At 70.7% G+C, this 56,885-nt stretch carries 52 protein-coding genes, 1 pseudogene and 1 riboswitch (2 of these 54 only partly in view); of the genes and pseudogenes, 25 read left to right on the top strand and 28 right to left on the bottom strand.

What is annotated here, in order from left to right:
- Positions 1–328, top strand: partial view of a superoxide dismutase, Ni gene (sodN, locus tag ACFV6E_RS15500; RefSeq protein WP_003992892.1) — the 3' portion only. The gene continues 68 nt to the left of window position 1, outside the view; the window shows 328 of its 396 coding nt (coding positions 69–396); its start codon lies beyond the left edge, outside the window; the stop codon is at positions 326–328.
- 7 nt (positions 329–335) lie between these two features.
- On the opposite strand, the pseudogene ACFV6E_RS15495 reads toward sodN, so the two are convergent.
- From ACFV6E_RS15495 to ACFV6E_RS15475, 5 genes and pseudogenes are all read right to left on the bottom strand, one after another.
- Positions 336–1,144: pseudogene (locus ACFV6E_RS15495) on the bottom strand (tyrosine-type recombinase/integrase); the annotation flags it as partial.
- A 42-nt stretch (positions 1,145–1,186) separates the two neighbouring features.
- The gene (locus ACFV6E_RS15490; RefSeq protein WP_385461991.1) at positions 1,187–1,765 is read right to left on the bottom strand and encodes an HAD domain-containing protein; all 579 of its coding nucleotides are present in this window, start codon (positions 1,763–1,765) and stop codon (positions 1,187–1,189) included.
- Positions 1,766–1,795: 30 nt separating this feature from the next.
- Positions 1,796–2,491, bottom strand: a complete 696-nt coding sequence (locus ACFV6E_RS15485; protein ID WP_385461988.1) for a class I SAM-dependent methyltransferase — start codon at positions 2,489–2,491, stop codon at positions 1,796–1,798.
- Positions 2,492–3,403: a phosphotransferase family protein gene (locus ACFV6E_RS15480; protein WP_385461985.1), complete on the bottom strand. Its 912-nt coding sequence runs from the start codon at positions 3,401–3,403 to the stop codon at positions 2,492–2,494.
- Between the two features lie 77 nt (positions 3,404–3,480).
- Positions 3,481–4,230 carry a hypothetical protein gene (locus ACFV6E_RS15475; RefSeq protein ID WP_385461983.1) on the bottom strand — a complete coding sequence of 250 codons (750 nt, stop codon included), beginning with the start codon at positions 4,228–4,230 and terminating at the stop codon, positions 3,481–3,483.
- Positions 4,231–4,455: 225 nt separating this feature from the next.
- Here ACFV6E_RS15475 and ACFV6E_RS15470 point away from each other — a divergent pair, with 225 nt between their 5' ends.
- Positions 4,456–5,814 (top strand): tetratricopeptide repeat protein, encoded by a 1,359-nt coding sequence (locus ACFV6E_RS15470; RefSeq protein WP_385461980.1) that lies wholly within the window; start codon positions 4,456–4,458, stop codon positions 5,812–5,814.
- Positions 5,815–5,849: 35 nt separating this feature from the next.
- On the top strand, positions 5,850–6,350 hold the full coding sequence (locus tag ACFV6E_RS15465; RefSeq protein WP_385461978.1) for an NUDIX domain-containing protein: 501 nt from the start codon (positions 5,850–5,852) through the stop codon (positions 6,348–6,350).
- 167 nt (positions 6,351–6,517) lie between these two features.
- On the opposite strand, the gene ACFV6E_RS15460 is transcribed toward ACFV6E_RS15465, so the two are convergent.
- The 4 genes from ACFV6E_RS15460 to ACFV6E_RS15445 all read right to left on the bottom strand — a co-directional run bounded on the left by ACFV6E_RS15460 (position 6,518) and on the right by ACFV6E_RS15445 (position 12,691).
- Positions 6,518–6,874 (bottom strand): hypothetical protein, encoded by a 357-nt coding sequence (locus ACFV6E_RS15460; protein ID WP_385461976.1) that lies wholly within the window; start codon positions 6,872–6,874, stop codon positions 6,518–6,520.
- Complete coding sequence (locus ACFV6E_RS15455; protein WP_385461973.1) at positions 6,871–9,390, bottom strand: AAA family ATPase; 2,520 nt, start codon at positions 9,388–9,390, stop codon at positions 6,871–6,873. The genes ACFV6E_RS15460 and ACFV6E_RS15455 overlap by 4 nt, the downstream gene beginning before the upstream one ends.
- 646 nt (positions 9,391–10,036) lie before the next feature.
- The gene (locus tag ACFV6E_RS15450) at positions 10,037–11,914 is read right to left on the bottom strand and encodes an aminotransferase class I/II-fold pyridoxal phosphate-dependent enzyme (protein WP_385461971.1); all 1,878 of its coding nucleotides are present in this window, start codon (positions 11,912–11,914) and stop codon (positions 10,037–10,039) included.
- Between the two features lie 189 nt (positions 11,915–12,103).
- A complete protein-coding gene (locus ACFV6E_RS15445; protein WP_385461969.1) occupies positions 12,104–12,691 on the bottom strand; it encodes a dihydrofolate reductase family protein in 588 nt (195 codons plus the stop codon).
- 131 nt (positions 12,692–12,822) lie between these two features.
- On the opposite strand from ACFV6E_RS15445, the gene ACFV6E_RS15440 reads away from it, so the two are divergent.
- A complete protein-coding gene (locus ACFV6E_RS15440) occupies positions 12,823–13,413 on the top strand; it encodes a TetR/AcrR family transcriptional regulator (protein WP_385461966.1) in 591 nt (196 codons plus the stop codon).
- A 6-nt stretch (positions 13,414–13,419) separates the two neighbouring features.
- Here the strand turns inward: ACFV6E_RS15440 and ACFV6E_RS15435 are convergent, their stop codons facing one another.
- The 3 genes from ACFV6E_RS15435 to ACFV6E_RS15425 all read right to left on the bottom strand — a co-directional run bounded on the left by ACFV6E_RS15435 (position 13,420) and on the right by ACFV6E_RS15425 (position 16,967).
- Positions 13,420–14,040, bottom strand: coding sequence for a GNAT family N-acetyltransferase (locus ACFV6E_RS15435; protein ID WP_385461963.1), 621 nt, complete (start codon positions 14,038–14,040; stop codon positions 13,420–13,422).
- A gap of 257 nt (positions 14,041–14,297) precedes the next feature.
- Positions 14,298–15,428, bottom strand: a complete 1,131-nt coding sequence (locus ACFV6E_RS15430; RefSeq protein WP_385461960.1) for a family 2 encapsulin nanocompartment cargo protein polyprenyl transferase — start codon at positions 15,426–15,428, stop codon at positions 14,298–14,300.
- Positions 15,429–15,560: 132 nt separating this feature from the next.
- Entirely contained in the window at positions 15,561–16,967 is a 1,407-nt protein-coding gene (locus ACFV6E_RS15425; RefSeq protein ID WP_385461957.1) for a family 2B encapsulin nanocompartment shell protein, read from the bottom strand.
- A gap of 199 nt (positions 16,968–17,166) precedes the next feature.
- Here ACFV6E_RS15425 and ACFV6E_RS15420 point away from each other — a divergent pair, with 199 nt between their 5' ends.
- The 3 genes from ACFV6E_RS15420 to ACFV6E_RS15410 all read left to right on the top strand — a co-directional run bounded on the left by ACFV6E_RS15420 (position 17,167) and on the right by ACFV6E_RS15410 (position 19,343).
- Positions 17,167–17,400, top strand: coding sequence for a hypothetical protein (locus ACFV6E_RS15420; RefSeq protein WP_385175873.1), 234 nt, complete (start codon positions 17,167–17,169; stop codon positions 17,398–17,400).
- 184 nt (positions 17,401–17,584) lie between these two features.
- A complete protein-coding gene (locus ACFV6E_RS15415) occupies positions 17,585–18,175 on the top strand; it encodes an N-acetylmuramoyl-L-alanine amidase (protein WP_385175871.1) in 591 nt (196 codons plus the stop codon).
- A 127-nt stretch (positions 18,176–18,302) separates the two neighbouring features.
- Positions 18,303–19,343 (top strand): 1-aminocyclopropane-1-carboxylate deaminase/D-cysteine desulfhydrase, encoded by a 1,041-nt coding sequence (locus tag ACFV6E_RS15410; RefSeq protein WP_385461954.1) that lies wholly within the window; start codon positions 18,303–18,305, stop codon positions 19,341–19,343.
- Here ACFV6E_RS15410 and ACFV6E_RS15405 read toward each other — a convergent pair.
- On the bottom strand, positions 19,325–20,920 hold the full coding sequence (locus ACFV6E_RS15405; RefSeq protein WP_385461951.1) for a Na+/H+ antiporter: 1,596 nt from the start codon (positions 20,918–20,920) through the stop codon (positions 19,325–19,327). The two genes, ACFV6E_RS15410 and ACFV6E_RS15405, sit on opposite strands and share 19 nt — an antisense overlap.
- A 62-nt stretch (positions 20,921–20,982) precedes the next feature.
- Here ACFV6E_RS15405 and ACFV6E_RS15400 point away from each other — a divergent pair, with 62 nt between their 5' ends.
- The 3 genes from ACFV6E_RS15400 to ACFV6E_RS15390 all read left to right on the top strand — a co-directional run bounded on the left by ACFV6E_RS15400 (position 20,983) and on the right by ACFV6E_RS15390 (position 23,140).
- Complete coding sequence (locus ACFV6E_RS15400) at positions 20,983–21,243, top strand: UBP-type zinc finger domain-containing protein (RefSeq protein ID WP_385173437.1); 261 nt, start codon at positions 20,983–20,985, stop codon at positions 21,241–21,243.
- A gap of 254 nt (positions 21,244–21,497) precedes the next feature.
- Positions 21,498–21,911, top strand: a complete 414-nt coding sequence (locus ACFV6E_RS15395) for an anti-sigma regulatory factor (RefSeq protein WP_385173439.1) — start codon at positions 21,498–21,500, stop codon at positions 21,909–21,911.
- Entirely contained in the window at positions 21,908–23,140 is a 1,233-nt protein-coding gene (locus ACFV6E_RS15390; protein ID WP_385173442.1) for an RNA polymerase sigma factor SigF, read from the top strand. The genes ACFV6E_RS15395 and ACFV6E_RS15390 overlap by 4 nt, the downstream gene beginning before the upstream one ends.
- 77 nt (positions 23,141–23,217) lie before the next feature.
- On the opposite strand, the gene ACFV6E_RS15385 is transcribed toward ACFV6E_RS15390, so the two are convergent.
- Positions 23,218–23,679 (bottom strand): hypothetical protein, encoded by a 462-nt coding sequence (locus tag ACFV6E_RS15385; RefSeq protein ID WP_385461948.1) that lies wholly within the window; start codon positions 23,677–23,679, stop codon positions 23,218–23,220.
- Positions 23,680–24,023: 344 nt separating this feature from the next.
- Between ACFV6E_RS15385 and ACFV6E_RS15380 the strand changes: the two genes are divergently transcribed.
- Both ACFV6E_RS15380 and ACFV6E_RS15375 read left to right on the top strand, forming a co-directional pair.
- Positions 24,024–24,992: a diacylglycerol/lipid kinase family protein gene (locus ACFV6E_RS15380; protein ID WP_385173447.1), complete on the top strand. Its 969-nt coding sequence runs from the start codon at positions 24,024–24,026 to the stop codon at positions 24,990–24,992.
- Positions 24,993–25,312: 320 nt separating this feature from the next.
- Positions 25,313–25,570, top strand: coding sequence for a WhiB family transcriptional regulator (locus tag ACFV6E_RS15375; RefSeq protein WP_003992873.1), 258 nt, complete (start codon positions 25,313–25,315; stop codon positions 25,568–25,570).
- A gap of 198 nt (positions 25,571–25,768) precedes the next feature.
- Here ACFV6E_RS15375 and ACFV6E_RS15370 read toward each other — a convergent pair whose 3' ends face one another.
- Both ACFV6E_RS15370 and ACFV6E_RS15365 read right to left on the bottom strand, forming a co-directional pair.
- Positions 25,769–27,235: a sensor histidine kinase gene (locus ACFV6E_RS15370; protein WP_385173478.1), complete on the bottom strand. Its 1,467-nt coding sequence runs from the start codon at positions 27,233–27,235 to the stop codon at positions 25,769–25,771.
- Between the two features lie 481 nt (positions 27,236–27,716).
- Positions 27,717–28,427, bottom strand: coding sequence for a TetR/AcrR family transcriptional regulator (locus ACFV6E_RS15365; RefSeq protein ID WP_385461945.1), 711 nt, complete (start codon positions 28,425–28,427; stop codon positions 27,717–27,719).
- A gap of 108 nt (positions 28,428–28,535) precedes the next feature.
- On the opposite strand from ACFV6E_RS15365, the gene ACFV6E_RS15360 reads away from it, so the two are divergent.
- The 7 genes from ACFV6E_RS15360 to mctP all read left to right on the top strand — a co-directional run bounded on the left by ACFV6E_RS15360 (position 28,536) and on the right by mctP (position 35,889).
- Positions 28,536–29,288, top strand: coding sequence for an SDR family oxidoreductase (locus ACFV6E_RS15360; RefSeq protein ID WP_385173453.1), 753 nt, complete (start codon positions 28,536–28,538; stop codon positions 29,286–29,288).
- Between the two features lie 302 nt (positions 29,289–29,590).
- Positions 29,591–30,376: a glucosamine-6-phosphate deaminase gene (gene nagB / locus ACFV6E_RS15355; protein WP_385173455.1), complete on the top strand. Its 786-nt coding sequence runs from the start codon at positions 29,591–29,593 to the stop codon at positions 30,374–30,376.
- Between the two features lie 235 nt (positions 30,377–30,611).
- Entirely contained in the window at positions 30,612–31,376 is a 765-nt protein-coding gene (locus tag ACFV6E_RS15350) for a GntR family transcriptional regulator (RefSeq protein WP_385173458.1), read from the top strand.
- 97 nt (positions 31,377–31,473) lie between these two features.
- Positions 31,474–33,657, top strand: coding sequence for a carbon starvation CstA family protein (locus tag ACFV6E_RS15345; RefSeq protein ID WP_385461942.1), 2,184 nt, complete (start codon positions 31,474–31,476; stop codon positions 33,655–33,657).
- Positions 33,626–33,853 carry a YbdD/YjiX family protein gene (locus tag ACFV6E_RS15340; protein ID WP_385173464.1) on the top strand — a complete coding sequence of 76 codons (228 nt, stop codon included), beginning with the start codon at positions 33,626–33,628 and terminating at the stop codon, positions 33,851–33,853. Before ACFV6E_RS15345 ends, ACFV6E_RS15340 begins: the two co-directional genes overlap by 32 nt.
- Positions 33,854–33,994: 141 nt before the next feature.
- On the top strand, positions 33,995–34,282 hold the full coding sequence (locus ACFV6E_RS15335; protein WP_385173467.1) for a DUF3311 domain-containing protein: 288 nt from the start codon (positions 33,995–33,997) through the stop codon (positions 34,280–34,282).
- A complete protein-coding gene (mctP, locus tag ACFV6E_RS15330; protein ID WP_385173470.1) occupies positions 34,279–35,889 on the top strand; it encodes a monocarboxylate uptake permease MctP in 1,611 nt (536 codons plus the stop codon). The genes ACFV6E_RS15335 and mctP overlap by 4 nt, the downstream gene beginning before the upstream one ends.
- A gap of 108 nt (positions 35,890–35,997) precedes the next feature.
- On the opposite strand, the gene ACFV6E_RS15325 is transcribed toward mctP, so the two are convergent.
- Together ACFV6E_RS15325 and ACFV6E_RS15320 are read right to left on the bottom strand one after the other, a co-directional pair.
- Positions 35,998–36,276, bottom strand: coding sequence for a hypothetical protein (locus ACFV6E_RS15325; protein WP_385461939.1), 279 nt, complete (start codon positions 36,274–36,276; stop codon positions 35,998–36,000).
- 244 nt (positions 36,277–36,520) lie between these two features.
- Positions 36,521–40,345, bottom strand: coding sequence for a helix-turn-helix domain-containing protein (locus ACFV6E_RS15320; protein ID WP_385461936.1), 3,825 nt, complete (start codon positions 40,343–40,345; stop codon positions 36,521–36,523).
- Between the two features lie 24 nt (positions 40,346–40,369).
- Here ACFV6E_RS15320 and ACFV6E_RS15315 point away from each other — a divergent pair, with 24 nt between their 5' ends.
- The 5 genes from ACFV6E_RS15315 (at position 40,370) to ACFV6E_RS15295 (ending at position 46,534) form a co-directional block, all read left to right on the top strand.
- Positions 40,370–41,326 carry a hypothetical protein gene (locus ACFV6E_RS15315; protein WP_385461933.1) on the top strand — a complete coding sequence of 319 codons (957 nt, stop codon included), beginning with the start codon at positions 40,370–40,372 and terminating at the stop codon, positions 41,324–41,326.
- Between the two features lie 104 nt (positions 41,327–41,430).
- Positions 41,431–42,072, top strand: coding sequence for a CHAP domain-containing protein (locus ACFV6E_RS15310; RefSeq protein WP_385461931.1), 642 nt, complete (start codon positions 41,431–41,433; stop codon positions 42,070–42,072).
- 74 nt (positions 42,073–42,146) lie between these two features.
- The gene (locus ACFV6E_RS15305; RefSeq protein ID WP_385461928.1) at positions 42,147–42,734 is read left to right on the top strand and encodes a GNAT family N-acetyltransferase; all 588 of its coding nucleotides are present in this window, start codon (positions 42,147–42,149) and stop codon (positions 42,732–42,734) included.
- Positions 42,735–42,755: 21 nt separating this feature from the next.
- Positions 42,756–42,961: riboswitch (cobalamin riboswitch) on the top strand.
- A 136-nt stretch (positions 42,962–43,097) separates the two neighbouring features.
- A complete protein-coding gene (locus ACFV6E_RS15300) occupies positions 43,098–45,509 on the top strand; it encodes a ribonucleoside-diphosphate reductase subunit alpha (protein WP_385461925.1) in 2,412 nt (803 codons plus the stop codon).
- On the top strand, positions 45,509–46,534 hold the full coding sequence (locus ACFV6E_RS15295) for a ribonucleotide-diphosphate reductase subunit beta (RefSeq protein WP_385170943.1): 1,026 nt from the start codon (positions 45,509–45,511) through the stop codon (positions 46,532–46,534). Before ACFV6E_RS15300 ends, ACFV6E_RS15295 begins: the two co-directional genes overlap by 1 nt.
- Here ACFV6E_RS15295 and ACFV6E_RS15290 read toward each other — a convergent pair.
- Complete coding sequence (locus tag ACFV6E_RS15290; protein WP_385170946.1) at positions 46,447–46,737, bottom strand: hypothetical protein; 291 nt, start codon at positions 46,735–46,737, stop codon at positions 46,447–46,449. The two genes, ACFV6E_RS15295 and ACFV6E_RS15290, sit on opposite strands and share 88 nt — an antisense overlap.
- Positions 46,738–46,841: 104 nt before the next feature.
- On the opposite strand from ACFV6E_RS15290, the gene ACFV6E_RS15285 reads away from it, so the two are divergent.
- Positions 46,842–47,804 carry a GlxA family transcriptional regulator gene (locus ACFV6E_RS15285; RefSeq protein ID WP_385170948.1) on the top strand — a complete coding sequence of 321 codons (963 nt, stop codon included), beginning with the start codon at positions 46,842–46,844 and terminating at the stop codon, positions 47,802–47,804.
- Positions 47,805–47,844: 40 nt separating this feature from the next.
- Here the strand turns inward: ACFV6E_RS15285 and ACFV6E_RS15280 are convergent, their stop codons facing one another.
- From ACFV6E_RS15280 to ACFV6E_RS15240, 9 genes are all read right to left on the bottom strand, one after another.
- A complete protein-coding gene (locus ACFV6E_RS15280) occupies positions 47,845–49,218 on the bottom strand; it encodes a cytochrome P450 (RefSeq protein WP_385461922.1) in 1,374 nt (457 codons plus the stop codon).
- Positions 49,215–50,300: an epi-isozizaene synthase gene (cyc1, locus tag ACFV6E_RS15275; protein ID WP_385170953.1), complete on the bottom strand. Its 1,086-nt coding sequence runs from the start codon at positions 50,298–50,300 to the stop codon at positions 49,215–49,217. Before cyc1 ends, ACFV6E_RS15280 begins: the two co-directional genes overlap by 4 nt.
- A 272-nt stretch (positions 50,301–50,572) precedes the next feature.
- Positions 50,573–51,223: a peptide deformylase gene (def, locus tag ACFV6E_RS15270; protein ID WP_385170956.1), complete on the bottom strand. Its 651-nt coding sequence runs from the start codon at positions 51,221–51,223 to the stop codon at positions 50,573–50,575.
- Positions 51,224–51,320: 97 nt separating this feature from the next.
- A complete protein-coding gene (locus ACFV6E_RS15265; RefSeq protein WP_385170958.1) occupies positions 51,321–52,301 on the bottom strand; it encodes a tetratricopeptide repeat protein in 981 nt (326 codons plus the stop codon).
- Between the two features lie 153 nt (positions 52,302–52,454).
- On the bottom strand, positions 52,455–53,702 hold the full coding sequence (locus ACFV6E_RS15260; protein ID WP_385170961.1) for an HD-GYP domain-containing protein: 1,248 nt from the start codon (positions 53,700–53,702) through the stop codon (positions 52,455–52,457).
- On the bottom strand, positions 53,699–55,174 hold the full coding sequence (locus ACFV6E_RS15255) for an HD-GYP domain-containing protein (protein ID WP_385170964.1): 1,476 nt from the start codon (positions 55,172–55,174) through the stop codon (positions 53,699–53,701). The genes ACFV6E_RS15260 and ACFV6E_RS15255 overlap by 4 nt, the downstream gene beginning before the upstream one ends.
- A gap of 254 nt (positions 55,175–55,428) precedes the next feature.
- Positions 55,429–55,785 (bottom strand): mycothiol system anti-sigma-R factor, encoded by a 357-nt coding sequence (gene rsrA, locus ACFV6E_RS15250; protein ID WP_385170967.1) that lies wholly within the window; start codon positions 55,783–55,785, stop codon positions 55,429–55,431.
- The gene (gene sigR / locus ACFV6E_RS15245; protein ID WP_385170970.1) at positions 55,782–56,462 is read right to left on the bottom strand and encodes an RNA polymerase sigma factor SigR; all 681 of its coding nucleotides are present in this window, start codon (positions 56,460–56,462) and stop codon (positions 55,782–55,784) included. The genes rsrA and sigR overlap by 4 nt, the downstream gene beginning before the upstream one ends.
- A 289-nt stretch (positions 56,463–56,751) precedes the next feature.
- Positions 56,752–56,885: the end of an alpha/beta family hydrolase gene (locus ACFV6E_RS15240; RefSeq protein ID WP_385170973.1), read on the bottom strand. Its footprint extends 550 nt past the window's final position; the window shows 134 of its 684 coding nt (coding positions 551–684); the start codon falls outside the window, past its right edge; the stop codon is at positions 56,752–56,754.

Raw genomic sequence — 56,885 nt, 5'->3', positions numbered from 1 at the left:
CGACCCGGCCCAGGCCCGCATCGAGGCGGAGTCGGTGAAGGCCGTCCAGGAAAAGATGGCCGGCAACGACGACCCGCACTTCCAGGCCCGCGCCACCGTCATCAAGGAGCAGCGCGCCGAGCTCGCCAAGCACCACGTCTCGGTCCTGTGGAGCGACTACTTCAAGCCCCCGCACTTCGAGAAGTACCCGGAGCTGCACCAGCTGGTCAACGACACCCTGAAGGCCCTCTCGGCCGCCAAGGGCTCGACCGACCCGGCGACGGGCCAGAAGGCGCTCGACTACATCGCCCAGATCGACAAGATCTTCTGGGAGACCAAGAAGGCTTGATCCATGGCTAGGCCGTTTGACCTGCGGTTTCGCGGGTCGCATCGCCTACCTGTCCGCACCCGGTCCGCAGGCCGCCGAGAACGGCGTCCATGACGGTCCGGGTGCGGTCTTCTTCGCCCGGCCACAGGTGCGCGTAGATCCGCAGCGTGATGACGGCGGACGCGTGGCCTAGGACGAGCTGGACCTGCTTGACGCTCGCTCCGCCGGCGATGAGGGCTGAGGCGTAGAAGTGGCGCAGGTCGTGGGTCACCATGTGCGGCAGCTCGACGGGCTTGCGGCCCTCGCGCTCGGCCGCCTCGTTCTCCGCCGCTTGGAGGGCCTTGCGGGCGCAGTTCCACTCCGTCTTCCAACGACGGTAGTTGAGGGGCTCGCCCTCCTCCATCGTGAACAGCCACTCCTTGGAGGGGCGTGCGGCGAGGTGAGTGATGAGGGCGTCTGTGACGACCTCACCGACCGGGACAGTGCGCCGGGACTTGGCGGTCTTCGGCGGCCCGATCTTCCCGGACTGGAGGCGCTGGCGCTCGACGCGGATGGCGCCGGCCTTGAAGTCGACGTCCGAGACCTTGAGGCCGAGCAACTCGCCTATTCGCAAGCTGATCCGGCGAGCGTGACGATGGCCGCGCGGATGTACGGCGGCATCGTGCGCGCCATGGCCTCGACCTGCGCGACCGTGGGCGGGGTGACCTCCTCGTCCGGCATGGGCGGGAGGGTGATCCGGCGGCACGGGCTGGACGCGATGACCTTGTCCTCGACGGCCGCGGTCATGAGGCACACGAGGACATCGTAGACGTTGAGCACGCTGCGGGGGCCAAGCAGTCCCCGCGGCGGGGGCATCGACTGTTCTGCCACGGCTTCGCGTCAAGCTGCTTCGGTTCCACTCGGAGCAGCGGGTGCACCAGGCCGCACGGCGAGCAGCCGCCCGGACCACGCTCGGGCTTCGGCCAGGTGTTCAGCCTGCAGCCCGGCACGGGGATCAGGCTGTACCAGCAGGGTCGCCGCGCCATGGGCGGTGCGCTCCGCGGCCCAGGAGTGGTCGAGGTCAGTGAAGTCGTCGTCGATCCACACAGCGGGGGCGTCAGCCAGCCACGCGTCGACATAGTCGCGCTTCCACAGGTAGCCATTGGGGTGGCTTGTTGTGATCTTGGGGCGCGGGAGATCGACGTGCGGCAGGGGTGGGAGACCGAGGAGCGGTCCGATCAGAGTGGCGGCGTCCTGGCGCCAGCTGGTGCACCAGACTGGCGTGACCATGCCGGTACCGATCACTTCCTTGAGCATGGGGCCATGGGCGGGGTTGAGCCATACGGTTACCGGGTCGTCGGCGCTGCGGCCAGTGGGGACGACGTCGTGGCGGGCGTGGGTGGCTGGGGTCGAGCCCTCCGCGTCGGGGAAAGGTATGAGGACGCCGTCGATGTCGAGGAGCAGGTAGGGCGGGCGCATCGGATTCTCCCAGGGGAGCCGGGGTGAAGGTCAGAGTTTGCGCGCGGTGATCAGCAGGGTGGTGGGCCAACGGCCTCCGTGGCGGGCGTCGTGGAACTCCTGGGCCGAGGTGAGCCACAGGCCGGAGCGGTCGAGGTGCTTCTCCCAGCGGTTGGCGTAGAAGTCCCAGCGGGCGATGGGTAGTCGGGTGCGGTCGGGGAGGATGACGTAGTCGCGGCGCGGCCGGTCGTCGGTGGCCAGGCGGAGGCCGCCGCGTTGCGGGTGGGGTACGGAGAAGGCGAGAGTGCGGCCGGGCTTGAGGTGCTGGGCGATGGCCGGGAGCAGGAGTTCGGGGGCGACGAGCCCGATGGCGCCGAAGACGGAGTAAACCGCGTCGAACTGCTCGTCCGAGGCTTGCAGGTAGTGCAGGGCATGGGCCGCCACGAAGGTGAGGCTGTTCAGCCGCCCGTAGTGCGAGCGGGCTCGGCGGACCTGGAGGCCGACGAGGTCGACGCCGGTGACCTGGGCGCCGTAGCGGGTGGCGAGGTGGGCGGCGTTGTGACCGGGGCCGCAGCCGAGTTCCAGCAGTCGTTTGCGGCGTAGGTTCGGGCCGAGGATCTCGGCTCCGGGTCCGGTGCCCGGCCGCGTGGTCCACTCCATCCGCACGGGGACCGAGAGGGGCTCGGCAGGGTTTGCCGTGGTGCGTTGTAGGGCGTGGACGTACCAGGGGGAAGCGTGGGCGAGCACCTAGACCTCCAGGAGGTGGAGGACGTCGATGAGGTGACGGCGTACGGCCTTGATGTAGGCGGGGTCGGTGGCCGGGTCGTTGATCCAGCGGATGGACTGCTCCATGAACCACTCGACGGCCCACATGCGGTGCCAGCCCAGCGCCCAGTTCTCGGCGGTCAGCCCGCCGCGCCGGGCAAGGGCGTCGGGGGTGCCGCCGGCGGTGACGTACTGCTCCAGGAAGACCCGCAGGCGTACGGGGTCGGGGGTGTCCAGGGTGCCGTGCCAGCTGGCGAGGTCGAGCAGGCCGGGGCCGGTGAAGGCGCGGGCGAAGTCCAGCAGCCGCCAGCCGTGCTGGCCGATGTGGAGGCTGGTGGGGTGGAACTCGGAGTGCACCCAGCCGAATGGAGCCACTGTGGCACCGGCCGAGCGGGTCTTGGCGGCCTGGGCGATTCGATCGAGCGCGTCCTCGATGTCGTCCGCCTCCTGCCACCGCTCGGCCTTGCGGAGCCGGGCGAGGTGCTCCAGGGCCCTGTCCGGCAGCGTGCGGAGCCGTGCCTGGTCGAGCACGGGCAGGGCGGGAGCTGTGCGGGTCCCGTGCAGGACCACGGCCGCGGCGGTGCCGTCGAGGTCGTCGGCGTGGCGGACGGCGGGGTCGAGGTCCTCCATGAGCATGCCGAGCCAGCCGTCCAGGACGGCGGAGGCGTGGACCTGCGGGACGGGAACGCCGACCGTACGAGCCAGACGGAGAGCTTGATCCTCGCTGTCGAAGGGCCGCTTCGCGTACTTGAAGATCGCAGTGGTGGCGTCAGGGAAGGTCAGGCGCTCGACACCGGACATTGACCACACGCGTACCACCTCGCGCACGGCGGTGGCGCGGCCAGCCACGGTGAGCAGGTTGTCGAGGAGTGCGGCGCTGGGGTTCGCGGTCACGTGGGGGCTCCAAGGAGGTTGAGAGCGTCCAGGGCGGGCGAGAGGTGCCGGCCCGCCCCGGAGCCTGATGTGCGGTGTTATGCGGCTGGGCTCACGCGGTGGGCGTAGATCTGCTCGATCCATCCGGCCTTGAAGGCCGCGAGGTCGTCACGGAAGGCGGCCATCGAGGCACCGTAGGGCGCGACGACGCCACCGGTTTGGTCCGGCACGGACTGGCAGCCGTGTACGAGCCTGCCGCCGAGGGCGGCATGAGCCTTGATGGACTCGATCCGGCGGTGCTCGTTGAACCAGCCACCGTGGTAGACCTCGTCCAGCATCCCGCCCATCTCCTCGTCCAGGTCGAAGACGACGGAGGTGGCGGCCGGGAAGAACCAGCACGGGCCGACGTTGGAGATGTGCCCGTCCAGCTCGACCTTGTTCAGCGCCATCAGCGTGGCCGCCTCGCCTAGCATCCGCAGGTGCTCGGCCGTGATCTGCGGCAGGCCGAGGCCGACGAGGTGCTCGTCGCGGAACAGGTACGCGTACACCGCGTAGGCGGTGGACAGCACGCGGGCGGCGTCCGAGGTGGACTCGGCGTGAGCCTTGATGAAGTCCAGCGCGAGCTGTTCGACCGCGCTCTCGGTGGTCTCCTCCAAGTCCAGGAGCTGGGACTTGACCAGCTCCCAGTCGGCGACGAGCCAGGAGCTGGACTCGAAGCGGAAGAAGTACTCGGCCGGGTCGATGGTGATGCGCCGGCCGTCGACCTGGATGCCGGGCAGGCGGCTCCAGCGCTCGTCGAACGCCTCGGGCAACTCGACCGTGATGGCCGCGGTGTCGATGGTGGTCACCGTGTCTCCGTCTCTGATCGGCCGGGATCGGGCACAGGAATGCCCGAACCCGGTGTAGGTGTACGGAACTTCGGGGGCCACCCGGCCGAAGGGGGGAGCCTGGTCGCGGTGTCGGACCAGGGCCGGGCGGCTGATGATTAGTGAACTCTTCGTCACGCACAGTGGGTACCGTGAGAGGCAGTTGAAGCGGTATACGCGGTTTACAGCTCTGGAGCGGAGGCGATTGTGGCAGCAGCGCCGAGAGGTCCCAACTCCCGCCTGCGTGACGTCATCGAGGCGATCGGCTGCACCTACGAGGCTCTGGCGAAGGACATCCGGCGTATCGCGGCCGAGAACGGCGAGATCCTCCAGACCAACAAGTCGGCCGTCTCCCACTGGGTGAACGGCACACGCCAGCCGACCGGACAGACTGGCCAGTACCTTGCGGAGGCGCTGTCCCGCCGAGCAGGCCGCACCATCACCTTGGCCGAGATCGGCCTTCGAGCACCCGAAACTGCGGTGTCGGAGGAGCCTGATCCTGTTCTGGCCGCCACCGATCTCGGCCGTGCCGACGTCGAACGCCGCCGTTTCCTTGCCGTGGCTGCCTTCACTACGGCCGGCGTGGCTATGCCGCTCTTCTACGACCACGAGGCCACCGCCCGCATGTTGCGGGCCCGCACCGGCAGCTCGCTGGTCGGGATCGAGGACGTGAACGTCGTACGGCAGATCACCGCAGCCTTCAGTGCGGCCGACGAACGTCTCGGCGGCGGCCATGGCCTGACAACCGTCACCGCTTACCTCGCCGACACCGCCGCTCCCATGCTCCGCGGACGCTTCCCGAACGAAGCCCTACGGCAAGCGGCCTTCGGTGCCGTCGCCGAACTCGCATACCTCGCTGGGTGGAAGCACCACGACCTCGGCCAGGAAGGCGCCGCCCAGCGCTACTACCAGGTCGGCTACCAACTCGCCTGCGAAGCTGACCCGCGCGGTCACGCCGCCTGGATGATGCGCGCCCTCGCCCACCAGGCACTGAGCCTCAAGCAGCCCCACCATTGCGTCGACCTCGTCGAAGGAGCCCTCACCCGCGGCCTGGGCCACGTCGACGGCCAGACCGAGGCGCTACTGCACATCACCCACGCCCGCGCATACGCTGCGGTCGGCGCGAAGCCAGCAGCAGCCCGCGCCCTGCTCGCCGCCGAAGACACCCTCCTGCGCGAGGACGGCCCTCAGCCCAGCTACTCCCGCGTCAGCGGCCCGGCCGCCGGCACCGTCGCCAGCCACACCGCCCGCACCCTGACCGACCTCGCCGACCACGTCGGCACCGAACAACAACACCGCGACGCCCTCGTGCGCTGGGACCCCGAGAAGTACAAGCGCGTCCACGCCCTCACTCACGCCGATCTCGGCGACAGCCTCGCCGCCCAGGCCCGCGCCGACGAGGCCGTAGCCGCCTGGTCACAGGCCCTGACCCTTATGGAGGGCATGACCTCCGACCGCACCCGAAAGGCCATCACCTCGCTCCGCTCCACCCTTGCCATCTACCAGCGCCGCAAAGTGCCCGGAGCCACCGAACTCGCCCGCCGCGCACGCGAAGCACTGGCCTAAGCTGCCACCATCCGGCCGACGAAGGGACACAAGCCGTGGCTCAGCGGACCACCAACGACCAGCCCAAAGCCTTGCCGCCCGCCCTCGAATCCATGACCTTGCTGGTCGCCGCCGTCATCGTCCACGACAAGGCCACCAACCGCGTCGTCCTCCTCCAGCGCAGCCAGAACGCCAAGTTCGCCCAGGGCATGTGGGACCTTCCCGTCGGCAAGAGCGAACCCGGCGAACCCATCACCGAGACGGCTGTGCGGGAGCTGTACGAGGAGACCGGCCTGACCGTGAAACCGGAGTCCCTCAAGGTCGCCCACGTCATCCACGGAGCCTGGGGCGTCGAAGCCCCCAACGGCTTCCTCACCGTCGTCTTCGCCGCCTACGAATGGACCGGCGAGCCCGTGAATCGCGAACCGCGCAAGCACGCACAGGTCCGCTGGGTTGACGCCGACGCTATCCCAGAGGAATTCGTGGACACTACCGCCAGCGCGCTCCACAGCTATCTTGCCAACGGCCCGGAAGTCTCCCTCAATGGCTGGCAGTAGAGACGTCGACGCGTTCCGCACGGCCGTTTTCAACACTCACCGCTATGGGCAAGCAGAGTACCTCTTGACGGCATCCGATCAATGGTCCCCAAAGTCAGGTCAACCGATCGCCCGAAAACCGAAGATGAAACGCATAAGCGGGCTGATAATCGAGCATTCAGGACTATTTAGTTCGAATCTACAACTGGCTGTACGCCAGCTAGAGTCTCCAACCTCTCGACGATACTGCGCCATTCATCGATTATCACGGCGGGGGCATCAACCATGCTAGATCGACCGTGCAGGATATCCGATGCTCGGCCGTAAACATGTCTGACCAAGCGCACCAACCCTGCCGCTTCCACAAATTCATCAGGGGGCACCAGGCCGATAACGATGGAGAGCCGACCTGGTACGTTATTGATGAACAGAAGCGGATTTTCCGGCTGACAAACTCTATGGTAAGCCTCGATAGTGGCCAACTCGATACGGAGCCTCAACTCAAACACTTCAATGCGGCGTCGAGACGCGGTGTCGAGCTTCACGAGAAATCCCAAGAAGTGATCACTGCGCAAGCCTCCCGCGCCTTTTCGATCTCCAGGGTCAGGTTCGCCTTCGCGTCATCAGATCCGTGAACCGCCTTGTTCCAGCCACGCAGGTAATGCCCACAGATCTTACTGAACTCATCGATCGGGTTTCTACCACTATGGGTCTGATTGATAAGCTCTTCCACAAAAGCCACCCTTTTGGGGGTATTGTCAACTGCGTCAATAGATGAAACATTGCGAGCCACATCCTGCCTCTGTGCTAGCGAGTAGCGGACAACGCAAGAATGCAGAGCGTGATCGACCGCCTGCCGGCAAAGCCCCCTAACAACCTGCGCTTCGGTCAGATAGGTGCTAGGTGACGGTCGTGGAGCCCAAGTGACGATACTTCGCGCATCATCGAGCAGGACCCTCCACATCTCATCCGTTGATTCGATGCCGATTTCCCCTTTCTCGACATCGCGGCTTACCCGCCAGGCTTGACCGTTAGCTGCCCGAGCAAGGAGGTGCTGCTTCAGCCGTTCATCATGGGTAAAAACGATAACCCGCCTCTCGGAACTGAGATCGACCAAGACTGCGGCCAGACGATCAACTCGGATCTCATCAAATGCATGAACCGGGTCGTCCAGGATCAGGAATGAGAAAGGTCCCGACTCGGCAGTAGAGAGCAATGGGGCGAGCAGGAAGGCGTTTCTCTGCCCGGCACTTAGCATGGAAAGCTGCAATTCCTGACCACTCGAATTGCTCACACTCACATCGGCTCTGGTTGTCGTCAGATGAATCCCATCCAGATAGATGCCAACGTCCTCAAGCAACTGCCTGACTCGCTTATCGGCCTTTTCCTTGAAGTGTTCCGTGCGTTCTTTTCGCAGCTTGTCAGCGAGAGCACTGGAACACTTCTTGGTCTCTTGCCACAGAGCGCTCTCCTTGGCCTTTTCCTGCTCCGTTCGCCACATATGCAAAAAGTTCTCAAGAGCCCCTCTGCGCTCCCGAAGCCACTTCCGCGTGATCTCGCTCGCTTCGACTGCCGCGACGCTTGCCCCATCCCAGTCGGCAGTACTTATAGAGTTCCTAAGGGCCAGGAACCCCTCACGCACCTCCGGCGCAGGCCGACTTCCGTAAGAACTCATCACCGCGCGAAGTCGCTCTGCAACCTTCGCTGCAGCCGTCGATGCAATCCTGTAGCCATTTTCAGTCGAGCTAATCAGCGCGAGAACTTCCGCTACGTAATTCACGACGACAGACGCGTCCCTGAGGTCACTCAATGCATCGCGCGCCTCTTCGTGAATCGGCGACAGCACGGCATGTCGCTCTACGTTCTCCTGCAGGGTTTCTACCCAGTTATCGACTATCGAATTGCAAACTGGGCATATCGAACCAGGCGGAGCAATCTCCACAGCATCCTTATAAAGAGCATCCAGGTGCTGAGCAATTCTCGGACTAGTCAGCTCGGGGGCACTTTCCAGTTTCTGGAAAGCGGCGTCCACGCCTGACAGCGCCGCTCTCAGGCGTTCTACATCTGCGCCCGTGACTTCGACCGTGAGCGAGCCGGCGTCCACAAGATTATGTCGAGTTAGCCAGTCCTCGACATCATCATTAATTGCCGGCCAGGAAATGTCACCTATATTTACCGCTGGCTCGTTGAGGCGAAATTGATGGTCAACCTCAGCGACCCGGGCTTTGCCATCCTTGAGAGCGGAACCGATTTTCTTTTTACTGGCCGAAGCAGCCTCACTCAACTCGGACACCAGGGCCTCTAGATGTGTGAACGCCCCTCCGAGTGCGAGGAGATTGGCAATATAGCGCTGCAAATCGTTACTCTGCTGAACACGCCGCTCCACCTCGGCGTACGAAAAGACAGGCGGATGCCCTTCCAGTGCATGACGCCACGCACTTCCCATATCAACACGGCATGCTTTGCCAGATGAGGTTGTCCATTCGCCGTAAGCATCCTTGACTTTACCGTCGTCAGTGAGTTCGCACCTCAGGATCAGCTCTTCGCTGTTTCGCACAAGGGTGACTTCTGCCCAAGATTGCGCACTGTCACGAGCCCTGTTGATCTTTTCCCAGAGCGGATCAAACTTACTTCGCCCTGTCGGCGCCGCTACATCAGCCCACCATCCCGTTTTTCCGGAGATGGCGGTTCGAATACCATCAGAAATGGTCGACTTACCAGATCCGTTCGGCCCGTGATAGATACTGATCCCGGGAGATGGATCGATCTGCATGAAAAATTCAGATGTAGTTCCCTGGAATCCGCAAAGGCGAAGTCCCTTGATGCCCCATGGCTCCCCCTGGGTAGGGTCAAGCGCACCTGCATTCTCGCCTTGGAGGCGAGCAATCAACGCTCGCAGGTTCTCCCAGCCCGCTTTCGTCTTAGTCGCACCAGCCTGCATCCTGGTAGCAGCCTCGGCCAGGTCGGCATAGGTGAGCAGGGAAAGCTTCTTCTCCGCATCGCTCGCCCCCATACTCTTCGGGACCCCTGCATCAAGGGCTTCATTGTCCGTGACGGTCATGCCGACTCCGCTGCCATGGTGCTCGTGCCGCATCTAGGGACGTAATGCTAGCCGTGGGGCGGTTCAGAGGTATGGGGTTTTTGGAACTCCTCGGGACCCAGGGGGTACTTATGCGCTTAGCCGGTTACGTCCTGATTCTCATCGATACGGACTGCAAGGCTCTGGCCATGCCTGTCGTTGAGTCGTGATCAGGTAGCGGAGGATTACGTAGGGGCGCGAGGACCAGATATCAAGCGCGCGACCGGGGAGGGCTGCGGCGCGGGATCCTCCAGCTCTGCAGGTGCGGGAGCGGACATGCAGGTGTGACCGGGGCAGTGCCACTTGCCGGAATGACTCGGGCCTGTCGACTTATCCGGATCGCTACTGCCCCCGAGCGCGCAGCGGTCCGCACACAGTCCGCAAGACACCCGCTCAAGACCGTCGCACCCCATCGCCACCAATCACCAAAAGGCCAGGTCAGCGCCCCACAGGAAAGATCCCCACAGGTCACCGACCCGGCCCATTACTGGGAGACCAAGAAGGCCTGACCTGTCTTTCGCCCCGTACCCGGCCCGCGGCCCGCTGTTCGCAGCGGTACCAGCGGTCCGGGTGCGGTCGTTCTCGCCGCCAGGCCGCTGCCGGCCGACGGCGCGGCTCCGACCCGGCGTCAGGTGGGGACGCCGGGCAGTACCGGAACCGGCGGGGCCGCCCGCAGCGCGTCGAGGGCCGCCCCGAACGCCGCCGCGATGCGCGCGTTCTCCGCGGTGTCGCGGACCGCGATGCGTACGGTCCGGCCCTCGTACTCCGGTGACAGCGGGGACAGGTCGCGCAGGTACACGTCGTGCCGGCGGCACTCGTGCACCAGGCGGGCAGCGCTCGGGCCGCCGGGCGGCAGGGTCACGGTGAGGAAGTTGGCAACGGACTCCTCGACCGTCACGCGCTCCCCGACCGTCGCGGAATCCTTCACCCTCGCGGGCTCCCCGACCGTCGCGGAATCCTTCACCCTCGCGGGCTCCCCGGCCGTCGCACAACTCTCCACCCTCACGGTCTCGTCCAACCCCGCCAGCGCGGTGGCCAGTTCGCGGCGCAGGGTGTGGGTGCGCTGCCAGCGGGCGGTGTAGTACGCCGGGTCGCGCAGGGCCGCCACCGCGGCCAGTTGGGCGGGCAGACCGGCCGGCCAGGGCGGTGTCCACCGGCGCAGCCGCCCCGCGGTGTCCGGCTCGGCCACCAGGTACGCCGCCCGCAGCCCGGACAGCGCGTACATCTTCGACAGCGAGGTGCACACCACCACCCGCGGGTCCGTCGCGGCGAACCCCGCCAGCGACTCGCCCTGGCCGACGTAGCCGAGGTACGCCTCGTCGATCCACCAGCGGGTCCCGGACGGCGCGGCGGCGATCACCCGGCGCAGTTCGGCGGCCGGTGCGTGGCGCCCCGTCGGGTTGTTCGGGTTGATCAGTACGACCAGGTCGTAGCGGCCCGGCCGGACGGCGGCGGCCAGCCGGTCCGGATCGATCCGCCAGCCGTCCTCGCGGCGCAGCCGGAGCCGGTCCACCCGGCAGCCGATCACCCGCTCCGTGACGTGCGCGTACTCGCCGTACCCCGGGTCGGTCAGCAGCACCCTGCTCTCCGGGGTCAGCCAGCGGCCAAACGCCCGGTAGATCAGGTCGGAGGAACCGGCGCCGGCCACCAGCGACCGCACCGGCAGCGCACGGGCCGCGGCGATCTCCGCGAGGAGGCCCTCGGCGCCGGCCGGCGGTGAGGTACGGGCCAGCCAGCCCGGATCCTCGGCGAGCACCGCGCGCACCCCGGGGGCCGGCGGAAACCAGGCGTCCAGGACGTCGGCCGCGACCACCTGGTGGCGCCGTTCCAGGGTGCGGAAGTCCGTACCGATGGCGGTGAACGAGGCACCGCCGTGTTCGCAGCCGTCCGCCCGCGGCGCGAACGGCACGTCGAGCCGCCAGTCCACCGCGGACCGCAGCCGCTCCAGCCCGGCGCGGTGCCGCTCCGTCGCGGCCCGCGTCAGCTCGGCCACGCCCCCGGTCAGCACCTCGAACGTCAGGGCGCCGCTGCGGACGGTCCGGCCGACCGTACGCAGGCCGGTGGCCAGGTACATGTCGAGCAGGTCGGTGCGTCCCATCGCCACCAGCCGGCGGCCGCCCCGCGCGGCGCTCCAGCGCAGCGCCGCGTACATCAGCAGCGAGGCCGCCCCGGAGCCCCGCCAGCGCGGTTCGACGGTGAGGATGCGCACCTCGAACACCCCGCCCTCGTCGAGCAGCGGCAGCTCCTCACGGGTCAGGTACTTGTCGAGCGCGTACCGCCCCAGCCAGGGCGGGGTCAGGCTGACGAAGCCGATGCGGGTCGCACCGCGCGCCGCGACCAGGTAGACGTTGGCGCCGTCGAGGCCGTCGCGGAGCTGTCCGGACGGATGCGGCGCGTGCTGGCCCAGCTCCCGCGCGTACACCTCGTGACGTAACTCGTGGATCCACTCGCGGTCTTCCGCGGTGGCGGCGCGCAGTTGCAGATCGCGGCCCGGATCACGGCCCATGGGCGGCACCTCTTTCGGGACAGGGGGGCGCTGGACGGGCCACTCATCGTGGGGAACGCGGACCGGCGGCGACAGGGCCGGGCGACACATCCGCCATGAGTACGCGTGCTCTGGCGCGACCGGCCGATCCGTGCCCCGGGGACAGCCCCATGCGCCTCGACGGGCCCTGCGGCGCCCAGGACGCCGCGGTCAGCGCTTCCTGCCGTACGTCCGCACCAGCACCCCGTTGCCGAAGGCGCGCACCTCGCCGAGGGCGAACTCGGTGACGTCGAACCCGGCGGCGAACATCGGCATGCCGGTCCCCAGGACCACCGGGTACGTCTTGATCACGAGCTCGTCCACCTCGCCGAGCAGCGCGCCCGCGAGCCGGGAGCCACCGCACAGGTAGATGTCGAACTCGCTGTCCTCGGCCTTCAGTTCGCGGACCTTGCCGACGACGTCGTCCGCGACGATCTCCACGTGCGGGTCGGGTGACTCCTCAAGGCTGCGCGAGGCGACGTACTCGCGCAGATGGGCGTAGGGGCTGGTGACGCCGATACCGAGCGCCAGGTCGTAACTGGCGCGGCCCTGGATGACCGTGTCGAACCTCCGGTTCTCCAGGTCGTCGATGCCGAGCGCCCGCCGGCCGTGGGTGGCCATGGTCTCCGGGTACTCCGGCTTCAGGAACTCCTCCATGAACTCCGCGTCGACGAAGCGGTAGAACGGCTCGGCGTCGCCGTCCGGGCCCCCGATGAAGCCGTCGATCGAGCAGGCGACGAAGTAGGTGAGCTTGCGCAAGCGATTCCCTCTCACGGACGACGATCACTTCACTTGGACCACTTCACTTACAGTGGTTCAACTACTTCACTTATAGTGCTTCATCTGTAGTGGTTGCAAGGCCTTTACCGGAGGCGACGGAGGACACCCGCATGGCAAGGAACCCGGAGCGCCGGGCCGCGCTCGTCGACGCCGCCGTCGAGGTGCTGGCCCGGGAGGGCGCGCGCGGCCTGACGTTCCGCGCGGTGGACGCCGAGGCCGCCGTGCCGACGGGCACCTCGTCGAACTACTTCACCGGCCGCGACGACCTGCTGCACCAGATCGACGCCCGCCTCCACCAGCGCCTCGCCCCGGACCCCGCCAAACTCGCCGAACTGCTGACCCGCCCCAAGGACCGCACGCTGGTACGGGAGTTGATGCACGATCTGATGGCCCGCGCCGCACGCGACCGCACCGGCCATCTCGCCCTCTTCGAGATGCGGCTCGAGGCCACCCGGCGCCCCGCCCTGCGCGAGTCGTTCACCGCGTCCGTCCGCGGTGACCTCGCCCAGGGCATGGCGTTCCACCGGGAGACGGGACTGCCCGGCGGCGACGAGACCGTGACGGTGCTCTACCTCGCCATGCTCGGGCTGCTCCTGGAACACCTCACGCTGCCGGGCGTCCTGGACGGCGTACTGCCCGGGATCACCGTCCCGGACGCGCTGGTGGACCTGATCGTGGCGACCGTCGTACCGGAGAAGTGAAGGTCCTCATTCCCGGGGCTCGCGCCACATCGGCCACATCAAGGGGCCGTCCGGCAGGACGACCGCAGGGCCCGTGACGGCGAAGCCGAGGCGTTCGTACAGCGCACGGCTGCGGGCATTGCTCGCCTCCAGGTAGGCGGGCAGCCCCTCCCGGTCGCAGCGCTCCAGGACGGGCCGCATCAGCGCGGTGCCCAGCCCCTCGCCCTGCCGCTCGGGCACCACGCCGATCATCCAGAGGTACACGTGGGCGCGGCCCGCCGGATGCACTCCCCCGGTCAGCCGGGCCACCGTCTCCACCCGCTCGTTGTCCGGGTCGACCGCCGCGCGCAGCCGCGCGGGCCCGTCGCCCTCGGCCCCATCGCCCTCGGCCCCGCCGTCCGCCTGCCCGTCGTCCGCCGGCACCGGCAGCCACAGCGCGCACGCCGTACCGTCCTCGGTCACGTCGACCCGCCCCTCGGCCAGTACGACGTCGAAGAAGGCGGCCATCAGCAGGGGGTGGGTACGGCGGCGGTGCGCCTCGCCGGGGAAGATCCAGCCGCTCACCGGATCGTCCTGGAACGCCGCGTCCAGCAACCGGGTGACCAGCCCCCGGTCCCCCTCCCCCGCCGTCCGGATGACCACGCCCATGCCCGCCCCTCCACCCAACGACCGTCGTCCGTACGGCCGTTCACCCTAACGGCTGCGGCCTTCGAGTGGACGCGTGGGCGCGAAAAGGCTGAGGCGGGTCCCGCGCACCGTGGGGGGATGCGCGGGACCCGCCTCGTCCGGAGCCGGAGGCCGGAATCCCGTACGGGGGGTCGGAAGCCGTACGGGACCGGTGGCTCCGGAGTGCGTGGCCGCCGCCCGGGGTGCCGCTTCGTCCGCGGCGCCCCGGGCGGCGCGACTCAGTTGCTGCGCCGGGTGACGAACTCGGCGAGCGCGAGCAGGCCGCCCGCCGCCGCCGGATCCGGCACCGCGCGGGACAGCCCCTGTATCGCCCGGGCCATCCGGTCGGCCGCCTGGACCTGCGCCCAGTCACGGCCGCCCGCCCGCTCGACGGCCAGCGCCGTGCGCTCCAGCTCTCCTTCCCGGAACGGCACCGCGTACAGCTCGGCCAGCTCCTCGGCGGCCGGGGTGCCGGAGGCCAGCGCGGCCACCACGGGCAGCGACTTCTTGCGGGCGATCAGATCCGCCCCGGCCGGTTTGCCGGTGCGGTGCGGGTCGCCCCAGATGCCGATCACGTCGTCGATGAGCTGGAAGGCGAGTCCGGCCTCGCGGCCGAACGCGTCCAGCGCGTCGACGTCGTCCTCGTGCGCCCCCGCGTAGAGCCCGCCGATCGCGCAGGCGCAGCCGAGGAGCGCGCCCGTCTTGGCCTCGGCCATGGCGAGGCACGCTTCGAGGGTGACCTCGTCGGGTCCCCGGCGCTCCATGGCCGTGTCCGCCTGCTGGCCCGCGCACAGCTCGACCACGCAGTCGGCGAGCCGGGCGGCGGCGGGTCCGGCGGCCGGGTGCGGGTCGTCGGCGAGCAGCCGCTGCGCCAGCGCGTGCAGGGAGTCCCCGGCGAGAATCGCGTCGGGGACACCGAACACGGTCCACGCGGTGGCACGGTGCCTGCGGGTGGTGTCCCGGTCCATCACGTCGTCGTGCAGCAGCGTGAAGTTGTGCACCAGCTCCACGGCGGCCGCCGCCCGTAAGGCCGTCGGCCGTTCCTCGCCGAGGGCCTGGGCCGCGGCGAGGACCAGCGCGGGCCGGATGGCCTTGCCCGCGCTGCCCGCGGCGGGCGTGCCGTCCGCGTGCTCCCACCCGAAGTGGTAGAGCGCGACCTTGCGCATCGGGCCGGGCAGCAGGTCGAGGGCCCGGCGCAGCTCCGGGTCGACGGACGCTCGTGCGCGGTCCAGGATCACCGCCGCGTCCTGCCCGTCCCCGGTGCCCGGCTGCTGCTGTCCCGCGGGGGCCGGGACGGCAGCCGGCGCTCGCCTTTCGACGGGGCCGCGCCTTTCGGGTGTCCCGCTCGGACCCTGCTTCGTCTGCGTCATGAACTCACCCACGGAACCGCCTCGGAGAGTCTGCGGACGGTGGCACTTCCGCCTTGCCGCTGGGCGCGTACCTCCTGGGTGTACCCCTCCGGGTGTACGGGGACACTGCGCCCGGCGTGCGCCCGGGGTGGGTCACTGCCAGCGGCCGATCTCGACGTCCTCCAGGACGCCGAGGGCGTCGGGCACGAGCACCGCCGCCGAGTAGTAGGCGGTCACGAGGTAGGAGATGATCGCCTGTTCGTTGATGCCCATGAAGCGCACCGACAGGCTGGACTCGATCTCGTCGGGAATGCCCTTCTGGTGCAGTCCGACGACGCCCTGCTCCTCCTCGCCGGTACGCATGCAGATGATCGAGGTGGTCCGGGCGTCACTGACCGGGATCTTGTTGCACGGGAAGATCGGCACTCCGCGCCAGGTCGGGATGCGGTGCCCGGCGACGTCGACGGTCTCGGGGACGAGTCCGCGCTTGTTCAGCTCCCGGCCGAACGCGGCGATGGCGCGCGGATGGGCGAGGAACAGCTTCGATCCGCGGCGGCGGCTGAGCAGTTCGTCCATGTCGTCGGGGCCCGGCACGCCCGCGTGCGGCTGGATCCGCTGGTCGTACTCGCAGTTGTGCAGCAGCCCGAAGGCGCTGTTGTTGATCAGCTCGTGCTCCTGGCGCTCCTTCAGCGCCTCGACGGTGAGCCGCAGTTGCTGCTCCGTCTGGTTCATCGGCTGGTTGTAGAGGTCGGCCACGCGCGTGTGCAGGCGCAGCACGGTCTGGGCGATGCTCAGTTCGTACTCGCGCGGCGCGGACTCGTAGTCCACGAACGTACCGGGGATGTCGTGCTCGCCGACGTGGCCGGCCGAGAGGTCGATCTCCTTCTCGCCGTACTTGTTGGCGCGCTGCTCGGGGACGGAACGCTGCTCCTGGAGGTGCTGGGACAGCGAATCCGTGCGCTCCGCGACCTGTTCGAGGTCGTCGCGGGAGAGGACCAGTACGGTGCACGCGGTGACCGCGCGGGCCGTGTACTCCCGGATGGCGTCCGGGTCGATGAGCGCCTGGTCGCCGAAGTACGCCCCGTCGGCCATCACGCCGAGGGCCGCGTCGTCCCCGTAGGGGCCGGTGCCGACCTTCTCCACCCGGCCGTGCGCGAGGAGGAACACCGATTCTGCCGGGCTGCCGAACTCGACGAGCACCGAGCCCGGTTCGTACTCCCGCTGCTCGCAGCGCCGGGCCAGCTCACTGAGCACCTCCTGGTCCTCGTAGTGCCGCAGGACGGGCAGCTCGCGGAGCTCGGCCGGGATCACCTCCACCTGGTCACCGGTCTTCACGAAGGTCACCCGGCCGTCGCCGACGGAGTAGCTCAGCCGCCGGTTCACCCGGTACGTACCGCCCTGCACGTTCACCCAGGGCAGCATGCGCAGCAGCCAGCGCGAGCTGATCTCCTGCATCTGCGGAACGGTCTTGGTGGTGGTGGCCAGATTCCGCGCGGCCGCTGTACCGAGACTCTGCTGCGGCTTCTCCTGTGCCGCCTGAGTCTCTTCGTCTACCGACATGAATGCCCTCCCGGTCGTGCTCTGATCTGCGCGGAAAAGCCTTCCATCACCGACTGTGCCGACGCCATTACACGAATGAGCGGGAATGGACCGGCTCTCCCGCGGGCACCTGACTGGGCATGCCGCGGGGGAACTTCGAGATCCGGCCATCCGTTTGATCTCCTGACCGGACCCCGACGCGGCAGGAGGGGAGAGCGCAGTGGCAGGTTTTCTGGACCGCGCGAAGGAACAGGCGCAGCGCGGCCTCACACAGGGCAAGCAGAAGCTCGACGAGGTGCAGGCGCAGCGCGCCGGCGGGGATTTGCTGAAGAAACTGGGCGCGGCGTACTTCGCGGAGCGGCGCGGTTCCGGCTCGCCCGAAGCGACGCAGCAGGCGCTCCAGGCCCTGGAGGCGCACATAGCGGTGCACGGGGACTCCTTCCTGCACGGCTGACCGCCCCGCCGACCGCCCGCGGCTGACCGGATCGGCTCGCACACCGTACGAACGCCTCGGCAGGACCGCTCACGTGCGGGTCACGCACCTGGCGAACACGTGGTCCCGACCACCTACCAGCGGGTAGAAGCAGTGGTACGAGGCGGCCGCGACGGGTGGCCGTCGCGGAGTGAAGGGAGCGGCCGTGGCCCCACCCATGTCCGCGGACAGTTTCCGGGACCGGCTCAGAGAGGAAGGCGTCACCGTCGTCGAAGTCGGTGACTGGCAGACCCACAATCGCAATCACAAAGGCCCCTGGGGCCCGGTGAACGGCGTGATGATCCACCACACCGCGACCTCGGGCAGCGCGCGCACGGTCGAGCTCTGCCGCGAGGGCCACGCCTCGCTGCCGGGCCCGCTGTGCCACGGCGTCATCACCAAGGACGGCGTCGTCCATCTCGTCGGGTACGGGCGCGCCAACCACGCGGGCCTGGGCGACGACGACGTCCTGCGCGCCGTGATCGCCGAGAAGGGCCTCCCACCGGACAACGAGGCGAACACCGACGGCAATCCGCACTTCTACGGCTTCGAGTGCGAGAACCTGGGCGACGGCGAGGACCCCTGGCCGGACGCGCAGCTCGACGCCGTCGAGCGGGTCGCGGCCGCCGTCTGCCGCCACCACGGCTGGACGGAGCGCTCGGTCATCGGCCATCTGGAGTGGCAGCCGGGCAAGGTGGATCCGCGGGGCTTCACGATGGACTCGATGCGGGAGCGCGTCCGCGGCCGCCTGAAGTGACACTCCTGATGTCACCTGCCTGAAGTGACGTTCTCCGCCGGGTGCGGTGCGGGAAGGGGGCCTCGCCGATTGCGGGACCGGCCGGGAGCCCCCGGGCGCCGGGCCCGGCGGGTCCTCGTCCGGACACATGTCCGACAATGGCGGGGTGACCGGCTCCGACACCTCCGCACCACTCGGCCCCGGCGGCCCCGGCGGACTCGCGCCACGGCTGCCGTCGCCGGTGCAGGAGGTCCGGGACGAGCGCTTCGCCCGGCACGGCGTACGTCTGCTGCTCAAGCGGGACGATCTGATCCACCCGCAGCTGATCGGCAACAAGTGGCGCAAGCTGGTCCCGAACCTGCGGGCCGCGGCGGGCCGCACGGTGCTGACCTTCGGCGGGGCGTACTCCAACCATCTGCGCGCGACGGCCGCCGCGGGCCGCCTCCTCGGACTGCCCACGGTCGGTGTGGTCCGGGGCCACGAGCTGGCCGGCCGGCCGCTCAACCCCTCGCTCGCGCGCTGCGCGGCCGACGGGATGCGGCTGCACTTCGTCGACCGGGCGACGTACCGGCGCAAGGCCGAGCCGGAGACGCTGGCCGCGATCCTGCGCGCGACGGCCGCCGGGGACGTGCGCGACGTCCGTGACGTGCACGTGGTGCCGGAGGGCGGCAGCAACGTGCTCGCCGTACGCGGCTGCCGCGAGCTCGGTGCGGAGCTGGGCGGACTTGCGGACGTCGTCGCCGTGGCCTGCGGGACCGGCGGCACCCTCGCGGGGCTGGCCGCGGGGCTCGCGCCGGGCGTGCGGGCCCTGGGCGTGCCGGTGCTCAAGGGCGGTTTCCTCGGCGCCGACACGGCGGCCCTCCAGCGGGACGCGTTCGGCGGCCGCCGGGGCGACTGGTCCCTCGACGACCGCTTCCACTTCGGCGGCTACGCCCGGACCACCCCGGCCCTCGACGCCTTCGCCGGGGACTTCGAACGCCGGCACGGCCTGCCCGTGGAACGGCTCTACGTCGCCAAGATGCTGTACGGGCTCGTCACGCTGGCCGCCGAGGGCGCCTTCCCGCACGGGACGACGGTGGCGGCCGTCGTCACCGGAGCGCCCTTCGGACCGGGCACCACCGCACCGCCCGCCGCACGGTCCACCGCACCGCCCGTCGCACCGCCCGCGGCTCAGACCGCCTCCCGGTAGGCCGCCGCCTCCTCCAGGTCGAGGCGGCGCAGCAGGGTACGCAGCATCTCGTCGTCGATGTAGCGCTTGTCCCGCAGCCTCACGAAGACCTCGCGTTCGGCGCTGATCACCTCGCGCGACAGCCGGCTGTAGGTGTCGTCGACCGTCTCCCCGGTGATGGGGTTGACCGAGCCGAGCCGCTCCCAGACGGCGTTGCGGCGCCGCTCCAGGACCGTGCGCAGCCGGTCGGCGAGCGGCGGCGGCAGGGCGTTGCGCTCGTCGGCGAGCAGGTCCTCGAGGCACTGCTCGGCCGCCCGGGACGCCTGGGCCTGGGCGTTCGCCTCCGCCAGCGTCTCGGCCTGCGCGTCCCGGCCCGGCAGCTTCAGCACCTTGATCAGCGGTACGAGGGTGAGCCCCTGCACGACGAGCGTCCCGATGACACTCGTGAAGGTCAAAAAGAGGATGAGGTTGCGCCCGGGGAAGGGCTCGCCGCCGTCCAGGGTCTCCGGTACGGAGAAGGCGATGGCGAGCGAGACGACGCCCCGCATGCCGGCCCAGCTGATGACGAACGGCCCCTTCCAGCCGGGGTCGTCCTCCCGCTCGCGGATCCGCCCGGACAGCAGCCGGGGCAGGAAGGTCGCCGGATACACCCACACGAACCGGGCGACGACGACCACCAGGAAGATGGCGACCGCGTACCAGGCGGCGCTGACTCCCTCGTACTCCCCGAGCCCGCGCAGCACGACCGGCAGTTGCAGGCCGATCAGCGCGAAGACCGCCGACTCCAGGATGAAGGCGACCATCTTCCACACGGCGGTCTCCTGGAGGCGGGTGGCGAAGTCGACCTCCCAGGAGCGGTGGCCCAGGTAGAGCGCGACGACGACGACCGCGAGCACCCCGGAGGCGTGCACCTGCTCGGCGACTCCGTACGCGACGAAGGGGATCAGCAGCGAGAGGGTGTTCTGGAGCAGCGCCTCCTTCAGGTGGGTGCGCAGCCAGTGCAGCGGCATCATCAGCACGAGCCCCACAGCGACGCCGCCGGCCGCCGCCACCACGAACTCGCGCAGCCCGCCCGCCCAGGTGGCGCCCTCGCCGACGGCCGCCGCGAGGGCCACCTTGTAGGCGGTGATCGCGGTCGCGTCGTTCACCAGGGACTCGCCCTGGAGGATCGTGGTGACCCGGGAGGGCAGCCCCACCCGGCGGGCCACCGCGGTGGCGGCGACCGCGTCCGGCGGGGCCACCACCGCGCCGAGCACCAGCGCCGCGGGCAGCGGCAGGTCCGGCACCAGCAGGTACGCGGCATAGCCCACGACGACGGTCGCGAAGAGCACGTAGCCGACCGAGAGCAGCGCGACGGGCCGCAACTGCGCCCGCAGGTCGAGGTAGGAGCTGTCCGTGCCCGCCGTGTAGAGCAGCGGGGGCAGCAGCAGCGGCAGCACCACATGGGGGTCCAGCGTGTAATCGGGGACCCCTGGGACGTACGAGACCATCAGGCCCACCGCCACCAGCAGCAGCGGGGCGGGGACCGAGGTCCTGCGGGCGGCCCCGGCGACCACCGCGCTCCCGGCCACCAGCAACAGCAGTGGCATAACGTCCATCGTCTTCCGCCCACCCTCGGTATCCGCGCGGCCGGCCGCGCACCCGTCGTAACCTGGCAATCATGAAACAGTGCACGCACTCCGACGCGTTGCCGCACCCCGCGCCCGCGCCCGCGAGCGACACCTGCCTAGAGTGCCGGGCGGCGGGCACCCACCCGGTGCAGCTCCGGCAGTGCCTGGTCTGCGGGCACGTGGGCTGCTGCGACTCCTCGCCGCTCCAGCACGCGACCGGGCATTACAAGGAGACCGGGCACCCCGTCATGCGTACGCTCGAAGCGGGCGAGGACTGGCGCTGGTGCTTCGTCGATCACGTACTCGTGTGACCCGCCGCCGGGACGGTTCGACCGCCTGACGCCTGGGTACGTCAATCCGGCGCGCGCTCTTCCTATTTGGGACCGCAGACCCCTAGCCACTGTCCGTACTCATGGGCTTACTATGAGTGACAGCACACGCGGGGCAGGGTCCCCGGGACAAGGAACTTGGGAGCGCGATAGCGTCACGGCTGAACCACCTGTCGCGTTACCCCGAGGGGCGACCCTCGGCTCCCGAACAAGCTTGTACCACCTTGGAGGTGAGGGTGTCCCAGATCGCAGGCGAGCCCGCGACCCAGGACTTCGTGGAAGTCCGGCTGCCGGCTGCGGGTGCCTACCTGTCGGTGCTGCGTACGGCCACGGCCGGCCTCGCGGCGCGCTTGGACTTCACCCTCGACGAGATCGAGGACCTGCGCATCGCGGTCGACGAGGCCTGCGCGATCCTGTTGCAGCAGGCCGTGCCCGGCTCAGTGCTGAGCTGTGTCTTCCAGCTCATCGACGACTCACTCGAGGTCACCGTCTCGGCGCCGACCACGGACGGTCACGCCCCCTCGCGGGACACCTTCGCCTGGACCGTCCTCTCGGCCCTCGCGGGCCAGGTCGACTCCTCGGTCGCCGAAGACAAGACCGTTTCGATCAGTCTCTACAAGAAGCGCGGCGCGGGACCCGGGCCGGCGTGAGGAACGGGGACGGGCCGGTGCGGGACGAAGAGCGCGACACACGGGAACTTTCCGCCGAGGGCACCCGCGCCCCCGACGGTTCGCGGTCCCTGGCGGACGGCGTCGACGGCCTTCCCGAGCAGGCCCGGCCGCATCCGGACCAGGACGCCACCCCGGCCGCGGCCGGCGCGTCCCGGCACCGGGAGGCCCCCGGACCCGGCCCGGCCGCAGGTCCGGCGGCGGAACCGGCCGGCGAGGGCAGTCGGGGGACGCCCGCCGGGCGGGGCGGCGGGCGGCGGTCCGCCGAAGGCACCGCGCGCGGCTCGTCCCCCGGCGGAAGGTCCGGCGTCTCCCCCCTGCTCGGAAGGGCGCCCGGAGCGAGCGCGACCGAGGCCTTGGGGGACGAGCCGGGAGCTCGGGAAACGGTGACGGGCGGGACTATGGACGAGCACGAGCGAAACGCGGAGCAGAGCGTGCGGGGCACGCAGCACGACAGCCAGGACCGCAGCGGGGCACGGGCGATGTTCATCGAGCTGCGCACCCTGAAGGACGGCAGCGCCGAGTACGCGGAGCTGCGCAACCAACTGGTCCGTATGCACCTGCCGCTCGTCGAGCACCTCGCGCGCCGCTTCCGCAACCGCGGCGAGCCGCTGGACGACCTCACCCAGGTCGCCACCATCGGCCTGATCAAGTCGGTCGACCGCTTCGACCCGGAGCGCGGCGTCGAGTTCTCCACGTACGCGACGCCCACGGTCGTCGGCGAGATCAAGCGGCACTTCCGGGACAAGGGCTGGGCGGTGCGGGTGCCGCGGCGCCTGCAGGAGCTGCGGCTCGCGCTCACCACGGCGACCGCGGAGCTCTCGCAGCTGCACGGCCGCTCACCCACGGTCCACGAGCTCGCCGAGAAACTGGCCATCTCCGAGGAGGAGGTCCTGGAGGGCCTGGAGTCGGCGAACGCGTACTCCACGCTCTCCCTGGACGTCCCCGACACCGACGACGAGTCACCGGCCGTGGCGGACACGCTGGGCGCCGAGGACGAGGCGCTGGAGGGGGTCGAGTACCGGGAGTCCCTCAAGCCGCTGCTCGAAGACCTCCCGCCCCGGGAGAAGCGGATCCTGCTGCTGCGCTTCTTCGGCAACATGACCCAGTCGCAGATCGCCCAGGAGGTCGGCATCTCCCAGATGCACGTGTCCCGCCTGCTGGCACGCACCCTGGCCCAGCTGCGGGAGAAGCTCCTCGTCGAGGAGTAGGCCCCTCGGGACCCGTAGGCCCGTAGACCCGTGGGGCCGTCACGTCCGGGGACTCGGCGCTCCGGGCCGCCGGTCGGCTACTTCCCGTCCCCCGCGTCGCCCGGTCCCCTGATGCCGAGAGCGCGCGTCGTCGCGGGGTTCACGAGCAGCACCAGCGCCGTGACCGCGACGACCGCCAGGGCGATACCGGCGGGGATGGCAATGCTGTCGGCCTGGAGCAGGTTGTACACCACGGGCAGCGCCATGATCTGCGTGATGACCGCCGGGCCCCGGCTCCAGCTCCGGCGCAGCAGCAGACCGCGCGCGGCCAGCAGCGGCAGCAGCGCGAGGACGATCAGCGTGACTCCGCCGGTGACGGCCTGCTGCCGGTCGTCCGAGCCTCCGGTGAACCCCAGGACCAGGATGTAGACCCCGCCGACGGCGAGGGCCAGCCCCTCCACCGCGGCAAGCACCGCGGCGGCGGTCAGCCGCCCGGGACGGGCTTCGGCGCCGACGACATCGGCATCAGGGGCGGGGGCGGGGTTCTGCGCAGAGCTCACCTGTGCAGGGTAGCCCGGGGGCGCCGGGGAGGGACGGGGCGGTACGGGCGCACCGGCGGGCGGACACCGGGCGGCGACGGCACGGGCTCGGCGGACGTGGCCTCGGGTGCCCGGCGGGCACAGCCCCTTACCATCGGCCGACGGCGGCTCCGGACACCCGGCCGACGGCGGCTCCCGCTCACGGGCGGCGGCCGTAACCGGGCGGCGAGGGCCCCGCAGCTGGGCGGCGCGCGGCTATAGGCGTCCGGTGTCAGCGCGCCACCTGCGCGTCCAGCTCTTCGGTCTCTTACCTGATCCCTACCTCGGTATGGGCCGAGTACCGATCGGTAGGTACGCTGCATCGCATGCGTGCACTTCTCGTGGTCAATCCGGCAGCAACCACCACAAGTGCGCGTACGCGTGACGTACTGATCCACGCACTGGCGAGCGAGATGAAGCTCGAGGCGGTCATGACCGAGTACCGCGGGCACGCCAGGGACCTCGGCCGGCAGGCCGCGGAGAGCAAGGACATCGAGCTGGTCGTGGCCCTCGGCGGCGACGGCACGGTCAACGAGGTCGTCAACGGTCTGCTGCACCACGGACCCGATCCCGAGCGGCTGCCCGGCCTCGCCGTGGTGCCGGGCGGCTCCACGAACGTCTTCGCCCGCGCCCTGGGCCTGCCGAACGACGCCGTCGAGGCGACCGGCGCCCTGCTGGACGCCCTCCGCGAGCGCCGGGAGCGCACGGTCGGCCTGGGTCTCGCCGCGGGCACGCCGGGCACGGAGGACGAGGCGGTGCCGTCCCGCTGGTTCACGTTCTGCGCGGGGCTCGGCTTCGACGCGGGGGTCATCGGCCGGGTCGAGCAGCAGCGCGAGCGCGGCCGGCGTTCGACGCACGCCCTCTATCTGCGCCAGGTGGTACGCCAGTTTCTGGACGAACCGCACCGCCGGCACGGAACGATCACACTGGAGCGGCCCGGCGCGGACCCGGTCACCGATCTGGTCCTGTCCATAATCTGCAACACCTCGCCATGGACGTTTCTCGGCAATCGTCCGGTGTACGCGTCGCCTAAGGCGTCGTTCGATACCGGACTGGACGTACTCGGTCTCAGCCGCATGTCGACGGGCGCGGTTGCCCGGTATGCCACCCAGTTGCTCACTTCGTCCCCCGAGCGCGGACCCCGGGGGAAGCACGCGGTCTCACTGCACGACTTGACGGACTTCACCTTGCATTCGAAGGTGCCGCTGCCGCTCCAGATGGACGGCGACCACCTGGGACTGCGAACCAGCGTGACGTTCACAGGCGTACGCCGTGCACTGCGTGTGATTGTGTGAGTGGAACGGGCCAAAGTCCTTTCACTCGAACGTTTAGGCCAGGATCCACCCCATGGAAGTACGGCTGTGACCTAGTCGACACCGAGGAATCAAAAAAAACTTTCCTGAAGGGGTTGTATCCGCCGCTGAGGTTTGCGAGTCTCTACGTGGCGCTCGGGACGGCCCGCAACATCGGCCCCCACAGAGAGCCCGAACCCCTCCTCAATCCACAGGACCACGTCAGCCTGTCTGACGATCGGCCCTTCACTTGTTGAGGGATTCGTGAAAGCGTTCACATTCACAAGCAAATCTGCATGTAATACCAAGGAGAGGTAGCAGCCATGGACTGGCGTCACAACGCCGTTTGCCGCGAGGAAGACCCCGAGCTCTTCTTCCCCATCGGCAACACCGGTCCTGCGCTGCTGCAGATCGAGGAAGCCAAGGCCGTCTGCCGTCGCTGCCCGGTTATCGAGCAGTGCCTGCAGTGGGCGCTTGAGTCCGGTCAGGACTCCGGCGTCTGGGGTGGCCTCAGCGAGGACGAGCGCCGCGCCATGAAGCGCCGCGCCGCCCGCAACCGGGCCCGTCAGGCCTCCGCCTGACGGTCCGCCCCCCGACGAGCCTGAGCTTGGCGGCGCGTACAGCGAGTACGCATCTCCCGCCCCCGAGCCGCAGCGCGCAGTACCCCTGATGCTCCCCCGGCCCTCACGGCATGGGGGTACACATCGCAACGAGCTCTTAGCCCCGGACCACTTGGTGGTCCGGGGCTCATTGCTGTGCCGAGGTACCCCTGACCAGCACTACTTGTGCGACCGCACCGGGACGTCGAGGATCACCTGCGTACCGCGCTCCGGCGCCGGGACCATGTCGAAGGTGCCGCCCAACTCGCCCTCCACCAGGGTCCGGACGATCTGGAGGCCCAGATTGCCCGAGCGGTGCGGGTCGAAGCCCTCGGGCAGACCGACCCCGTCGTCCTGGACGGTGACGAGGAGGCGGGCCTCCTTGCTGGTGCCGCCGCGGACGGCCGACACCTCCACCGTGCCCCGGTCGCCCTCGCGGAAGCCGTGCTCCAGAGCGTTCTGGAGGACTTCGGTCAGGACCATCGACAGCGGGGTGGCGACCTCGGCGTCCAGGATCCCGAAGTGGCCCGTGCGCCGGCCGGTCACCTTGCCCGGCGAGATCTCGGCGACCATGGCGAGCACCCGGTCGGCGATCTCGTCGAACTCCACGCGCTCGTCCAGATTCTGAGACAGCGTCTCGTGCACGATCGCGATCGAACCGACCCGGCGTACGGCCTCGTCGAGCGCCGCGCGGCCCTCGTCGGAGCCGATGCGCCGGGACTGGAGCCGCAGCAGCGCGGCCACCGTCTGGAGGTTGTTCTTCACCCGGTGGTGAATCTCCCGGATGGTGGCGTCCTTGGTGATCAACTCGCGCTCGCGGCGGCGCAGTTCGGTGACGTCGCGCAGCAGGACGAGCGAACCGACGCGTGTGCCCTTGGGTTTGAGCGGGATCGCCCGCAGCTGGATGACGCCGTCACTGGCCTCGATCTCGAACTCCCGGGGCGCCCAGCCGCTGGCGACCTTGGCCAGCGCCTCGTCCACCGGGCCGCGGGACGGGGCGAGTTCGGCGGTGGTCAGGCCCAGGTTGTGGCCCACCAGGTCGGCGGCGAGGCCGAGCCGGTGGTACGCGGACAGGGCGTTCGGCGACGCGTACTGCACGATGCCGTCCGCGTCCAGGCGGATCAGACCGTCGCCGACCCGGGGCGAGGCGTCCATGTCGACCTGCTGGTCCGGGAACGGGAAGGCGCCCGCGGCGATCATCTGGGCGAGGTCGGAGGCGCTCTGGAGGTAGGTGAGCTCGAGCCGGCTGGGCGTCCGTACCGTCAGCAGATTGGTGTTGCGGGCGATCACTCCGAGGACGCGGCCCTCCCTGCGTACGGGGATGGACTCGACCCGGACCGGGACCTCCTCGCGCCACTCGGGGTCGCCCTCGCGCACGATCCGGCCCTCGTCCAGCGCGGCGTCCAGCATCGGGCGGCGGCCCCGTGGGACGAGGTGGCCGACCATGTCGTCCTGGTAGGAGGTGGGGCCGGTGTTGGGCCGCATCTGGGCCACCGAGACGTACCGCGTGCCGTCGCGGGTGGGGACCCACAGGACGAGGTCGGCGAAGGAGAGGTCGGAGAGCAACTGCCACTCCGAGACCAGCAGATGCAGCCACTCCAGGTCGGAGTCGCCGAGGGCCGTGTGCTGGCGTACGAGATCGTTCATGGAGGGCACGTGTGCGAGCGTACCCGGCGTATGGGACAGGTCCCGAAAACGGCCGTCCGCGCGGGTACGGGGATCGCGGGTGTACGGGCCCGGAGACACCCGCGGGCCGCGGCGCCTGAGAGGGACCCTCAACCCTCCCGGCACCGCAGCCCGGAGCAGCAACGGCCGCGGGGTGTGCGGTCCCGGTCGGCCGAAGGAGAGGAGCCGGAGCAGTCAGGGCAGAGAGCGCCGGTTCCTCGGTCCGCCTTCCTGTGCGGGGAAGACGGAGGCTCGTCGTTCACACGCTGTCGCGCGGTCGCCCACGCGCTTTACCTGCGTTTTGTGGACTAGACCATAGTCCTGCGTCCACGTGCCGCTGTCCATGCGTCGGCGGATGTTTGTTGTTGTCTCTTTATCCAACATCTTCCGGTGCCAACCGACATCCGCGGTGGCCCTGCTCGCAGGGTAGCCCGCTTCGGCGTGCCCGTGGGGCCCGAACCCGTCACCGCGGCCAGATCGTCATGGCCAGCTCCGCGACCGCCTCCAGTTCCTCCCTCGTCGCACCGTCGCGCGCCTGCTGGGACATGCCCTGGATCATCGCCCCGGTGTGCCGGGCGAGGGCGGCGCTGTCGGTGTCCGCGGGCAGGTCACCGGCCGCGATCCCGGCTCTTATCCGGCTCTCGAAGGCGGCGATGTTCGCGTTGCGCCGGTCGCGCAGGAACCGCTCCACCTCGGGCGAGCTGCAGTTCGTGGCCGCGTGGACGACCAGGCACCCGTACGGGTGACCCGGGTCGGTGTACTCCGCGGCGGCCTCGCGCAGCATCCGCCCGATCGCGCCGCGGGCCGTGGGCTCCTCGGCGAACGCCCGGTCGCCGAACGACCCGTACCGGGTGCCGTACTCCTGCACCACCTCCACGAACAGCGACTGCTTGTCGCCGAACGCCGCGTAGAGGCTGGGCGCGCCGATGCCCATGGCACGGGTGAGGTCGGAGACGGAGGTCGCCTCGTAGCCGTGCTCCCAGAAGGCCATGATCGCCTTCTCCAGGGCCGTCGCACGGTCGAAGGAGCGGGGGCGGCCCCGCTGCTTGGTCCGGATTTCGGCGGTCCGGGTCTCGGCGGTCCGGATTTCGGCGGTCCGGATTTCGGCGGTCCGGGTCTCGGCGGTCCGGGTCTCGGCCTGCGTCCCGGCCGGGGGCTTCGCTTCGCTCACCATCGCTCGCTCACCATGGGGTGGATTTTATAGCGGGTGCTAGAGAAATGTCGGCGGGCTGCTGTACGGTCTTTCTGTAGCGACCATTAGCTAAATGGGAGGGGCGTCGTCATGGGTGTGCTCACGGGCAGGACCGCGCTGGTCACAGGGGGCGGCAGGGGGATCGGGCGGGGCATCTCCGAGCGGCTGGCGCGGGACGGGGCGCGGGTCGCCGTGCACTACGGCAGCAACGAGACGGCGGCGAAGGAGACGGTCGCCGCGATCGAGGCGGCGGGCGGCTCGGCGTTCACGCTGCGCACGGAGCTCGGGACACGGGGGGACGCGGAGGCGCTGTGGGACGCCTTCGACCGGCAGGCGGAGGGGCTGGACATCCTGGTGAACAACGCCGGCATCGGTACGTCCCACCCGTTCCACGAGATCGGCGAGGAGGAGTACGACCGGCTCTTCGCGGTGAACGTCAGGGCGCCGCTTTTCATCACCCGGCTCGGCGCCTCCCGGCTCCGGGACGGCGGGCGCGTCATCAACATCTCCTCGGGCCTCGCCCGCACCGCGATCATGCCGCACGCGATGGCCTACGCGATGACGAAGGGCGCCCTGGACATCTTCACGCGCGACCTGTCCAAGGTGCTCGGCCCCCGCGGCATCACGGTGAACACGGTGGCGCCCGGAATCATCGACACCGACAACACCTCCGGCTGGCTGCACGCGAGCGACGAGGCGTGGGCGGGGGCCGCGGCGATATCGGCGCTGGGCCGGGTGGGCGAGCCGGCGGACGTGGCCGACGTGGTGGCGTTCCTCGCCTCGGACGAGGGGCGCTGGGTGACAGGGCACTGGATGGACGCGACGGGGGGTTCGCTGACGTAGAGGGACGCCGAAGGGCGCGCAGCGGTATGCGGGACGAGGGGCGGGGACTCGCCGTTGGCGGTGCGCCCGCGAGTGCGCCCGCGGATGCGCTCGCGGTGCGCTTGCGGCTTCGTACGCGTATGCGCTCGCGATGCGCCTGCGGCTCCGTGCGCGGATGCGTCCGCTGGTGCGTCCGGGAACGCCTGCCCGGACGGGGCGGCCTGCGTACGGGACCTGGGACCAAGGCTCTGCTAGATTGGTCTATACCACATGTGTCCCTCTGCGGGTTGCAGTCGAGTCCCCTCTCCTAAGGCAGGCCCAGCGTGGAAGTTGTCATCGTCCAGGACGCCGAGGCGGGCGGCGAGCTCATCGCCGAGGCCATGGCGCAGCTGCTCCGTCGCAAGCCGGACGCCCTGCTCGGCGTGGCCACCGGCTCGACGCCGCTGCCCATCTACAAGGCGCTGTCCGCCAAGGTAGGCGCGGGCGCGGTGGACGCCTCGCGGGCCCGGGTCGCGCAGCTCGACGAATACGTCGGACTGCCGGCCGAGCACCCCGAGTCGTACCGGTCGGTGCTGCGGCGGGAGGTGCTGGAGCCGCTGGGGCTGGACGTGGCGGCGTTCATGGGGCCGGACGGCACCGCCGAGGACGTGCAGGCGGCGTGCGAGGCGTACGACCGGGCGCTGGCCGCGGCCGGCGGGGTGGACCTCCAGCTGCTGGGCATCGGCACCGACGGGCACATCGGGTTCAACGAGCCGTGCTCCTCGCTCGCCTCGCGGACCAGGATCAAGACACTGACCGAGCAGACCCGGATCGACAACGCGCGGTTCTTCGACGGCGACATCGAGCAGGTGCCGCACCACGTCATCACCCAGGGCATCGGCACCATCCTGGAGGCACGGCACCTGGTGCTGCTGGCCACGGGCGAGGGCAAGGCGGACGCGGTCGCGGCGACGGTGGAGGGTCCGGTGGCGGCGGTGTGCCCGGCGTCGGCGCTGCAACTGCACCCGCACGCCACGGTCGTGGTGGACGAGGCGGCGGCCTCGAAGCTGAAGCTGGCGGACTACTTCCGGCACACCTTTGCGAACAAGCCGCACTGGCAGGGGATCTAGGGCCTGCCGCTCGGAGCACGCCGCCGACGGGTTCCGGTCCGCGTCCCGGCTCGCGGGCCGGCCCCGGTGCCACCGGTCGCGCGCGGTGGACTAGACCAACGGGGACCCCGACGGTATATAGAGGGGATCACGGAGCGTGCGGGGGGACACTCGCACCAGTAGCCGTGCCACGATGTGAGCCGTGGCCGATCGGGTATGTCGGTCGCTTCGGCATCCGGAGCCGGGAAGGCAGAGCATGAGCACCGACGTCGGCAGTGCGGAGAACGAGGGTGGGGCGCCCATCCGTACCGCGCGCGTGCCCAAGTACTACCGCCTGAAGAAGCATCTGCTCGACATGACGGAGACGCTGCCGCCGGGCACGCCGGTGCCGCCCGAGCGTACGCTCGCCGCCGAGTTCGACACCTCCCGGACGACCGTGCGCCAGGCCCTCCAGGAGCTGGTCGTGGAGGGCCGCCTCGAACGGATCCAGGGCAAGGGCACCTTCGTCGCCAAGCCGAAGGTGTCGCAGGCACTGCAACTCACCTCGTACACCGAGGACATGCGGGCCCAGGGGCTCGAACCCACCTCGCAGCTCCTGGACATCGGGTACATCACCGCGGACGACACGCTCGCGGGTCTGCTGGACATCTCGGCCGGCGGGCGGGTGCTGCGCATCGAGCGGCTGCGGCTGGCGAGCGGCGAGCCGATGGCGATCGAGACGACGCATCTGTCCGCCAAGCGCTTCCCCGCCCTGCGCAGGTCGCTCGCCAAGTACACGTCGCTGTACACCGCGCTCGCCGAGGTCTACGACGTCCGGCTGGCCGAGGCCGAGGAGACCATCGAGACCTCGCTGGCGACGCCGCGCGAGGCCGGGCTGCTCGGCACCGACGTGGGGCTGCCCATGCTGATGCTCTCCCGGCACTCGCTGGACAAGGAGGGGCAGCCGGTGGAGTGGGTGCGTTCGGTGTACCGGGGGGACCGGTACAAGTTCGTGGCCCGGCTCAAGCGCCCCATGGACTAGTGCCCCGGTCCACCTGCCCGTGGTGCGCGTGGTGTAGCGCGGGTCCCCTTCCTGCTCTACGTTCCTGGCGTCGACGCATGGACGGGAGGACGACCCGGTGCGCACTGCTGAAGGCCCTCGTACGGCAATCCCTCGCAAGGCAACGCCTCGAACCATCGTCATCTGGACCCTCGTCGCGCTGGTGGGCGCGGCGGGCTGGTCCGTGCTCGCGCTCTCCCGGGGCGAGGACGTCTCGGCCGCCTGGATGGTGGCCGCCGCCCTCGGCTCGTACGCCATCGCCTATCGCTTCTACGCGAAGTTCATCGCGTACCGGGTGCTCAGGGTGGACCGGACGCGGGCGACCCCGGCGGAGCGGCTGAACAACGGGATCGACTTCCATCCCACCGACCGGCGGGTGCTGCTCGGGCACCACTTCGCGGCGATCGCCGGCGCGGGACCGCTGGTGGGACCGGTACTGGCCGCGCAGATGGGGTACTTGCCCGGCACCGTCTGGATCATCGCGGGCGTGGTCTTCGCGGGGGCGGTGCAGGACATGGTCGTCCTGTTCTTCTCCACCCGCCGGGACGGGCGCTCGCTCGGGCAGATGGCGCGGGAGGAGATCGGCCCGTTCGGCGGGGCCGCCGCGCTGATCGCCGCGTTCGTCATCATGATCGTCCTGCTCGGGGTGCTGGCGCTGGTGGTCGTCAACGCCCTCGCGCAGTCGCCCTGGGGCACCTTCTCCATCGCGATGACCGTCCCGATCGCCCTGCTGATGGGCTTCTACCTGCGGGTGCTGCGGCCCGGCCGGGTCTCCGAGGTCTCCCTCATCGGCGTCGCGCTGCTGCTGCTCGCGCTGGTCGCCGGGCGCTGGGTCGCCGAGTCGTCCTGGGCCGGGGCGTTCACCCTCGCCCCCGCGACCCTGGTCGTCTGGCTGGTGGCGTACGGGTTCATCGCCTCGATCCTGCCGGTGTGGATGCTGCTCGCGCCGCGGGACTACCTGTCCACCTTCATGAAGATCGGCACGATCGTGCTGCTCGCGCTGGGGGTGGTGATCGCGCTGCCGATGCTGAGGATGGACGCGGTGACCGACTTCGCGCGGCGCGGGGACGGCCCGGTCTTCGCGGGCTCGCTCTTCCCGTTCGTGTTCATCACCATCGCCTGCGGCGCGCTCTCCGGTTTCCACGCGCTCATCTCCAGCGGCACGACACCCAAGATGATCCAGAAGGAGACGCAGGTCCGGATGATCGGTTACGGCTCCATGCTGATGGAGTCGTCGGTCGCCGTGATGGCGCTGGTCGCGGCCTGCATCATCGACCCCGGACTGTACTTCGCGATGAACGCGCCCTCCGGGGTCGTCGGCACCACCGTGCAGTCCGCGTCCGAGGCGGTGCGGCAGATGGGGTACGTCATATCCCCCGACGATCTGGCCGCGGCGGCCCGGCGGGTCGAGGAGCAGACGCTGCTGTCCCGGACCGGCGGCGCCCCGACGCTCGCGGTCGGCGTCTCGGAGATCTTCTCCAAGGTCACCGGGGGCGGCCTGCGGGCGTTCTGGTACCACTTCGCGATCATGTTCGAGGCGCTGTTCATCCTGACCGCCCTGGACGCGGGCACGCGGGTGGGCCGGTTCATGCTCCAGGACATGCTGGGCAACATCTACCGGCCGTTCAGGAATGTGAGCTGGAAGCCCGGTCTCGTCCTCACCAGTGCCGCCGTGACCGGGCTCTGGGGCTACTTCCTGTGGGTGGGCGTCCACGAACCGCTCGGCGGGATCAACCAGCTCTTCCCGATCTTCGGCATCTCCAACCAGCTGCTCGCCGCCGTCGCCCTCGCCGTCTGCACCACCCTGCTGGTGAAGTCCGGGCGCCTGAAGTGGGCCTGGATCACCGGGATCCCGCTCGCCTGGGACGCCACGGTCACCCTCACGGCGAGCTGGCAGAAGGTGTTCTCCAGCGATCCCCGGGTCGGCTTCTTCGAGCAGCGCTCCGTCTACCAGGACGGCATCGACGCGGGCAAGGTCCTGCCGCCCGCCAAGGACATGGACGACATGCACACCATCGTCACCAACTCCACGGTGGACGGCGTCCTTTCGGCGGTCCTCGCGCTGCTGATCGTCGTGGTGATCGCGGACGCCGCCCGGGTCTGCGTCCGGCACGTGCGGCGCCCGGCCCTGTCCACGCTGAGCGAGGCACCGTACGTCGAGTCGAAGATCGTCGCACCGGCCGGGCTGATCCCGACCCAGGAGGAGAAGGCGGAGCGGAGGGAGGCCGAGCGTGACGCGGTCGGCGCTGGTCAGGACGGTTAGCCGGTCGCTCGGCCGGGCGGGGCGGGGTCTGCGCTGGTACGTACGGGAGCTGACCGACGAGTCGGCGTACGACCGTTATGTCGCGCATGTGCGCGCAGGTCACCCGGAGGCTCGCGTGCCGTCGCGCCGCGAGTTCGAGCGGATGCGCACGGACCGCCGCGAGGAGGACCCCCGGCAGGGGTTCCGCTGCTGCTGAACGGCGCGCCGGCCGGCGTGCGAAAACGGCCAGGTCACCGTTGGGGACCGATATACGGACGAGGGGTTCCGTATGCGTGACGTCGTCGCCTAGATTGCCTGCGCGTTACACCGGTGATCAGCGAGGGGACGGAGCCGTGAGATGTCAGATGTGCCTGAAGTGAGCCCGCCGACCGGGCTTGCCGACAAGCCACCGGTGGTGACACCGGTACGCGTGGTGATCGCCCTGTGTCTGATCGCTCCGTTCGTGGCGATGCTCTGGGTCGGCTCCTACGCGAAGGTCGACCCGACGTTCATCGGCATCCCCTTCTTCTACTGGTACCAGATGGCGTGGGTGCTGATCTCCACGGCGCTCACCATGACCGCGTACCAGCTCTGGCAGCGTGACCAGCGCGCCCGCGCGGACAGAGACGGGGGTGCGTCGAAGTGAACGACGGCGTGAACGGAGTCGCCCTCGGCGTCTTCATCTTCTTCTTCGCGGCCGTGACCGTGATGGGCTTCCTGGCCGCCCGCTGGCGCAAGGCCGAGAACGAGCACAGCCTCGACGAATGGGGCCTGGGCGGCCGGTCGTTCGGCACCTGGGTCACCTGGTTCCTGCTCGGCGGCGACCTGTACACGGCCTACACCTTCGTGGCCGTGCCCGCGGCGATCTACGCGGCCGGTGCCGCCGGGTTCTTCGCGGTGCCGTACACGATCCTGGTCTATCCGCTGATCTTCACCTTCCTGCCGCGGCTGTGGTCGGTCTCCCACAAGCACGGCTACGTGACGACGTCGGACTTCGTGCGCGGGCGCTTCGGTTCGAAGGGGCTCTCGCTCGCGGTCGCCGTGACCGGCATCCTCGCCACGATGCCGTACATCGCGCTCCAGCTCGTCGGCATCCAGGCCGTCCTGGACGTGATGGGCGTCGGCGGCGGCGAGAACACCAACTGGTTCGTGAAGGACCTGCCGCTGCTCATCGCCTTCGGAGTGCTGGCCGCGTACACCTACTCCTCGGGGCTGCGGGCGCCGGCGCTGATCGCGTTCGTGAAGGACGCGTTGATCTACATCGTGATCGCGGTCGCCATCATCTACATCCCGATCAAGCTGGGCGGCTTCGACGAGATCTTCGCGGCGGCGGGCGACAAGTACACCGCGGCCAAGAACGGCGGGGTGGTACCGGCCCCGGCGGGCCAGTGGACGTACGCCACGCTGGCGCTGGGCTCGGCGCTCGCGCTGTTCATGTATCCGCACTCGATCACCGCGACGCTCTCCTCGCGCAGCCGTGACGTGATCCGCCGCAACACCACGATCCTGCCGCTGTACTCGCTGATGCTGGGCCTGCTCGGACTGCTCGGCTTCATGGCGATCGCCGCCGGGGTCAAGGTGGAGAACGGGCAGCTCGCGATCCCGCAGCTCTTCGAGAACATGTTCCCCGACTGGTTCACGGGCGTGGCCTTCGCCGCGATCGGCATCGGCGCCCTGGTGCCCGCCGCGATCATGTCGATCGCGGCCGCGAACCTGTTCACCCGCAACATCTACAAGGACTTCATCAAGCCGGACGCGACGCCGCAGGAGGAGACCAAGGTCTCCAAACTGGTCTCGCTCCTTGTGAAGGTGGGCGCCCTGGCCTTCGTCCTCACCATGGACAAGACCGTCGCGATCAACTTCCAGCTGCTCGGCGGCATCTGGATCCTTCAGACCTTCCCGGCCCTGGTCGGCGGCCTGTTCACGAACTGGTTCCACCGCTGGGCGCTGCTCGCGGGCTGGGCGGTCGGCATGGTGTACGGCACCCTCGCCGCGTACGGCGTGGCGTCCCCGACGCAGCAGCACTTCGGCGGCTCCAACAAGGAGATCCCCGGCATCGGGGAGATCGGCTACATCGGTCTGACCGCGTTCGTGCTGAACGTCCTGGTCACGGTGGTGCTCACCTTCGTCCTGCGGGCCGTGAAGGCGCCCGACGGCGTGGACGAGACCACCCCGTCCGACTACACGGCGGACGCGGGCGACCCGGGTGTGGCGACGGAGCTCCCGGCGGTCGGAGCGGGCGCCGGTCACTGACGGTTCCTCAGAGACGGGCGTTCACTGACGCTCACGGACACGAAGGCCGCCGCGAGTCCCGGGTACGTACGGGCTCGCGGCGGCCTTCTGTGTCCCCTGGCCGCCGCCTCACCGCCGGCTGCGCCGCAGTTGCCACACGGCGCAGATCGCGCTGACCACTCCGGCCAGCGCCTGGACGGTCTCGGCGTCGTTCCCCAGTACGACGGTTATGGCGCCCGCGGTGACCAGCAGGAACAGGGTGGGCTCAAACAGCCGGCGCAGCCGCGCGCGCCGGGATCGGGACGCGCTGGGGCGGGGGTCGGCGCCTGGTTCGCCGTGGGGCTCTGGGACGACGGGTGGTGCGTCCTCGGGTTCGGTGGTCGGGTTCCGGTTCTGGGCACGCGGCATCGCGGGGCTCGTCTCGGCCGGTCGGTACGGGAGGGGCCGCCGCTCGCACGGATCACGGGCGGGTGTCCGGACGGGCTCCGGCTCCTGCTCCTGCTCCTGCTCCTGCTCCTGCGGCGGGCGGCTGTCCACTCAACGTAACCGCGGCATCGGCGCACCGGCGCCGGGTTGCGGGGTTGCGGGGTTGCCATTGCGCAGGCAACCCGGGCGGGCGACGAGGAACGGCCGTCCCGCCCCAGGAGCCGGCTCACCGGCAGGGCCTGGTGTCGTCGTCCGTACCCGTCAGCGCCGCCCATGCGCGCCGCTCGCCGGGGCCGGCCGCGGAGCAGACCCGGCGCAGCGCGTCCCGCGGGTCGAGGTCCCAGCGCCGCAGGGTGCCGTCCTCGCCCGCGCTGAGCACCGCCTCGCCGTCCGGGCTGAAGACCGCGCCGCGCACCTCGCCGGCCGGTCCGCGCAGCGCCGCGTACAACTCCCAGTCACCGCGGGCCGAGCGCTGCCAGACGCGCACCGAGCCGTCCCGCGAGGCGCTGACGAGGCGGCTGCCGTCCGCCGAGAAGGACACCCGGCGGACCGGGGCGGTGTGACCGTAGAGGCGGGCGACCGTGCGCCGCGCGCGGACGTCCCAGATCTCCACGACATGGTCCCGGCCGGCCGAGGCCAGCAGGGTGCCCCGCGGGTCGAAGGCCACGTCGAAGACCGAGTCGCTGCTCTTACGGGGTGCCGGGCCGCGGACTTCGAGGCCGGGCCAGCGGCGCAGGGTGACGGTGTCGTCCTGGCCGCCGGACGCGAGCAGCGGTTCGCCCCCGGCGGTGAGCGCGAGACCCCACAGGTCGGTGGCCCTGGCCTCGTCGACCTGGCGTCCGGTGCGCACGTCCCACACGCGCAGGGTGCTGTCCCAGCCGCCGGTCACCAGCCGGGTGCCGGTGCGGTCGAAGGCGACGGAGAGCACCTCGCGGGAGTGACCTTCGAAGGTGCCCGCGCGGGTGCCGTCCGCGGTCCGCCACAGGGTGACGCCGTGGTCGGCGCTCGCGACGGCGAGCAGCGCGCCGTCCCGGTCGTACGCCAGGCCGGTCACCTCCCTGTCCGCCGCGCGCAGGGTGCGGCGGGGGCTGCGGGAACGGTCGTCCCAGAGCTGGACGGTGCCGTCGGCGTCGCCGGTCGCGTACCCCCCGCCGTCGCGCGGGGAGCGGGCCAGCGCGGTGAAGGCCGCGTCGCCGGTGCGCACGGGGCTGCGGGCCGGGGTCCAGACGCGCAGGGTGCCGTCCTCGCTGCCGGTCAGGACGGTCCTGCCGTCGGGCGACAGCGCGACCGCGTTGACGGGTCCCTCGTGGCCGGTGAGGGTGAGCGGCACGGCGTCGGGACGGTGCAGGTCGCGCAGTTGCGCGGTGTTGTCCTGGCCGCCGCTGACCAGGGTGCCGTCCGCGGCCACGGCCACGTCCATGACGGAGTCGCCGTGCGTGCCGTACGTTCTCCTCAGCCGCGCGGTCCGTACGTCCCACAGGCGTACGGTCCCGTCGAAGCCGCCGCCGGCCAGCTCGCGTCCGTCGGCGCTGAACGCGAGGGAGCGCACCGACCTCTTGGGGTGTCCGCGCAGGCGGGCGGTGACCAGGCCGCTCGCCGCGTCCCACAGCAGCACCTTGCGGAACGACTGGGACCGGTCCGTCTCGTCGCTGCCGCCGCCCGTCGCCAGCGTGCGGCCGTCGGGGCTGAAGGCCAGTGCCCGGACGGGTCCCGGTACGTCCTCGCCGGTGGGCCGTGCCGTCCACAGGAGGTCGGCGGCCGGCATCCGCCACACCCTGACCCGGCCGTCATGCCCCGCGGCGGCCAGGCGGCTGCCGTCCCGGCTGAACGCCACCCGCATGTCCGTGTCGCCGTGGTCCGGTGTCTGGCCCGCGGGGAGCAGCCGCTCGGCCGGTGCGGACGGCCCGCTGAACAGCCAGACGGAACCGTCGTCGTAACCGGCCACCAGCCGCCGTCCGTCGGGGCTGTAGGACAGCGAGTCGAGGGAGCCCTTCGTACCGGCGGTGCGGGGACGGGTCCGCAGGTGCGAGGCGCCGGGGTCCCGCTCCGGATGCCATACGTGGACGCGGCCGTCCTTGCCGCCCCAGGCGACGGACCTTCCGTCGGCCGCGCGGGCCAGGGCGTCGACGGGGATGCCGGCGCGGACGACACGGTCGCTCCACAGGGGCGGGGCACTGCTGAGGAGGGCGCTGCGGCTCTCGGTGGAGGCGTCCGTCCGGTACGCCGCCGCGCTCAGCCTTCCCGCGAGCACCGGGTCGTGGCCGCTGAAGAGGACGGACTGGGCGGCCAGCGCCCTGGCACCGGAGAGCCTCTGCTGTGTCTCGGCCGCCTTGCGTTTCTCGTTCACGACGACGATGACGGCGATGAGCACCACCAGCACGACGAAGAGGACGGACAGCTGGATCAGCAGCCGTTTGCGGCGCGCCGCACGCCGCACCCGCTCCCGGCTCGCCCGCAGGAACTCACGCTGCAACGGCCCGAGTTCCTCGTCGTTCTCCTCGGCCCAGACGACCGCTCGGGTCAACTGGCGTCCGGTGAGCAGTAGTTCCTTGTCGCGCTGGTTGTCCTGCCACTGCACGGCGGCCTCGGACAGCGCGTGCCGCGCCTCGCCCATCAGCTGGTCGTGGGTGAGCCACTGCCGCAGCAGGGGCCAGGAGCCGAGCAGCGCCTCGTGGGCGATCTGGACGGTGACCTCGCCGTCCGGCTCCGCGTCGATGGTCAGCAGCCGCTCCCTGACGAACGCCTCGAGGACGGTCGCCGCCTCCGTCTCGTCGCCGGGGAGCAGCCCGAGCAGCCGGGCGCGGCTGATCCGCCGGCGGGTGCCGTCGTGCGCGTCGTCGCGGCGGCCGAGGCGGACGAAGGCGTGCTCGGCGATGCGCCGGCGCCCGGGGCTCAGCGCCTCGTACGTCTGGTCCGCGGAGCGGGCGAGGGCTCTGCGGATGCCGCCGGACTTGCGGTACGCGTCCGTGGTGAGGCGGTTGCCCTCGCGGTGCATCCAGGTGACGCGCAGCGCGTGGGAGAGCAGCGGCAGCGCGCCGGGCGCGTACTCGCCGTCCCCGGCCCACGGGGTGGCGAAGGCGCCGAGTTCGTGCAGCAACACCTCGACCAGGGCGTCGTCGACGACGAGTCCGGCCTCCTCGGCCGGTTCGGTGACCGCCTGCCTGAGCTCCGGCTCCGTCATGGGCTCCAGCAGGAACGGGGCGGCGCGCAGGGCGGCGGTCAGTCCGGGGTGGGCCAGGCATCGGCCGTAGAAGTCGGCGCGCAGGCCGAGGACGACGAGCACGGCGGGCTCCCCCGCCGCGTCGCGCCGGGCGGACAGCGCGCAGAGCAGGTCGAAGAAGGCGAGCCGCTGCTCGGGGTCGTGGCACTGGGCGAAGGACTCCTCGAACTGATCGACGAGAATCACCGTGCGGTACGGGCGCTCGGCGGGGCGTCCGGCCGCCCGCGGGTCCGCCTGCGCGAGCAGGTCCGCGCAGGCTTCGGCGGAGGTGCGGACCGCGGCGAGGGCCCGCTCCGGGTCGGCGCCGACGGTGCCCGCGACGGATTGCGCCAGGCGCTCCAACGGGCGCTCTCCCGGCGTCAGTTCGACGACCGGCCAGTCCGGGGAGCCCGGCAGCCGTCCGGCGCCCAGCGCGGCCACGAGTCCGGCCTTGAGCAGCGAGGTCTTGCCGGCGCCCGACGGGGCGACGACCACGTAGGGGCCGCTGTCCGGGCCCCGCCGGTCCAGGCCGGCGAGGAGGTCGTCCACGGCCGCGCCGCGGCCCCGGTAGAGGTGGGCCCAGGCGGCGGTGTAGGCGGCCAGGCCGCGGTAGGGGCAGTCGCCCTCGGGGCCGCGCGGGGCGGGGAGCCGGCGGCCGCTGCGGACGATCTCTCGCTGGTGGAGGGCGACGAGACGGCCCTCGGCGGCGAAGAAGGTGTCGAGGGCCCGGGCGAGGGTGGTGCTGCCGGGTGCCCTGCCGTTCTCGATCCGGCTGATGTGGGCCTTGTCGTAGCGGACCTCTTTGCTCAGCGCCCCCTGGGTGAGCCCGGCGGCCTCCCGCGACCGCCGCACCTCGGCACCGTAGGCACCACCCCCGTGCGCTCTCACCGGGCCCCCGACCGGCCCGTGCCCGCCGACACCACCACCTGGCCCGCCGGCACCACCGCCCGGTCCGCCGGCACCACCGCCTGGCCCGCCCCCGACCCCGCCGTGCCCGCCCGCACCACCGCCCGGTCCGCCAGCACCACCGCCCGGTCCGCCGACACCACCACCTGGCCCGCCCCCGACCCCGCCGTGCCCGCCCGCACCACCACCTGGCCCGCCGGCACCGCCAACCGACCCGCCGGCACCACCGCCCGGTCCGCCGACACCGCCAACCGACCCGCCGGCACCACCGCCCGGTCCGCCGACACCGCCAACCGACCCGCCGACACCACCGCCCGGTCCGCCGACACCGCCAACCGACCCGTCGCGGCCGGGCGCGTCGCGGCCGCGCCCGCCCCTGCGCCCGCCCTGTCCGTCGCCGTCACGGCCAAGCACGTCCTGCCCGTTGCCGTCGCGGCCGAGCACGTCACGACCGTGCCGGTCGGCACCAGCACTCGATCCGTCCGTATCGTCACCCGACGCGTCTCGACCACGCCCGCCTTCGCACCCGCCCTGTCCGTCGCCGTCGCCGTCGCCGTCACGGCCAAGCACGTCCTGCCCGTTGCCGTCGCGACGATGCCCGTCGCGACCATGCCCGTCGCGACCGTGGCCCTCGCGCGCGTGACCGTCACGCGCGTGGCCGTCACGCGCGTGCCCGTTGCGCGCGTGGCCGTCACACGCGTGGCCGTCGCCACCATGCCCGTCGCGTACGGGCCCGTCGCGTACGGGCCCGCCCCGCCCGCGCCCGCCCCGGTCGCGTTCCTCCCGGTCGCACCCGTCGTCGGTTGCCTGTTGCCGCTCGTTCCGGCAACCGGCAAATTCTTCTGCCGCCCCGTCCAGCCCCTGATTCACCTGCTACACCTGTCATCACGCCGTCGCTCTCCGAGTTCGTCAACTTACCGGGAGTGACGGCGCGTTCGGCGGGCTCACCGCTTCACGCCCGCATGCGGGTTGTGCGCCCTCGCCCCTCGTCCGGCATCCACCGGCACGTCCACCTCACCGGAGGTTCCGTCATGAACCGTCTCGCGGCACGCTGTCTGACCACGGCCGCCCTGCTCCCCGGGCTGCTCGCCGTACCCGCCCTCGCCGAGCCGCCCGCGGCCGCCGCGGCCCCCAGCCCGCTCCGGCAGGCCGTCGTGGACCGCGCCGAACGGGCCCTCACCACGTCCCACGCCTACAGGGAGACCCGTAACGGTCCGCGGAAGTGGAGCACGCCGGGCGACGCGCGGCACGACAACTACCTCGGCGGCGCCGACCGCAACGAGTACAACGGCTTCAACGGCGACTACTGGTGCGGCTACTTCGCCGCCGCCATGTGGAACAACCGGCGGGCGACGCCGGACAACTACAAGTCGTCGCGGGCCTGGGAGACCGGCGTCGGCGACCGCTTCTACGCCTACCGGCCCGGACGGCCCCCGCAGCGCGGCGACGTGATCGTGTGGCACAACCACAACCGGCGCGACCCCGAGGGCCATGTCGCGGTCGTCGTCGCCGTCGGCGGTTCCGGCGGCCGGACGGTCGTCACGATCGAGGGCAACGCCGGGCGCGGGTCCGACAGCATCACCAGGCGCGAGTACCGCTGGGCGGGCACGGACGGCCCCCGTATCCCCACCAACCCCGGCCTGAAGCTGCGCGGCTTCGCGTCCCGTTCCTGACCTCCCCTCCCCGACGGCGGCGGGCCCCGGAAAATGGGCGGCCCGTTGTCGTACCCCTCCGGCACACTGCGGACATGGACATCGTGATCAGGCGGGCGCGGCCCGGGGAGTACGAGGCGGTCGGCGAGGTCACCGCGCGGGCGTATCTCGGGGACGGGCTGCTGGACTTCGGGGAGAGCGATACGTACCTGACGGAGCTGCGCGACGTGGCGAAGCGTGCGGCGGCGGCCGAGGTACTGGTGGCCGTGGACGGTGCGGCAGGGACAAGCCCCGGCACCGCCGACGGCATCCTCGGCCCCGGCACCGTCGACGGCACCCTCGGCCCCGGCACCGCCGACGGCATCCTCGGCGGCGTCACCTTCGTCGCGACCGGCGGGCCGATGGCCGACATCGCGCGCGAGGGCGAGGCGGAGATACGGATGCTGGCGGTCGCCGCGGAGTCCCGCGGACGGGGCGCGGGCGAGGCGCTCGTGCGCGCCTGCGTCGAGCGCGCGCGGGCCACCGAGGGCTGTGTCCGCGTCGTGCTGTCCAGCCAGCGCACGATGCGCGCCGCCCACCGGATCTACGAGCGTCTGGGCTTCCGCCGTACCCCGGAGCGCGACTGGAACCCGCTGCCGGAGCTCGACGACATCGTGCTGATCACCTATGAGTTGACGCTCTGACACGCTCCGGAGACAGCCCGCGACACAAGATGTGGGGGTGGTAGCGCCGACCGGCACTAGATGTATGCTCATGCTCGCTGTCGCCGCAGGGGAATCCGGTGCGAATCCGGAACTGTCCCGCAACGGTGTACTTGTGCGTGTTCGCGCGCCCGGCCGGTCCCAGGACCACCGGTGCGTGTCCGCGCGCCTGGTCAGTCCGAGGACCTGCCGGCAGTGCGCCCGTACCGTCCGGTCCGGGTGCCGAATACGTCCGGGCCTCGTGGAATGGGCCGGTGGACGCGCGCGTACCCGTGCCACGGGCAGACGTGTGCCTTCGCTGCCCTGCCCTCGCCAGGCCCCGAGCCGAGCGAGGGAGAGCCCCACGTGACCATCGCGCCAGCCGATCCGGCCGCAGTGGCACCGTCCGCGGAACCGACGGGCACGGATACGGATACGGACGGTCCCGGTGCCGCGCTGCTGCGGACCCTGACCGACCTCACCGCCGACCTCCCCGACGCCGACCCGGGCCGGGTCGCCGCCGCCGCGCTGCGCGGCCGGTCCGCGCGGGCGGACATCACGGAGCTGCGGGAGCTGGCGATCGAGGCGGCGGCCGGCCTCATCTCCGAGGACCCCGCCTACTCGCGGCTCGCCGCCCGGCTGCTGACGCTCGCCATCGCCGCCGAGGCCGCCTCGCAGGGCGTCACGTCCTTCTCGTCCTCCGTCGCGACCGGCCACCGCGAGGGCCTGATCGCGGACCGCACCGCGGAGTTCGTGACGCTGCACGCGGCCCGCCTGGACGCGCTGGCCGACGCCGCCGCCGTGGCGGGCGCCGACGACCGCTTCGGCTACTTCGGCCTGCGCACCCTGCACAGCCGCTATCTGCTCCGCCACCCGATCACCCGGCGGGTGATCGAGACGCCCCAGCACTTCATGCTGCGCGTCGCCGCCGGGCTCGCCGAGGACGACACCGCCCGCTCGGTCGACGAGGTGGCCGCGCTGTACGGCCTGATGAGCCGGCTCGACTACCTGCCCTCCTCCCCCACCCTGTTCAACTCCGGTACGCGGCACCCCCAGATGTCGTCCTGCTACCTCCTCGACTCCCCGCTGGACGAGCTGGACTCCCTCTACGAGCGCTACCACCAGGTGGCCCGCCTGTCGAAGCACGCGGGCGGCATCGGACTGTCCTTCTCCCGCGTCCGCTCGCGCGGTTCGCTGATCCGCGGCACGAACGGGCACTCCAACGGCATCGTCCCGTTCCTGAAGACGCTGGACGCCTCGGTCGCCGCCGTGAACCAGGGCGGCCGGCGCAAGGGCGCCGCGGCCGTCTACCTGGAGACCTGGCACTCCGACATCGAGGAGTTCCTGGAGCTGCGCGACAACACCGGTGAGGACGCCCGCCGTACGCACAACCTGAACCTGGCGCACTGGATCCCGGACGAGTTCATGCGCCGGGTGGACGAGGACCGCGCGTGGTCACTGTTCTCGCCGTCCGACGTGCCGGAGCTGGTGGACCTGTGGGGCGCCGACTTCGACGCCGCGTACCGCGGGGCCGAGGAGGCGGGCCTCGCCAAGAAGACGATCCCGGCCCGTGAGCTGTACGGCCGCATGATGCGGACGCTCGCGCAGACCGGCAACGGCTGGATGACCTTCAAGGACGCCGCCAACCGCACCGCCAACCAGACGGCGGAGCCGGGGCACACCGTCCACTCCTCGAACCTGTGCACCGAGATCCTGGAGGTCACGGACGACGGGGAGACGGCCGTGTGCAACCTGGGGTCGGTCAACCTCGGCGCCTTCGTCGACACCGGCCGCCAGGACATCGACTGGGAACGCCTTGACGACACGGTCCGCACCGCCGTGACCTTCCTCGACCGGGTCGTGGACATCAACTTCTACCCGACCGAACAGGCGGGCCGCTCCAACTCCAAGTGGCGCCCGGTGGGCCTCGGCGTGATGGGGCTCCAGGACGTCTTCTTCAAGCTGCGGCTGCCGTTCGGGTCACCGGCGGCGAAGGCCCTGTCCACCCGGATCGCCGAGCGGATCATGCTCGCCGCGTACGAGGCGTCGGCCGGCCTGGCGGAGCGGAACGGCCCGCTGCCCGCCTGGGAGAAGACCCGTACCGCACGGGGCGTCCTGCACCCCGACCACTACGGCACCGAGCTGACCTGGCCCGAGCGCTGGGCCGCCCTGCGCACCCGGATCGCGGCCGTCGGCCTGCGCAACTCGCTGCTCCTGGCCATCGCGCCGACCGCGACGATCGCCTCCATCGCGGGCGTCTACGAATGCATCGAGCCGCAGGTGTCCAACCTGTTCAAGCGCGAGACGCTGTCCGGCGAGTTCCTCCAGGTCAACTCGTACCTGGTGGACGAGCTGAAGAGGCTCGGCGTGTGGGACGCGCAGACCCGGGAGGCGCTGCGCGAGTCGAACGGCTCGGTGCAGGGCTTCACCTGGGTGCCGCAGGAGGTCCGCGACCTGTACCGCACCGCGTGGGAGATCCCGCAGCGGGGTCTGATCGACATGGCCGCCGCCCGCACCCCGTTCATCGACCAGGCCCAGTCGCTGAACCTGTTCCTGGAGACGCCGACCATCGGCAAACTCTCCTCGATGTACGCGTACGCCTGGAAGTCGGGCCTGAAGACGACGTACTACCTGCGCTCGCGCCCCGCGACGCGCATCGCCCGCGCCGCGCAGGCGCAGGCCCGGTCCGAGCGGACCGTCCCCGTACCGCAGGCCGCCGACCCCGACGCGGTCGCCTGCTCCCTGGAAAACCCCGAGTCCTGCGAGGCCTGCCAGTAATGACCACCGCACCCGAGAAGACCGAGAAGAACCTGCTCGACCCGGGCTTCGAACTGACCCTGCGCCCCATGCGCTACCCGGACTTCTACGAGCGCTACCGGGACGCGATCAAGAACACGTGGACCGTGGAGGAGGTCGACCTGCACTCGGACGTCGCGGACCTCGCGAAGCTGTCCGGGGGCGAGCAGCACATGATCGGCCGGCTGGTCGCGTTCTTCGCGACGGGCGACTCGATCGTGGCGAACAACCTGGTGCTGACGCTGTACAAGCACATCAACTCCCCCGAGGCGCGGCTCTACCTGAGCCGTCAGCTCTTCGAGGAGGCCGTGCACGTCCAGTTCTATCTGACGCTGCTCGACACCTACCTGCCGGACCCCGAGGACCGGGCGGCGGCCTTCGCGGCCGTGGAGAACATCCCCTCCATCCGCGAGAAGGCCGAGTTCTGCTTCAAGTGGATGGACTCGGTGGAGCAGATGGACCGGCTGGAGACCAAGGCCGACCGGCGCCGCTTCCTGCTGAACCTGATCTGCTTCGCGGCCTGCATCGAGGGCCTGTTCTTCTACGGTGCCTTCGCGTACGTCTACTGGTTCCGCAGCCGGGGTCTGCTGCACGGCCTGGCGACCGGCACCAACTGGGTGTTCCGCGACGAGACGATGCACATGTCGTTCGCCTTCGACGTGGTCGACACCGTCCGCAAGGAGGAGCCGGAGCTCTTCGACGAGGCGCTGGAGCAGCAGGTCACCGACATGCTGCGGGAGGCCGTCGAGGCCGAGTTGCAGTTCGCGCGCGACCTGTGCGGTGACGGCCTCCCGGGGATGAACACCGACTCCATGCGCCAGTACCTGGAATGCGTCGCCGACCAGCGCCTGACGCGCCTGGGCTTCGCTCCGGTGTACGGCTCGGAGAACCCCTTCTCCTTCATGGAGCTGCAAGGGGTTCAGGAGCTGACCAACTTCTTCGAGCGCCGCCCCTCGGCGTACCAGGTGGCGGTGGAGGGCTCGGTCGGGTTCGACGAGGACTTCTGAGGTCCGGCGGGCTGCCGGGGGGTGACGGCCCCGGCGCCCGGCCGGGCAGCGGCGGGCTCGGGGGTCCGCCGCTCCGCCGCCTCCCTGAGCTGCCGGTCGACGCGCCGGTCGTACGCGATGCCGTACAGCGAGGGGAGGACGAGGAGGACCAGGATCCCGAGGACGGTCACCATTCCGACGAGGGCTTCCATGCGTGTATCCATGGACACCACTGTCGCGCCGATGACTCCTGACCGTCAGTGGCAGGACTGCCGTAGAACCTCGAATTACTGCCACATCCGGGGCGCGTCCGGGGCACACTGGAGCCATGCTGAAGAACGTGGCCGTGGTGCTGCTCGACGGCGTCCATCCCTTCGAACTCGGCGTGGCCTGCGAGGTGTTCGGCCTCGACCGCAGCGACGAGGGCCTGCCCGCGTACGACTTCGCGGTGGCCTCCGCGGAGGGGCCGGCGCTCGGCACGCACGCGGGCTTCTCGCTGCGCACGGAGCACGGCCTGGAGCGGCTGGAGCCGGCCGACCTGGTGATCGTGCCGGCGGGCGACGCCTACGCGACCCGCGTCTACCCCGGGGAACTGCTCGACGCACTGCGCCGGGCCGTCGACCGCGGGGCGCGGGTGCTCAGCGTGTGCTCCGGGGTCTTCGTGCTCGGCGCGGCCGGGCTGCTCGACGGACGGCGGTGCGCCGTGCACTGGCGGCACGCCCGGGAACTGGCCCTCCAGTACCCGCGCGCGATCGTCGAACCGGACGTGCTGTACGTCGACGAGGACCGGGTGATCACCTCGGCGGGCACCGCCGCCGGGATCGACGCCTGCCTCCACATCCTCCGCAAGGAGCACGGCCCGGAGGTCGCCAACGCCGTCGCGCGCCGCATGGTCGTCCCGCCGCACCGCGACGGCGGGCAGGCCCAGTACGTGGAGCGGCCGCTGCCGCGCTCGTCCTGCGACACCGTCGGCGAGGTGCTTGTCTGGATGGAGCGCCACCTCGACGAGGAGGTGACCGTCGAGCGGCTGGCGGCCCGCGCCCACATGTCCCCACGCACCTTCGCCCGCCGCTTCCAGCAGGAGACGGGGACCACGCCCTACCGCTGGCTGCTACGCCAACGGGTGCTGCTGGCCCAGCAGTTGCTGGAGGCGACGGACGAGACGACGGACGCCATCGCGGGCCGCGCCGGCTTCGGGAACGCGGCCGCGCTGCGCCACCAGTTCCTGCGCAGCCTGGGCACGACCCCGGGGGCCTACCGGCGCACGTTCAGGGGGCCCGAGGCCGCCTGAACCCGCGCCGGCGGCGGGTCCGGTGACGGAGCACCGGATCTCAGCGCGGCACGGCCCTCACCAGCAGCCGGTCAGGCCGCAGCGTGATGCCGATGCGGGCCGCGGGGGCGGACCCGGGAGCCTGCTCCAGGCGCCACTTCGCGGACGCCACGGTCGCCGTGATGAGACTGAGCTGCGCCATCGAGAAGTGGTCACCCGGGCACTTCCGGTTTCCGACGCTGAACGGAGCCATGGCGTACTTCGGAAGCTCCTTGGCCCGTTCCGGAAGCCAGCGGTCGGGGTCGAATTCCTGATGCTCCTCGTACGTCCGCGGGTCGTGCTGGATCGCGTACGGGCTGTACACGATGTCGGCACCGGCCGGAATGCGATACCCCCCGAGATCGGTTTCGGTCACGGTGCGCCGCGTCAGAATCCAGACGGCGGGGTTCAGCCGCATCGTCTCGACGATGACATTGTTCGTGTGCGACAGCCGCCGTACGTCTGCGAATGCGACGGGCCGGTCGCCGACGACGGATTCGACCTCACGGCGCACCGCGTCCGCCTGTTCCGGATGTGCCGCGAGTACGTGCAGGATCCACATGATGGTGGACGCGATGGTTTCGCCGCCGGGTGTGAGTATCGCGATGACTTGGTCGTGGATCTCCTGCTCGCTGATGGGGTCGCCGTCGCCGTCCCGGGCCTCGAGCAATGCCGTCAGCAAATCGTCCGGCTTTTGACCGGATGCGCGGCGCTCGGCGACGATCTCGTCGACGAGAAGATGCAAATCGGCCAGAGCCCGGTCGAATTCGCGATTGGCCGGAAGCGGCAGCCTGTAGAGCGGCCCCGCCGGAATCACCATGCGCCGGTACATGCCGTGGAAGACGGTGGAGAGCGCGACGCTCAGCCGTTCCGCCCGCTCGTCCATGAACCGGCCGCGCAGCAGGCAGCGGGCCGCGACACGGACGGCGACGCGGTACGACTCGGAGGTGCAGTCGATCACCGCGCCCGACCCGAGACGATCGGCGAAGTCCCGGGCCTCCTCCTCCATCACCGACGCGTACGCGGGGATCACGTCGGCGCGGAAGGCGGGCTGGATGGTCCGCCGCTGGCGCCGGTGCATCGGCCCGTTGGCCGTCGCCACCCCGTTCTTGCCGAGCAGCCCTTCGAGCGACTCCCACAGCGGGCCGCCGAGCTCGTAGTCGGGGCTGAGCCCGACCGCCCCGCTGAGGGCCGGCGTGGTGACCGCGTACACCGTCTTGGGGCCGAGCTTGAGACGGACGACCTCGCCGTGATCGCGGAGCTGGGCCAGGAAGCCCAGCGGATCGCGCACGAGTTTCCAGCCGTGGCCGAGACCCGGGACGCCGCCTCCCGCCAGGGGCGGGACGGGCAGCTCCGAGGTCTGGGGCGCTGCGGGTCGTACGGACTCGACGGTCATTTCTCACCTGCCGCTTCGTTGTTGACGTACGGGGGTGTGGAGCGGTCGTCCCAGCTGTCGACCATGTAACGGCCGGACTCGTGGTGGAACCAGTAGACGGAACTGAACCAGTTCCGCATATTGGCCAGACACGCCTTCACGGCACCGCTCAGCCTTTTGCCCTGCACGGTGCCGTCGACAAGGGTGTCGGCGAGCCGCTTGACGTCTTTCTCGACGGCGAGGAATTCCATGATGCATTCCTCGATCCGCCTTCTTACTTCCGTGACGGCCTCTTCGAGGGTCAGCCCCTCGTGTTGGATCAGACTGATGCCGAGATTATGGACCTCCTCGCCCGCGATTTCCTTCGGGAGCGAGCACAGGTCGTTGTACCAGGCGGCGAATTCCTGGCTGAGCAGGGCGGCCCTGCTAAATGCCGGATGCTCACGCACATCGGTGGGTATCTCGCACTGCGCACTCGGCTCGAGCAGATCGTTCCAGATGTCGTGGGCGAACGTGAGCCGCCGCAGTTCCAGGTATTCCTCGACCGTCGGTACGACACCCGACACGCGATTGCGGAATTCCTGGTCGTACGCCTCGATCACCGCGTGGAAGTGCTCGGCGAACCGGACGTTCCACTTCTTCCCCAGGAACGAGTACAGCCGCACCATGCTGTCCGCGAACCCTGCGACCAGGGGATCCCGGTGGTGCAGGTGGTCCCGGGGGGAGTCGAGCGCGGCGTGCAGCTCGTACCTGAGCCGCCGCCAGGCACCGGCCCTGCCGTGCACGATGTCGCGGTCGTGCCGGTCGTCCCAGACGAAGAACCACGCGCTGTAGTCCGCAATCGCCTGGAGCACCGCCTCGGGGGCGCCTATGTAGTAGCCCGCCATGAGGTCCGTGTAGCACAAGCCGTCGGCATATTCTGCGACCTTGTCCGGCGGCATGAGCTTCTTTTCGAGCAGCCAGGCCCTGGTCTTCTCCTGGAGACGGGGCCAATACGGATGGAGTTGACGGGGAAACGCGGCCTCGATCACCGGCAGAGAGAGCGCCGGTGGAACCGCGACCGCGGTCGGTGTCGATGAAGTGCTGTGTGGGAAAGCGTGCACGAACAAACCCCTCTCAGCCGCCTGTCGGCGCCACGCCCCCTCCCGCCGTGCCGGGCGTGCGCCGTTGCGATCCCCGCTCTTCCCATTCAGCACCACAACTGACCGTTCTGGGAACGGATTTGCTCCACTCACTACCACGGGATGCCGAGTTTCTCCCCTTGTGTGACTGCTTATGGATCACCGGGGGAGCAGAAGGGATCGGACGTGCGACGCACAGACGAACGGCGCCCGGCGGAAGAGGCTTCCGTCCGGGCGCCGTGCACGCGGGCTCGTCAGTCGTTCGCCACGACCGGGTAGCGGGGCTCGTTCTCGGCCATCTGCCGCAGCGCGTCCTTGCGCTCGCGCTTGGAGAGCCGGTCGATGTACAGGTACCCGTACAGGTGGTCCGTCTCGTGCTGGAGGCAGCGCGCGAAGTAGCCGGTGCCCCGCACCTTGACCGGGTACCCCTGCTCGTCCTGCCCAGTGACCTCGGCGTAGTCGGGGCGGGCGAGCGGCGCGTACGCGGTCGGCACCGAGAGGCAGCCCTCGTTGCTGTCGTCCAGCCGGCGCAGCTCGGCGGGCAGCTCGACGATCTTCGGGTTGCAGACCACGCCGACGTGCCGCTTGCCCTCGTCGTCCATGCAGTCGTACACGAAGACCTTCAGGTCGACGCCGATCTGGTTGGCGGCAAGGCCGACCCCCTCGGCGGTGCGCTGGCTGGCGAACATGTCGTCCACCAGGGCGGCCAGCTCGTCGCCGAACTCGGTGACGTCCTTGCACTCCTTGTGCAGCACCGGGTTCCCGACGACCGTGATGGGCCGCGAGGTGCCGCGCCCGCGGTAGGCGGACTCGCGCTCCTCGCAGTCCTCGGTGTCGATGACGAAGCCCTCGTCGTCCACGGGGAGCACGCCCGCGTGCTGCTGATCGGTGTCCTGCTGCGCCATGACCGACGTACGCCTTCCTCAGACCTTGGAGTATCCGCGGGCTCCGGCATTCCTGCGGATCCCGGTGATTTCTGCGAGGTACAGCCTAAAGGTGTGCTCAGCACACCTCTTCCAGATCCCGCCAGTCACGGGAGTCCGGGCTGTCCGCGACCCAGCCGTCCAGCAGGCCGCGCACCAGGGAGGCCGGCGCCGCGAGACCGCACTCGCGCTCGGGTACCCACAGCTGCCCGTCGGTGCGGTGGCCCAGCGGTCCCGGGTGCCCCGGCTCGCTGTGGTCGTGCGGGTCGAGGTGCTCACCGTCACCCTCGTCCGAGGGCATCCGCGACTCCGAGCACATCCGGCACAGCAGCCGCACGGACGACGACCAGTCCTCGGCCGCGAAGCCCGCGTCGGCCGCGAGCCGCTCCAGGTCGTCGCGGTCCTCCTCGGTGGCCGCCTCCAGCAGCACCACCCAGGTGGGCACGGGCGAGGGCGCCCACAGCTCGATCTCGTCGAAGACCGGATAGGCGTGCCCGGCGGCCGTGGTCCGCTCGCCGTGCGGCACCCCGTCGTGCAGGACCACCTCGCCCCAGCGCCGCCCGGACGACGGCAGCGGGATGGACAGCACCTCGATCCGCGCCGGGTCGAGGCGGCGGCCCCACACGACCTCGGCCTCGCCCTCGGGCGAGAGCCGGACGGCCGCGCTGCCCAGGTCCATGCCGGTGGGCTCGCCGGAGACCGCGGCACCGCCGGGCACCCGCAGCCCGTACGCCTGCCAGGCGCGCCGGGCCAGCGGCCAGTCCTGGAGGGCGGTGGCCGCGATGCCCACGTTCCACCAGTCGGGTGCGCCGGTCTCCCGGTCGAGCAGGGCGACGGCGCGCAGCCCGGCCGCCCGCGCCTGCTCCCAGTCGTGCCGGAACTTGTGCAGCAGCGCCAGGTTGAACCAGGACTCCGAAAGCCAGGGCTCCAGGTCCGCGGCGCGCGTAAGGAGCGCTCCCGCGTCCTCGTACCGACCGTCGCCGATCAGCGTGAACGCACGATCGGTGGCCTGCCGCCATGAGGCGGAGGGCCGGTGTCGTCCCTTGCCGAAGATCCTCACGATTCCCGCCTGCCAGTTCCTTGCGCTTCCCGCCTGCCGGTCCTTCGAAGTGCCCCTGGGGGACAGTGCGGCCCCGGACCTGCCCGTGCCCCCTGACACCCTCTTCCTCGCATCCAACCACGTACCGTCCGGCGGGCGCTCATTACCCATGGGTTACCCAGCCTGGGGCAAGGTCAGACCGGGCCGGGACAGCACCCTGGCCAGCGATTCGACGACCTCTGGCTGATAGTCGCGGGCGGTGGCGAGCCGCAGCCGCTCCAGCGCGGCCAGCGGTCCCTGCGGCCCTGCTTCCCTGGCCATCTCCTCGTATGCGTTCACCGCACGGACGATCCGGGCGCTGACCGGCTGCTCGCGGTAGGGGTCGGCCTGCCGCTCGACGACCACGGCGACGTCGGCGTCCACTCCCGTCTGCCGGACGACGGCGCCGCCGAGGAGGGCGATGCGCCGCTGCTCCTCGGCCGGCAGTACGGCGGTGGCACCGGCGGGCACCGGGTCGACGAGGCTGAGCTGTCCGATGTCGTGCATCAGGGCGGCGTACTCCAGGACGGTCAGATCGGGTTCGGCAAGGCCCAGTTCACGCCCGACGGCGCGGCTGAGGGCGGCCACCCGCCGGGCGTGCCCGGCGGGCGTGTACCCGGCGACCTCGGTGGCCCGGGCGAGGGAGGCGATGGTCTGCCGGTACGTCGTCCGCACGGCCGCGTACCGCCGGAAGGAGAACTGGGTGAGCAGCAGCGGCAGGCAGAAGACGGGCAGCGCCCACAGGCCCACCACCGCGACGGCCAGCGACATCACGGCGCCGGTCGCGCACACGGCGGACCCGATGCCGAGCATCGCCCGCAGTTCGTCGCGCAGCACGGGTCCGAAGGGCCACCGGCTCCTGGCGTGCGCCGTCGCCGCGGCCAGCACGGCGTCGCACAGCGCGGTCAGCACCAGCAGCGCGACCAGCAGCAGGGCGTACGCGGGACCGTTCCACTCCGGCAGCCGTCCGCCGTCGTAGAGCGGGTGGAAGCAGACGGCGGCGAAGGTGACGGTGAGCACCCGCCGGGCGAGGTGGTCGAGGGTGGGTCCGCGGCCGCGGGCGACGTGCGGGACGCAGCCGACCAGGACGGCCGCCGTCACCACGGCCACGGTCTGCGCGGCGCCGTGGTGGGTGGCGCGCCCGGCGTCCGCGCCGAGCAACGCGTAGGCGAGCGCGCCCGCGGCCCCGAGCGGCGCGGACTCCCGCTGCTCCGAGCCGCTCCACCGGGCGAGTTCCCCCACGGCGACGAGGAGCCCGAAGGCGAGGGCGGCGAGTCCTTCGGTGACGCCCCGCCAGAGGGTGTCCGCCAGCGCGAGGGCGGCGAGGAGGGCGGCGGTGCCGTGGACGAGCGGGAGCACGGGCGAGGTGCGCGGCGGTCTCACGGCACCCTCCCGGCGGACGTATGGGGCTGCTCCTGACGTTCCGCCGGAGGCTGCCGGGTGTCCGGCTGGGGCGCCGGTGCGGGCGCCGGTGCGGGCGGCCCGGACCGGGTGTCCGGCCTCGGCGCCGGTGCGGGCGCCGGGGCAGGCGGGCCGGCCGGGGACGGAACGTTCCCGTGCGACTCGTCCGCGGTGACGGCCGGGTGCCAGCCGTGCCGGGCCAGCGCGCCCACGAGCGCGCCCACCATGACCGGGTCGAACTGCGCCCCCGCGCACCGCCGCAGCTCCTCCAGGGCGACGCCCACCGGCCGGGCCCGCCGGTAGGACCGCGTCGACGTCATCGCGTCGAAGGCGTCGGCCACCGCGACCACCCGCGCCGCCTGCGGGATCTGCGCTCCGGCGAGCCCGTACGGGTAGCCGCTGCCGTCCAGCCGCTCGTGGTGGTGCAGGATCGCCGACCGGGCCTCCCCGAGGAAGCCGATGCCGCGGACCATCTCGTGCCCGTACTCGGGGTGCAGCTCGATGATCCGGCGCTCCTCGGGGGTGAGCGGTCCGTCCTTGCGCAGCAGCCGGGTCGGCACCCCGAGCTTGCCGACGTCGTGCAGGATGCCCGCGAACCGCAGGACCTCCACGCGCTCGTCGTCCATGCCGAGTTCGCGGGCGATCATCATCGACGCCTGGCCGACCCGCTCGCTGTGGCCGCGCGTGTAGCCGTCCTTGATGTCGACGGCCTGCACCAGCGCCCTGATGGTGGCCTGGTGGGCGGCCCGTTCACGGTGGTACTGGGCGAACACCCAGCAGGAGACGTACATCGGCAGCAGGACGAGGAGCGCGGCGACCGGACCGTACGGGCTGCGCCAGAGCACCGCCATCATCAGTCCGGCGAGCCCGTGCACCGCGACGGGCGGCAGCGAGCGCAGGAAGAGACCGCGCCAGGCGATGCGCGCCGGGACCCGCTCGGCGGTGGCGAGGATCCCGCCGTCGAGGACGGTCAGGACCAGGCAGAGGGTCAGCACCGCGGCGCCCGCGGGCACCAGCGCGTACGGGAAGTCGGGGGCGGTGACCGCGTTGCGGCCGCCCAGCGCCCAGTGCGCGTGGCCGGCCGCCCAGATCCCGGTGGTGAGCTGGGCCGCGCGCCAGACGCGGCGGAGCGGGCGCGGACGCTGTGCCACCGGGGCGAGCAGGGCGCCCGGCAGCGCGACGAGCGCGGCGGCGGGCGGCGGCAGCAGGAAGGCGCCGGCGAGCAGGACGGGGAAGAGGGTGCCGGTCGTACGGGGTGCGCCGGGCCCGGTGACACGCAGCGACTTGCCGCCGGCCGACGGGAAGGCGAGCCGTGCGCTGCCCGCGTGCAGGACGGCGAGCAGGGCGAGGGCCCACCACGGGGCACGGACGGACGGCAGCGGCGCGAGACAGGCCAGCGCGGCGGCGCCGACACAGGCGACGTACCAGCGGGCCCCCGACGGAATCGACCGCATCCTCGCCCCCTCGCGCCGGTCGCCCGGGCTGGTGGCGCCCGGGTCCTCGCAGGACCCTAGGGCGGAGGGGGTGAGGCGGGAGCGTCAACGAGTGAATACGCCGGGGCGCACCTCGCGGATTAGCACGTTCGGGTGATGAACGGGCCCGTTACCGCGTCCCGGCAGGAACTGTGTTCGACCGAAGGACGCGGACGGCCCTGCGCAACGCTCGGAAAAGCGCTCGGAACGGCACAGCGCTCAGGGCGGGAAAACGCTCAGGACTCCTGAGGCGTCGCGGGGTTCACGGGCGCGGCCGGCTTGGCGGGCGCCGCGGACTTCGCCGGCGCCGCGCTCACCTCGTGCTCGGGCACCGTCTCCCCGGAGCGGATCAGCTCGATGCGGCCCATGACCTTGGCCCGCAGGTCGGTCGGTACGTCGTCCTGCCCGCAGCACCGCTTGACGAGCTTCTTGACGGCCTGCTCGAGGCCGTACTTCTCGAGGCACGGGGAGCACTCCTCGAAGTGCACCTCGAACTTGGTGCAGTCCGCGTCCGGCATCTCATGGTCGAGGAACTCGTAGAGATGGTCGAGGACCTCACTGCAATCCGTCTCGTGCGGCTCTCCGCAGCTCATGAGCCCGAGCCTTTCGCTTCGTTCGACTCTCCCGCGCCCGCCGGGACGAGCCCGCGCTCGCGGGCGTAGTCCTCGAGCATGCCGCGCAGTTGACGACGGCCCCGGTGCAGCCGGGACATCACCGTACCGATGGGTGTCCCCATGATGTCCGCGATCTCCTTGTACGCAAAGCCCTCTACGTCCGCGAGATACACGGCGATGCGGAATTCCTCGGGGATGGCCTGGAGCGCCGACTTCACGTCCGAGTCCGGCAGATGGTCCAGCGCCTGCGACTCCGCGGAGCGCAGACCGGTGGACATGTGCGACTCGGCGCGCGCGAGCTGCCAGTCCTCGATCTCCTCCGCCGCGCTGCGCTGGGGTTCGCGCTGCTTCTTGCGGTACGAGTTGATGAAGGTGTTGGTCAGGATGCGGTACAGCCACGCCTTGAGGTTGGTGCCCTCGCGGAACTGGTGGAAGGACGCGTACGCCTTCGCGTACGTCTCCTGCACCAGGTCCTCGGCGTCGGCCGGGTTGCGCGTCATACGCAGGGCGGCCGAATACATCTGGTCGAGAAACTCCAGCGCGTCCCGTTCGAAGCGCGCGCTGCGCTCGGCGGTCGACTCTGCACTGCCCTGGCCCTCGGGCTGCTCCGCCTGGCCGTGTTCGGTCCCTGCGTCGGTCCCAGTGACCGGACCCACCTCCCTCGACGACGTGGTGGGCCCGAAACCGGTCCCACTCGAATCGGAGGATAGACGACGATCCGGTCCGCCCGCCGCCCGAATAGGGGCGGTCTTCGCCGCATGCAGCACCGACCACTCCAGGTCAGCGGCGCTGCCACGGCTCGGGCAGATGGTCGAACCCATGCGGCGGACTTCCTCTCCAAGTAGGCGCGGTCAGCACGTTGCGTGCTGTCTGCTCCCCACAACAGCCGCCCGCCGGACAACATTCCCGGCCCCCGGCCGACCGCGTCACAGAAGTCGTCAAGCGTCACAGGAGTGACGCGAGCCACTCCCCCGCCGCGTCGGTGATGATCCGCAGGGCCTCGTCCTGACCGAGCGGCGCCCGCTTGGGGACGGCGAAGCCGTGATCGCCGTACGGCACCGTCACGAGCCGGTGCCCGC

The organism is Streptomyces sp. NPDC059785 (assembly GCF_042732375.1).
Taxonomy (GTDB): Bacteria; Actinomycetota; Actinomycetes; order Streptomycetales; family Streptomycetaceae; genus Streptomyces.
The sequence above is the reverse complement of the archived record's forward strand: the minus strand, read 5'-3'. Positions and strand labels throughout refer to the sequence as shown.

Bases quoted from the DNA above. Each gene is read 5' to 3' on its own strand.
- ACFV6E_RS15490 (WP_385461991.1), bottom strand. From the start codon at position 1,765: ATGCGCCCGCCCTACCTGCTCCTCGACATCGACGGCGTCCTCATACCT.
- ACFV6E_RS15455 (WP_385461973.1), bottom strand. From the start codon at position 9,390: ATGACCGTCACGGACAATGAAGCCCTTGATGCAGGGGTCCCGAAGAGT.
- ACFV6E_RS15450 (WP_385461971.1), bottom strand. From the start codon at position 11,914: ATGGGCCGTGATCCGGGCCGCGATCTGCAACTGCGCGCCGCCACCGCG.
- ACFV6E_RS15440 (WP_385461966.1), top strand. From the start codon at position 12,823: ATGGCAAGGAACCCGGAGCGCCGGGCCGCGCTCGTCGACGCCGCCGTC.
- ACFV6E_RS15435 (WP_385461963.1), bottom strand. From the start codon at position 14,040: ATGGGCGTGGTCATCCGGACGGCGGGGGAGGGGGACCGGGGGCTGGTC.
- ACFV6E_RS15430 (WP_385461960.1), bottom strand. From the start codon at position 15,428: ATGACGCAGACGAAGCAGGGTCCGAGCGGGACACCCGAAAGGCGCGGC.
- ACFV6E_RS15425 (WP_385461957.1), bottom strand. From the start codon at position 16,967: ATGTCGGTAGACGAAGAGACTCAGGCGGCACAGGAGAAGCCGCAGCAG.
- ACFV6E_RS15410 (WP_385461954.1), top strand. From the start codon at position 18,303: ATGTCCGACAATGGCGGGGTGACCGGCTCCGACACCTCCGCACCACTC.
- ACFV6E_RS15405 (WP_385461951.1), bottom strand. From the start codon at position 20,920: ATGGACGTTATGCCACTGCTGTTGCTGGTGGCCGGGAGCGCGGTGGTC.
- ACFV6E_RS15400 (WP_385173437.1), top strand. From the start codon at position 20,983: ATGAAACAGTGCACGCACTCCGACGCGTTGCCGCACCCCGCGCCCGCG.
- ACFV6E_RS15380 (WP_385173447.1), top strand. From the start codon at position 24,024: ATGCGTGCACTTCTCGTGGTCAATCCGGCAGCAACCACCACAAGTGCG.
- ACFV6E_RS15375 (WP_003992873.1), top strand. From the start codon at position 25,313: ATGGACTGGCGTCACAACGCCGTTTGCCGCGAGGAAGACCCCGAGCTC.
- ACFV6E_RS15370 (WP_385173478.1), bottom strand. From the start codon at position 27,235: ATGAACGATCTCGTACGCCAGCACACGGCCCTCGGCGACTCCGACCTG.
- ACFV6E_RS15365 (WP_385461945.1), bottom strand. From the start codon at position 28,427: ATGGTGAGCGAAGCGAAGCCCCCGGCCGGGACGCAGGCCGAGACCCGG.
- ACFV6E_RS15360 (WP_385173453.1), top strand. From the start codon at position 28,536: ATGGGTGTGCTCACGGGCAGGACCGCGCTGGTCACAGGGGGCGGCAGG.
- ACFV6E_RS15350 (WP_385173458.1), top strand. From the start codon at position 30,612: ATGAGCACCGACGTCGGCAGTGCGGAGAACGAGGGTGGGGCGCCCATC.
- ACFV6E_RS15335 (WP_385173467.1), top strand. From the start codon at position 33,995: ATGTCAGATGTGCCTGAAGTGAGCCCGCCGACCGGGCTTGCCGACAAG.
- ACFV6E_RS15325 (WP_385461939.1), bottom strand. From the start codon at position 36,276: ATGCCGCGTGCCCAGAACCGGAACCCGACCACCGAACCCGAGGACGCA.
- ACFV6E_RS15310 (WP_385461931.1), top strand. From the start codon at position 41,431: ATGAACCGTCTCGCGGCACGCTGTCTGACCACGGCCGCCCTGCTCCCC.
- ACFV6E_RS15305 (WP_385461928.1), top strand. From the start codon at position 42,147: ATGGACATCGTGATCAGGCGGGCGCGGCCCGGGGAGTACGAGGCGGTC.
- ACFV6E_RS15295 (WP_385170943.1), top strand. From the start codon at position 45,509: ATGACCACCGCACCCGAGAAGACCGAGAAGAACCTGCTCGACCCGGGC.
- ACFV6E_RS15290 (WP_385170946.1), bottom strand. From the start codon at position 46,737: ATGGATACACGCATGGAAGCCCTCGTCGGAATGGTGACCGTCCTCGGG.
- ACFV6E_RS15285 (WP_385170948.1), top strand. From the start codon at position 46,842: ATGCTGAAGAACGTGGCCGTGGTGCTGCTCGACGGCGTCCATCCCTTC.
- ACFV6E_RS15280 (WP_385461922.1), bottom strand. From the start codon at position 49,218: ATGACCGTCGAGTCCGTACGACCCGCAGCGCCCCAGACCTCGGAGCTG.
- def (WP_385170956.1), bottom strand. From the start codon at position 51,223: ATGGCGCAGCAGGACACCGATCAGCAGCACGCGGGCGTGCTCCCCGTG.
- ACFV6E_RS15255 (WP_385170964.1), bottom strand. From the start codon at position 55,174: ATGCGGTCGATTCCGTCGGGGGCCCGCTGGTACGTCGCCTGTGTCGGC.
- rsrA (WP_385170967.1), bottom strand. From the start codon at position 55,785: ATGAGCTGCGGAGAGCCGCACGAGACGGATTGCAGTGAGGTCCTCGAC.